Consider the following 50760-nt stretch of genomic DNA (forward strand, 5'->3'; position numbering starts at 1 on the left):
TCCAGTTTTTATGATCACTTCTCATGCTTTATGAGCACTTTCCAGCTTTTATGATCACTCTCAACGCTTTATGAGCGCTCCTCATCTTCCGTCTCCTCATCCTTCGCGGGTTTATCGCCATGAATGACTTCATATAGTTCATCTTCCACTGAAATATCTGCGAGTCCCACTTTTGAGCGATATGCCGCGCGGATGATTAGGTGCCCTGCGACTGGGGCTGTGAGGAATACGAACACGATGCCAAGCAAGACGCGGACACTGACGAAATGATCGTGGAACAAAAAGTATAGGAACACGCCGATCAGCGTCAGCAATACCGATAGTGTGGAGCTTTTTGTCGCTGCATGGGATCGTGTATAAACGTCGGGTAATCGGATAATCCCGAACACACTGATGACACTAAAAATACTTCCCAACAGGATAAGCAGGGCGCCGATGAATTCACCGATCTCGTTTTCGTTCAACGATAACCCCCCTCTCAATATATTTTGAAAAGGCGATTGTGCTGATGAATGACAATATCCCGAGAATCAGAATGACTTCCAAATATGCTTTCGTTCCGTAAACAACAGATACGACTCCAATCATCGCAATCAGATTCACACCAACAACATCCATCGCAATCACACGATCCGGCATGGAAGGACCGATAATGAGTCGGAGAACAGCAATTGCAATTGTAACCGCGAACAACACAACAGAAATCGCTAGCATAGTCTGAATCATTATCGGGTCACCTCCATTATCGCTTTTTCGAAGTTCTTCAATTGTTTGATCAACCCATCACGAGATTCTTGGACGTCCATCGCATGGATGTACAACGCATCACTTTCCGGAGTCACTTCCATTACGACAGAACCTGGCGTCAATGTCAGCAACATCGAAAGCATCGTAATTTCCACATCACTCCTCAAAATGGTTTCATACTTAAAGATTCCTGGTTCAATCTTCAAACGTGGACTTAAAATCTGCTTTAGCACGACTGCACTCGATTGGATCAATTCCCAAACAAAGATGAAGAATAATCTAACGACAGCGTAAACACGACGTAAGTAGAAACGTGTACCGAAAAAACGGTGCATGAAGAATAGGATTCCGATTCCTACGAGAAAGCCTGCGTAGAACGTGGAAAAACGCAATTCGTCTTCATCGATGAGCAACATCCATAGAAATGCAATGAATAAGTTCAATAACAGTTGACCTGGCATTCTCCCGTCCCCTTTCCTCTGCGTTATTGTTTCAGCAACGATTCTTTGTCTAAAACAGCTTCAATATATGTTTGCGGATTGCTCAATGTCGATGCCGCGTCATTCACAAATGGTGCAATCACGTCGGCTCCTACTCCGATTGCGAGCGTCAAGACGCCAAGCATCACAATAGGTATCAGCGTACGTTTCTTCAACACGACCTGTTCTTCGCTGCCGATGATCGCTTCCCCCATGAAGCAGTTAAGGAAAATGCGCAATAACGAATACAACACGAACAAACTCGACAGAAACGCTAAGGTCAGCAACACATACGTTTCTGCTTCGATCAAACCTTCACCGAGCAACACTTTTCCGATGAATCCACTGAATGGTGGAATACCGGTGAGCGATAGCATGACGATGAAAAACAGCCAGCCTAGTGTAGGATAATTCCGTATCAGCCCACTGACCTCTCCGATTTTCGCCTTACCTGTCAATGAAATCATCAACCCACCTGCTAAAAACAGCATCGCTTTTGCGACCATGTCATGTAATACGTAATAGATCGAACCTTGCAACGCAACTTCGTTTCCAGCAGCCAGTCCCACGAGTATGAATCCCACCGCAATGACCACGTTATAAGCTATGATTTGCCGTACATTACTTGATGATAGTGCACCGATACTTCCGCCAATCAACGTCAACGCAGCCATGATCCCGATAATTGACTGGGTGATTTCTGGAGAGTGATGGAACACAAGTGTGAACATACGAATTAGCGCATAAATCCCTACTTTCGTGAGCAATGCGCCGAACAACGCTGCGATTGCTGCGGGAGGTGCGCTGTAAGAACCTGGCAGCCAGAAATACAACAACAATCCCGCTTTCAAACTAAAGACGAGTAAAAAGATCAAGCTGATAATTGTCAGTACTGGACCTTGACCATTTTCAGCAACACGCTCCGCTAATTGCGCCATGTTGAGCGTTCCTGTTGCGCCGTACAAATACGCAATCGCAAGTAGGAAAAACCATGAGGCTAGTACATTAATTGTAATATAAGTAAATGCTTCGACGAGCTGGACTTTACGTCCTCCTAGAATCAGAAGTGCATATGACGCAAGCAACATCACTTCAAAACAGACGAACAAGTTAAAGACATCTCCTGTTAAAAATGAGCCGTTGACGCCTGCTAGCAAGAAAAGCATGAATGGATAGACATACATCTTCTCAAATGCTTCTCCAATCGTCGAAAACGCGTACAGCAAAATAATACTTGTTACTGTCGCAGCAGCCGTAACTAGTAACAGCGCGAACGAATCTCCAACAAATAGAATACCGTATGGTGGCTCCCAACCACCAAAGTCCAATCGTAGAATGCCTTCAGATTGGATCCGCAGCAACAAGTACACACCGATTCCAGCAGAACTTGCAGTTGCTATAAAGCTGAGGGTACGCTGCAGGATGAACGAATTGCGGAAGAATGTCAGCACAATCGCAGTAAGCAGCGGAATGAGGACAGGCAATACGAGCGCATTAGTCATCGAATTCTCTCCTAACATCATCCAGATTATCAGCACCCGTTTCCCGGTAAATTCGGTATGCGAGAACGAGGAGGAACGCGGTGACAGCAAAACTAATAACGATTGCGGTCAGAATGAGTGCTTGAGGAAGCGCATCCGTATATGTCGAACCTTCTTCTGTCAGTAAAGGAGCTCCCCCCTTTTTCAATCCACCCATTGCAAGGATCAGTAAATGGATGGCATGAGAAAGGATCGCAGTCCCTAAAATGATCCGCACAAAATTACGGGATAGCAGTAAATAGACCGCCACCATGACGAGAACGCCTACAAGTAATGTAATTAAGGTCTCCATTCAACTCACATCCTCACTGATCGTCAAAAGAATTGTCACGACGACACCCACAACGGTTAGCGCAACACCAGCTTCAAATAGTAGCACCATCGAAAGCTCCGTCGCTCCGAAAACTGGCAACGCAAATTCCCCTTTTGCCTGGTTCAGAAATTGATTGCTAAACAGCATAGGCACTGCACTGCTTGCGACCGCTAGAAACACGCCAAGTCCCGCAATTTTCTTAAAATCGAACGGAATTCCTTTATGCACCGTCTCAATATCGTACGTCATATACAGCAACAGTAGCGCTGAAGCGAGTACGAGCCCTCCAGAGAAACCACCACCCGGGTCATTATGACCGGAGATGAAGAGCTCAACACCGAACGTTAAAATGATGAACACGACAATTTTCGTGACAGTGCGCAAGATGACGTCATTGATTTTCATTGCCGTCACCGTCCTTTTTATCTTTTAACTTGATCAACACATAAACACCGAGTCCACCGATCAACAAAACAACAATTTCGAGCATTGTATCGAACGCACGAAAATCCCCCAAAATCGCATTGACGATATTGCCACCGCCTGTGAGCGTCTTCGCGTCTTCAAAGTACTTGGAAATCGGGTCGAACAGGCGATTACCTTGAACAATAAGCGCTGTAATGATGACGATTAGTCCTGATGCAACTGCGATGCATGCATTCAAAACCTTCACTGGACGACGTGGACGCTCTTTCTTCCAATCTGGCATAAAGCGGAATGTCAGCAAGAACAACACAGTAGTTACCGTTTCCACAACGATTTGGGTAAGTGCCAAGTCAGGTGCCCGCAAGACGACGAATAGAAATGCGACTGTAAATCCAAGGACACCATTCAGTAGAATCGCAATCAACCGAGAATTCACAAAAAGAATAGCAACTGCTGCAGACATCATAACCATCACGAGAATGTATTCATTGACCGTTACGACAGAATCCTCTGAAAAGTTAAACGCTAAACGCCATACAAAGCTCAACGCAGTCCCCATCATGGTGATGAAAAACAGCAAAATGTACGTGAAATATCGATGCAAATGCCCCGTCATGTACTTATTCGTCAGGTGATAGGAGTTGCCCTCAAGCTGAATGAGTAACAACGTATAGATGTTATCGATTTTCCAACTGAACGGAGCAATTGTATAGATCCTTCTCCACTGGCGTAAGAAAATGTAGAGAATCGTACCAATCAGTATGATTCCAATCGTCATCCAAAGTGCTGGATTTAATCCATGCCACGCTGCAATGTGCGGAACAAGTGATTCAGGATTTCCAAACGATGGATAGACCGCCGCCATAGCTGGCTTCAAAATCCATTTCCCTAGTACGTTCGGGAAGAAGAACAATCCTACAATCAATACTCCTAAAATGGACGGCGCAACGAGCATCCCAGGTCTCGGATCATGCGCTCCTCGGTCGACCCATGCAGGCTGTTGCTGCTGGCGGCCAAAAAACGTTTGAAAAACGATAATCATGCAGTATACGAATGTAAAAACACTTGCTATCCATGCGACAATTGGAATCCAAATGTGGACACCTGGTAACGCCAAGTGTTGCACAGCGAGACTCGCTTCCAAAAAGAGTTCCTTACTTAAAAATCCGTTAAATGGAGGCAATCCAGCCATTGAAAAACTACCTGCAAGCGCGATAGTAAACGTAATCGGCATGAACACAGCGAGACCACCGAGTTTACGAATATCACGCGTCCCGAGTTCATGGTCTACGATTCCGATGATCATGAATAACGCGCCTTTAAATGTGGAGTGGTTAATCAAATGGAATAGTCCTGCAAATGCCGCAGCGGTGTAGATGGTTTTATCCGCCCCTGGGATGTCCAGCATGGCAGCTGAACCGATTCCAAGTAAACTCATGATCAACCCGAGTTGACTGATTGTTGAATAGGCGAGGAGCGCTTTCAAATCGTTTTGGCGAACTGCGTTGAACGAACCCCATAACAAGGTCAATAGCCCAACGAACGTCACCGAATAGAACCAAAGTTCACTTTCACCAAATACAGGAATGAAGCGAGCGACAAGATAGATCCCAGCTTTGACCATCGTGGCTGAGTGTAAATAAGCACTGACCGGTGTCGGCGCTTCCATCGCGTCTGGAAGCCAGATGTGGAACGGGAATTGTGCAGATTTCGTAAAAGCTCCAAGTAGAATGAGGAGCATCGCCGGGACGAAAAGATCGTACGTCGGTAATGTTCCCGCCATACCAATCATCTCTTGGATACTATAAGTCCCCGTCATTTGGTGCAACATAAGGAATCCGACGAGCATGCCGATTCCGCCTGTTACTGTGATGAGCATTGCCTTTTTCGCACCAGCTCGAGAATTTTTCCGTTGGTGCCAAAAAGCGATGAGCAGGAATGATGAAACACTTGTTAACTCCCAAAATACGTAGAGCACTAAGACGTTATCTGAAAAGACGACACCGAGCATGGAACCCATGAACAACAACAAATACATATAAAAACGACCAAGTGCTTCTCGTTCAGATAGATAATAAATGGAGTACATGACAACGAGCGTCCCCATGCCTGTGATGAGCAATCCCAAAATCATACTGAGACCGTCTAAATGAGTGGTAAAGTGGATATCGGCAGTGTTCAGCCACCGGATGGTGTGGAATAAGTTCTCGCCTGAAGCGAGACTTGGAATTTGAAAACTTAGGATGACAAACAAAATCAATGGAACCGGTAATACCATCCAACCGATTTTCTTACTGCGTACATATGTATAAAGAAACGGGACAAAAAGCGATGCCAGAAACGGCACCAATATAAGTATCGGAATAATCATTTCGTCGTACCCCCAATCAAAAAAGAAAACACGGGTCCTATCATCAGAGACCTCTAACCTACGGCAAAAGCTTGGAAAATCGCAGCAGTACTTGTACGGGGTTTTCAAGAATCCGCGGAAAAGTTTCTGTGACGGCTTGACGCGGATGGAAAAGCCGGCGATAATGAGTGCCATGTGAGTACAGTGAACAAGCCCGAAACTATCTTTTAGTTTCAGGACTACCGTTCAAAACGTGGCGTTTGTGTTTTGGTTTCATTCTAAAGTATACACAAAATTTACATCAATCGCACTTGAAGCGCGCGCACGAGTGTGAGAACGCCTAGTATTCGGATTCTATGGAGGTGGAGGACTACATGGGAAAAGCGAAAGGACGCATGGATGAAAGCATCCTCGTCTGTGTGTATTACGGACCTAACGGAGAGCGACTTATTCGTCGTGGTCATCAGATGGCAAGCGCAATGGACTGCCCTCTTTACATTTTAACAGTCGATCCACGACCATTAGATGATATGGATGCAGACAAATCGGATTATATTGACAGATGGCGTGAGCTTGCGGATGAATTCGAAGCAGACGAATTCATCGTACGGGATAACGAAAGTAGACCTACCGCAAAAGTGATCAAACAAGTCGCACACGACCGAAATGTCACTCAAATCATTATCGGGCAAACAGCGCAAAGCCGATGGGAAGAAATTACAAAGGGGTCGTTCATGAACGTCTTGTTGCGTGAAATTACATTCGTAGATTTCCACGTCGTATCGGTCGCACGTTCCATTAAGCATGATGTCGAGGGGTTGTTCGAAAAAGGATTACGAGCCTATCTGACGGACGATGGAGAGGGCTTCCGTATCACGTTCAACTATACAAAGGATGCTCGATTTGAAGGAATCTTCTTCAAAGAGACCGGAACCGATTTCAATAATGGCCTCTTTAAATTCATGCATGACGGAAAAATGTGCCAGGTGAGAATTACAGATGATCGTGTAGAGGATCCGTCTCTGGTTAGTTGTAAAATCGATGTATAACGATAGATAAAAGCAGGGAGTGCCGAAGCGCTCCCTGCTTTTTGTTTTGTTGCTATAGTATTCTTACTCCGCAGGTTCTCCAACAATTTTCACTTCGCGTTCGAGATCTACTCCAAAACGCTTTTTCACTTCTGCTTGGACCATTTCAATAGTTTGAATGTAGTCCGTTGCCGTTGCGTGATTTTTGTTAATGATGAATCCCGCGTGTTTGGTTGAGACCTCTGCTCCACCGATTCCTTTACCTTGAAGTCCACTATCCTGAATCAGTTTCCCAGCGAAATACCCGGGTGGACGTTTAAATACACTTCCTGCTGAAGGATATTCAAGAGGTTGCTTCGACTCACGCAAAAATGTCAATTCTGCCACTTTCGCATCGATCGTCTCTTGGTCGCCAAACTGGAGATCGAAATCCGAAGACACAACGAAATACCCTTCGTCTGCGATAATGCTTTTTCGATAACCGAGGCCAAGTTCCTCTTTAGATAGAACAAAGATTTCCCCTTTACGATTCATAAGGGTAGACTTCACGATGATGTCTTTGATCTCCCCGCCGTATGCTCCTGCATTCATCGCCATTGCGCCTCCGACAGATCCTGGAATTCCACATGCGAATTCAAATCCAGTGAGTCCAGCTGCCGCAGATGCTTTGGATACATCGATAATGTGTGCACCCGCTTCAGCGTGTACGTGCGTTCCGTCGACAGTAATTACATCCAACTTTACAGGATGCAATACGATGCCACGAACTCCACCATCGCGAACGACCATGTTGGATCCATTTCCAAGTAACAGCAACGGGATGTCGTGTTCATATGCATAACAGACAGTCGTCTGCATTTCTTCTACTGTTTGCGGAATTACAAGTAAATCTGCGTGTCCACCTAATTCTGTTTTTGTATAAGCTGAAAGGGATTCATCCAGCAAAAGCTGTCCCTTAGTAATCGTCGTTTGTAAATCAGCAAGCCATTGTTGCTTAGCCATTCCACCCAACCCTTTCGAATGTACGTACCACTCTTACAGTATGCTGTGAATCCAGAGATTTGACAAGAGGTACGGACATGTTTTCTATATAGTTTCATTCTACTCGTTCAACATTAACAATTGATGAGAATCCGTGTATTTCCGAAGACATCCGTTAAATCTCATGATTTCTGGCGAGGATGGACTTAAGTGAACTTACAGAACACGGAGGGAAATCACAATGTTGAACTCACTTTGGCTAGAAACAGCCTATCCACGTGACACCTATCTCCCACCCTCTTCAGATACGACCTGCGATGTTTGTATTATAGGAGGTGGATTGTGCGGTCTCACAGCTGCGTATTTATTAGCAAAAGCTGGTAAGAAAGTGTTAATGCTTGAAAAAGATCGAATTCTTGAAGGCGCGTCCGGAAATACGACTGGGAAACTAACGACCCAGCATGACTTAGTCTATGCAGACCTCCTGAAGACATTCGGCGCCGAATCTGCAACAGTCTATTATAAGACGAACGATGCGGCAATTCGGTTCGCACAGTCCATTGCTGAAGGTGACGAACTGCGCTCAACGAATTCCGTATTGTTCGCAAGTACTGACAGTGGAGTGGCAGCTCTAAGGAAAGAAGCGGATGCCTATAAAACACTTGGCATTCCATTTGATCGGCGCCTGAATTGTGAATTACCACTCTCCGTTAAAGAAACACTTACACTAAGTAATCAGGCACAGCTCCACCCTGTTAGATATGGTCAGCATATTGCAAAGCTTGCTGTTTCTGAAGGTGCTCAACTGTGCGAAAAATCGGATGTTCGTTCTATGGATTTGAAAGAGAAGTCTCTCCAGCTTTCTTCCGATATTGTCATTAAATTTGATGAGCTTCTGTTATGTACACATTATCCAATTGAGGCGCTACGTGGGATGAACATTATGAAGCTGGAAGTAAAACGCTCCTATTTGCTATCCGTACCCGCTGATATGCCGTTACAAAGCCAGTACTTGTCTGTCGATGAGCCTAAACGTTCAATCCGGACTGTATTCATCGACGGTCGTCCTCATTTTTTACTCGGTGGTGAGGATCATAAAGCCGGTGTCACGAGTGATACAGACCTCCATTACAACCGACTGGCGGAGGAGCTACAATCTGTCTACCATCTAGGGGAACCGGTTCACAGCTGGTCTGCACAAGATCCGTCAACTCCGGATTTAATACCTTATGCAGGACCAATTTCAGCCGCAATGCCATATGTTCATATTTGTACAGGCTTCCGTAAATGGGGGATGACAAATTCTCTGGCAGCCGCCCAAATTGTCACTGACCAGATTACAGGTCAACCGAACCCTGCTATCTCGCTTTACGCACCTGATCGCACTGGCTTCGGTACACTTTTACTCCAGGCATTGAAAACGACTGGATTTGTATTGAAGGAATTTACCGGAGGTCACTTAACTCGTACCGATGCTCCTATTTGTACGCACATGGGATGTCGCACCAGGTGGAACAAAGGGGATGAAACCTGGGATTGTCCATGCCATGGCTCCCGTTTTAGAAAAGATGGTTCTGTATTAGAAGGTCCAGCAACACGTCCACTCGATTTGAAATAGGACTAGCGCTGAATTGTGGAATCGGCATTATGACCTGCGGAATCGGCAATACCAAAGCTTATATCGGCAGTTTCAAGGAATTAATCGGAATCTGAACACAATTCAACAGATACTTCCTCTAAAAAAAGCTGCCTGGAGAGTGAACACGTCACTCTCCTGGCAGCTTCTCATCATTTTTACTTAAATGCTTCGGTCAATACCGGAACGATTTGTTTCTTACGCGATACAATTCCGTTTAAAATCGCCATGTCATTTGCCGGTACTACGTTAAATGCCGTCATTGCAGCAAATGCTTTCTCACCAATCGCAATTGCAATTGAATCATTGTTAATAATATCCGTAATGACAAACAAGAATAAATCAAGTTTCTTCACAGATACTACTTTCGTCAACAGTTCTGTCAACTCTTCCTTGCGATTCAACACGTCATTCAGATCTACAGCATTTACTTGCGCAATTTCCATTGTCACATCTCCGACCTCGAAAGTCTTAGCATCGAGTGAAATGAGTTCTTCCAATGTTTTGCTGCTAAGATCTGCACCTGCCTTAAGCATGTCCAATCCGTAAACGTTTGCGTCCACGCCTGCAATCTCTGCAAGTTCTTCAGCTGCTTTCCGGTCTTCTTCAGTAAATGTTGGAGATTTGAACAACAACGAATCGGAAATGATTGCTGACAACATGAGTCCCGCAATGTTTTTAGGAATTGCTACACCATGCTCTTTAAACAACTTGTTCAAAATCGTTGCCGTACATCCTACCGGTTCAGCGCGATAGTAAAGCGGATCGCTCGTTTGGAAATTTGCAATTCGGTGATGATCGATGACTTCAAGCACTTGAACGTCTTCAATATCATCTGCACTTTGCTGCTTTTCGTTATGGTCGACTAAAATGACTTGAGACGCTTCTGTTGCTACTCGATCGATTTGTCGTGGTGCTTTAAAACCAAACGTTTCCAACGCAAACGCAGTTTCTTCAGATACACTGCCAAGTCTTACGGCTTCTGCGTCCACCCCAATTTGCTGTTTCAAATATGCGTATGTAATCGCAGAAGCGATTGAATCCGTATCGGGATTTTTGTGGCCAAATACAAGTACTTTGTTCATAAGTGAATTCCTCCTAATGTCTTTGCCTATTGCATCTTTCTTATCTTACCATCACGACAAGGGTGGCGGAAACAGAAGCAACCCAATTTCATCTTTATTTTGCACAAAATCTGCAATTGTATAACGGTCCAACACCGCTAAATACGCGTGCAAAGCTTCCTTCAAAACGCCTTTCAGCTGGCACACAGGTGCAAGGACACACTGATTCGATTCCCGATTGAAGCATTCTACCAATTGAAAGTCATCTTCCGTCTTTCGAACAACATTTCCTACATTAATATGTTCTGGTCGGACTTTCAAACGGATCCCGCCACCCCTACCACGGACAGTTTCAATGAACCCCGCCTTTCCGAGTTCATGCACAACTTTTGTCAAATGATTTTTTGAAATTGTGAATGCTTCTGATATTTCCGCTACTGTTGATAATTCGTCTTCTGGCTTAGCTGCCAAAAAGATTAAAACACGCAACGAGTAGTCTGTATAGAGCGTCAACCGCATCTCGTTCACCATTCTTTCTATAAAATCCTTCGTTTTTGTCCATTCATTGAATGAAATGTGACTAAAATTCGAACTGTCTTTAAAGATGTATTTTTTATATAGCTTTTTAAATTCATTAGGATTATGATAAATCCATCAACTACGAGAGGTCGTGTCAATTATGTTATCCCAAGAGAAAATTGATATTATTAAATCCACTGTACCTGTTCTAGAGCAACATGGCAAAACAATTACAACTGTGTTCTACAAAAATATGTTCGAGGCGCATCCTGAGCTATTGAACGTGTTCAACCACGTTAACCAAGCGCAAGGACGTCAACAGACTGCACTCGCAAATACTGTACTCGCAGCAGCAAAACATATCGACAACTTAGGAGCAATCATTCCAGCTGTTGTCCAAATTGCAAACAAACACGTTTCACTTGGTATCGTTCCAGAGCAATATCCAATCGTCGGAAAGTACCTTCTAGGTGCTATCAAAGAAGTTCTTGGAGATGCAGCAACTCCTGAAATTCTCGGTGCATGGGAAGAAGCGTATGGCATAATCGCTGATGCATTCATCGGCGTAGAAAAATCCATGTATGATGAGAAGGAAGCTGAAGATGGCGGCTGGAAATTGTTCAAAGGATTTATCGTTGCAGATAAAATCAAGGAAAGTGACGTCATTACTTCAATCTACTTCAAACCTGTAGATGGCGGTAAAGTACCTTCGTACAAACCTGGCCAATATATCAGCGTTAAACTTGAAATTCCTGGAGAGAAGAACACTTTGATTCGTCAATATAGCTTATCTCAAGCACCAAACGGCGAGTCATTCCGTATATCTGTAAAACGCGAAGCGGACAACAACCCGAATGGTAAAGCATCCGTCTACCTTCACGACAAGGTAAACGTTGGGGATATTGTTGAGCTTAGCGCTCCAGCAGGCGATTTCTACCTAGACGTCGAGAACAATACTCCTGTAACACTTATTAGTGGAGGCGTTGGAGTAACTCCTATGATGGCGATGTACGAAACAATTGCAACCACTACACCAGAACGTCCTGTAGCATTCCTACATTCTGCACGGACTCGAAGCCACCAAGCATTCGACAAAGTCGTTCGCGAAATGAATGAATCTCTTGCAACTTCCAGCTATGCAGCGCTTTACTCTGAAGAAGGTGACGGGTTCATCAACCGTGATTTCCTTGAGAAGAACGTTAAAGAAGGTAGCGACGTTTACGTATGCGGCCCGACTCCATTCATGCAAGCAGTAATTAGTGAATTGTATGCAATGGGTATCGACAAAGAAAAAGTACACTTTGAATTCTTTGGTCCTGCTGTACAACTTAACCTTGCACACTCTTAATAATTATAAACAAGCCGTCATCGTTCGCACGATGACGGCTTGTTTTTTGTTTCTATTTTAAACTTCTTAGAGCTTTTTTAGGTAATCTAAACGATGCGATTAACAACGTCAGCATGAGGAACAATCCAATATTTCCAATGAACGGATACAATTTGTCGAGTAATACTGAGAATCCGAAGAAACTAAGACCAAATCCAATTACAAGTATGATGAATACGAACAAACGGAAACGGGGAGTTTCTCGACGTACAAATCGTGCACCAAAGGAGTAGAACATACTGACTGCCGTATTGAAAATCATTCCGTACAAGACAACCGCCATCATAATGCCCAAGATGGGTGAGATGTCATTGATGATTGCAAGCATAGGTAAATCGGAATCTTTTACTACATCGATTTTCGAGAAGATGGCTAAGTGACTGAGTAAAATCATAATACCTAGCCCTAGTCCACCAACAAGGCCACCGAGCGCTGCTGCTTTTTCATCTTTTTCAGCTCCACCCATTACGAGTGCCATTGAAGCCCCCACAGCCATATTGAACGATACGTAGTTGATCGCCGAAATCCACCAATTAGGCAAAGGCGTTTGAACCGATGTTGCCACACTGTCCAGGCTCGAGAAGGAATCTGTCATGTTTGTCAGGCAATAGACCGAAACGATGATGATTGCAAGAATGAGAAATGGTGTCACACTCCCGATGACTGCCACGACACGATCGACTTTTAATAATACTGTTAAAAATACCAGAATAACCATAAGCAGGCTTCCTAGATAAGGCGGAAGTCCAAACTGCTGATTCAAGTTCGAACCCGCTCCCGCAATCATGACAACACCTACTGAAAATAACGTGATGATAATAACGGCATCAACGATTATCCCGAGGTATTTGCCACTTATTTTATAGACAGCTTCCTTGTGTGAGGTAGTTTGCATACGACTTCCTATTCGCGTTAATATCATTCCGAAATACGCAAACAGGACAGTGGAGACAATTGCCCCTATGATTCCAAGCAATCCGAAACTTGTAAAGTATTGTACAATCTCTTTCCCCGAAGCAAAACCAGCTCCGACGATAATCCCAATAAAAGCGCTTCCCATCTTTAAAACTTTCAAGCGTTTTCCCCCTAATTCGTACACACATTGGAACAAATGGTTTAATTCTTTCTCTTTAAATCTTCTGAAATTTCCTCAAGAATTCCTTCCAGTCTTTTCAGTCTAGCTGAATTGTCGATTGCATTCCGTACGACAAAGTAGAGCATAAACGAAAACAGAACAAAGGTGATAACGAGCACCAGCAACCATTCTCCCAATGCCCCCCCCTGTCTTGCCACTTTTCAGGCTATTCTAGTTATGTATACTGCTTCGTTTAATTTACCATTCCTTTAAAGCGTTTTCAACTCACTGAAAAAGAAGACCCACAAAGGGGCCTTCTCATAAGTACGTCTATTTTCACTCATTACGCTTCAAGTAACTTGAGTGCTTCGCGGTTAAACGCAGGGATATCTTCTGGCTGACGACTTGTGACGAGTTGGTTGTGACAAACCACAACTTCTTTGTCATGGAATTTAGTACCTGCATATTCCATGTCAACTCGAATTGACGTATACCCCGTTGCGTCACGACCTTCTAAAGCTTTTGCAGTAATCAGCAGCTGCGGTCCGTGACAAATTGCAAATACAGGTTTGTCTGCATCCATGAAAGCTTTCGCGAATTTGACGAAACGATCATCTGCACGGAGCTGATCCGGAGAAAAGCCTCCTGGGATGAACAATGCATCGAAATCTTCCGGCTTCACTTCGTCAATTCCTTTATCGATTCTGACAGGCGTACCTTTTTTCATGCCTTTAACGACCGTGCCTGCTTCCTTTTCTATCGTAACGACTTCATGACCAGCATCTTGGAAAGCCTTAGCTGGATCTGCGTACTCTGAGTCCTCAAACATATTAGTAAGTACAGTTGCAATCTTAGCCATTTTCACATGCACTCCTTTTGGTTAAATAAGTTGTGTTACACGTTCATTATTTTCCACGTTTCTGCCAAAACTAAACCTACGGACGGAATTTAGAAACAAATGCATTGTCTTTTTCATAAAAGCGCCAAGGATAGTGCACTGCTTCACCTGCATTCGCAATGCCGATACGAGGGCTTGTTTCAACTTCACCTACTGCATCTGACTTTGCGATGAACAACGGACGATTTGTCCAATGGTGACCGTAATAATCCATCGTGATTCCGAGAGCTTTAGACAATTTCCCTGGTCCGTTAGTCCAGTCTTTCATAGTGAGATTTTCTCCCCTACGTTCGCGCATGAATTCCAATCCCTCGACCGGCTCACCTGCACGAATTAGAATCGCATGCGGTGTCCCAACCGGTCCAGAGACGACGTTCATCAAGGTATGTGTGTGCATTTGATAGGTATACACGCCTCCCGCCTCTCCAAACATCACTTCCGTTCGCTTTGTTCTACGATTTTGAAAGCTATGCGCTGCCTGGTCTTCGGCTCCATGATAAGCCTCTGTTTCTACAATACGTACAACGACAGGACCTGTCGGGAGTTCATGGACAATCAACTGTCCAATCAAGCCTCGGGCAAGTTCCAATACTGGGCGTTCAAAAAATTGTTGCTCAACTGGTTCGTGGATAAGCCTCACTCCTTTTATCATTCAACAACTGCAAATTCTATAAGACTTAGTTCGCCAGTTGAAAATGGATTCAATGTACTTAAAGGTCTACCCATGTTTCATTGTTTACAATCCATCTACGACTCGGATCCGAAAAATGCAAACGGACCTTCCTAAGCGAAAGGTCCGTTTTTTTACAATGAATGATTTTCCGCAAGCCCTTGACCTGCAGCAAATTCTTCATACATCTTATGAGATTTTAATAACTCCTGGTGCGTTCCAACCCCTGTAATCGCACCCTTTTCCAAAAATATCAATTGGTCCGCATCGATTACAGTTGATAATCTGTGCGCAATAATCAGTGTTGTACGACCTAACATAAGTCGTTGAAGTGCTTCCTGGACATGTGTTTCAGATCCACTATCCAAATTCGATGTCGCTTCATCAAGCAAAAGTATCGACGGGTTATGCAATAATGCTCGTGCGATGGCAATCCTCTGTCGTTGCCCACCTGAAAGCTTCATGCCACGTTCTCCGACAAGTGTGTCGAATCCGTCTTCCATCTCTTCGATGAACCCTAGCGCATTAGCCGCAGATGCTGCGTTTCGGATCTTTTCAAGCGATGGGCGTTCCGACAGTCCATAAGCAATATTATCAACAATGGTTCCACTTAGTAGGGGACTTTCCTGTGAGACATACCCTATTCTTCCACGCCAGTCCGATAACTCAATCTCTTCAATGGGCCGATCTCCAAGGTAGATCTTGCCGGACATCGGTTTGTAAAATCGCTCAATCAGAGAAAACAATGTCGTTTTTCCTCCACCGCTCGGACCGACAAATGCAGTAACGGTTCCAGGTACAGCACTAAACGTCACATTCTTTAGAACTGGTTTCTCGCTATCGTAAGCGAACGATACATCTTGAAATGCGAGTATGGATTCTGGATCTCCTGTCACTCCTTCAGTTCGTTCACTATCCATCCCTAAGATTTGTTGGATACGCTCTGTCGCCCCGACAGCTTTTTGAAAGACCGTAAACACTTGAGCCATCTGTGCAAATGGGACAATGATCTGGAACATGAGAAAAATTATCGCAACGAGGGTCCCAGCAGATAGGGCACCTTTTGAAACTTGAGCACCTCCATATCCTAGGATTGCAACTAAAATCCCCATCATAATTAGCGTCATGACTGGTGAAATCACCGCTTGAATTTTGGCTTCACGCAGTCCAAAACCAAATAACGAACGAATGGCCACAGAGCCTTTTTCCTGTTCATAAGTTTCTGCACGATAAGCTTTTACAAGGCGGATATCCCCAAGTACGCGACCTAAGAGCCCTGAGAACTTCGCCATTTCAGCTTGAGTTGCCTTGGCAATTTTATGCATCACACGTCCTAGGGGAAAGATGATCGCCATACTAATCGGAATGCTAACGAGCATGATGAGTGTCATCTTCCAATCTAAGTACAAGAGAATTGCAATTGCTCCGATAATGGAAATGATTCCAGTAACGAGCGACACTAAATGGTCGGAAACTAGTTGCTTTAAAATCGTTGTATCTTGCGTAATCCGACTCATCGTTTCACCGGTTTCAGTTTCATCATAATATGGAACCGGTAAACGCAACACTTTCCCCCACAGCCGCGTCCTTAGGTCCGCAACAATTGTTTCCCCTATATAGGCAAGCATGTAGTAGGACACCCCGCCGAGCAGTGCCTGGATTACAAATACAGTTAGCAGGAAAATAGCTGTCTTCCAGTTAAATAAGTCACTTGTCAACGAGTCTACGAGTTGTTTAGTGACTAGAGGGATTGCAAGACTTGCTAGTGTTGAAAATAGTGCTAATACTAAAGCCGCTACCGTAATCCCTTTCGGCCAGTCTAACTGTTTTAGCAAGCTGACAAATTCTTTCAATGATCCTTTCGTTTGTTTTGTTTCTTGAACTGCTTCCATGTTACTTTCCATCCATATTCCTACTTTCAATTATAGTTGGCTCAGTTTCACCAATGAATTTTTGTTCGTTCCGATCCTTAAGGATCCGACCGATTTCAAGCCAATCCGATTCTAACGACGACCGATGCGATGGACGGTAAAAGATGGAAGCCGGATGAAAAGTAGGGATGATTGTGTACGATTCTTCCGTCCATCCATAATCCAAATCCTCCAATTCACGTAAAAAACGCACGGGCTGGTATAACTGTTTCCCATGCAGTTCCGTTACTTTTGCATGTTTGCCGATCAACCTCTGCAAACTCACGTTACCAAGTGTAACAATCAGTTCCGGTTGAACATTCGCGATTTCAAAATCGAGAACAGGTGCATGCGCAAGGATTTCGAGTTTGGTAGGGGGACGATTGTATTTGCGCTCTGTCAACGTACCATCCCGTTCTTTTCGTTGACCATAGCGATACGGACGGCTTCGAACTGCACTCGTTATATACACATCCTCCCTCGTAAGCCCAATGGAGGCAAGTGATTTCATAAGTTCTTTCCCCGCTCTTCCTGTAAACGGAATACCACCTAGTGCTTCTGTTTCACCAGGCGCTTCGCCAATTAGCATCAGTTTAGGTTGACGGGGTCCCTCACCATACACAAACCCTTCCACCGGGAATCGGTCAATACGCTTCTTCCCAAGGTCTGCGACAAATTCAGGTATTCTGAATGGATGCATTTCACTCACGCTTCTCACCTCACTACTCAATTTACTCATTGAATAAGACACAACGCACCACACGTGATTGCTCTTCGATATAACCTACCATATCTCAAGCGATATTCATGCGCTGAGAACTTGGTTTAACGTTTCCGGAACTTTCTTCTCGATTGCTTTCTCGATTCTTCGATAGCTCTCTTTTTTTGTCTTATCTTAACTGCTGCAAATATCAGTAGCCCTGTAATGATAATCACACAAAGATAAATGCCGACCCAACTGTACGAAATAAGATACATTGCATCCTTCCAGTTGTATCCTCTAATACTGACTTGTTCTGGATGTCCTACCGGATAGCGGATTTGCACTAATTCTAAGTTTTTTTGTAATCATTTGCCGATACTTCTTTCGTCATATGAAAGGGTTCTCCGTCTACACTGAAATTGAATGCCAAGTAATAATTTGTTTCTGCATACCGTCCATGTCCTATGTCAATTCTGCTGTCAGTGATTTCCGCAATTCTATATGTCTGTTCCCCAACATTTTCACCAATCCATCGAATTAGATCACTGAACATTAACACGTAACAAGCTAGTAGCAAACTACCCAAGCCTATTGACAGCAGGATTATTAATATGGTTCCAAATGATTTGGAAAACGGATTCCGCATCCTTAAATAGACTATCAATTTGGATAGCTGATAAACGAGGTAAATTATCGGGAAAATAACTGTCACTACAAGCATAATCCAGTGTTCTTTATGGGCCTCTTTTCCATCGAGTTCCGTATAGAACACCCTGCCCTTCATAACACCTTGAATCTTGTCACCTGGTTTAAGTGTTGCATATTCTTCTTTACTCACCTCAGAATAGCTGCCAATCTTCTGTTTCATTGAGACTTTTTCTTCGTTGCCGTTACTTAGCATAACTAAATAATGATTCTTTCCTAAATAACTTCTTTCAACCTGTTTTCCTGTAACTGAAACTTCTACCGGGCTAGTTTGTTCGCTTTGGATTGTCTTTTGAAAATCTCGTAATTCATCGATAAACATCATAGTAGAAAATAGAAATAAGAGAAAGCCCGTTACCGCCCATGCTACGTTCTTCACGTTATCCAAACTACACCTCCACAATAAACCATTGCACTAAAAAACACTATGGAAATTCCACAGTGTCTCTTCTACGTTATTCAAGTTCCATTTGTTTCGTTTCCGTACCTAAAAAGATAACAGCAAGAACACCAATTAAAATTGCTCCACAGAAAATCCCGAAAATCAGTCCAAATCCGTATCCAGCTGTTAGCATGGAACCGACCAATAAAGGACCAAAAATCCCACCGATTCGACCAATCCCTGCCGCCATACCCGTTCCAGTTCCACGGATTGACGTTGGATATTGTTCTGGTGAATACGCATATAGCGCACCCCATGCACCTAAGTTAAAGAATGATAGCAGTGCACCGAATAGTAACAGCATTGCTAAAGAATCAGCATTTCCAAATGCAAACGCACTAAGCGCTGTTCCTATCAAGTACGTTGCGAGGACAAACTTGCGTCCTGTTCGCTCAATTAACCATGCCGCTGAGAAATAACCTGGAAGCTGCGCTAGCGTCATCAGTAAGACGTAGCCAAAGGTTTTGATCATCGCAAAGCCTTTCAAGACCATCACACTGGGGAGCCATAAAAACATTCCATAATAAGAAAAGACGACTGTAAACCAAACAATCCAAAGCATCAAGGTTCTTCTTCTAAAAGGTTTTGCCCACAAAGTCGTCATTTTTTCTCCGACAGATTGCTTCGGTTCTCCGGCTTGTACAAATCTTGGTGAGTCTGGCAAGTTGCGTCTCAGATAGATTGCATAAAATGCAGGCAATGCCGTTATGATAAGTGCCGCTCGCCAACCGAACGTCGGGATGACAAAATATGCGATCAACGCAGCAATGAGCCATCCTGCTGCCCAAAAGCTTTCCAATAGGACTACAACTCTTCCTCGCTCCTTCGCTTCTACACTTTCTGAAACTAACGTTGATGCAACTGGCAGCTCGCCTCCAAGTCCTGCTCCAACGAAAAATCTTAGTATAAGAAATGCTGCAAGAGTTGTCGTGAGCGCAGATAACCCGCTTGCCACCGAGAATAATACCAGAGTTAACATGAAAACTTGCTTTCTTCCGATTCGGTCTGCTAATAGTCCAAACCCAATCGCACCGAACATCATTCCTAATGAGTTGATACTTCCTACCCAACCAATTGCTGCAGGAGCCAGGTTCCACTCCACGGCAATAGCTGCAATCACGAACGACAGAATTCCTACATCCATTGCATCAAACATCCAGCCAGTTCCTGATATTACGAGTAATTTGTTACGTGAAATAGTTCGCGACTTCTGAGATTTCAAAGATACGCGTTCCATAGTATTAGCCATTGTCTTTTCTCCTCCGATGTCTAAACAACTGTCATGACACCTGTCATTATACAGTCATTTAACGAAAGGGTAAAGAACAATTTAGAGCACCTCTTAACGGACGGTCAACATTCCATTTTGCAATTTAGCTGTGACTCCGATAAGCGTCTCCGACAAATGGTACGATTGATCTCCCACGATGAGAACCGTTCCTGCATGTGCGATTCCGATGACAATGGACCCTTCTTCTTTTGTACGAACAATCGTTTGTCCACCGCGTTTAGAACCACATTCCCGAATGGATACGTGTCGATCTGCAACAAGCTCCCCACCTCGACAAACCCCTTCTGCTAAGAGATCCAACTGCGCATGGACTTTACATTGAGCCAGGCCATTCCCAATGATTTCAATAGTTCCCGCGCAATTTAGAGTACTATTCACTGCATATGGAATACGTAAGCGACCTGAAGTTACCGTCTCGTTAGGAAGATGCCTTGCTACCATCTGTTGAGCTTTGGAAATTAGTTCAAGAAACTCCAATCCGTCTTTTACTCCTGGATTCATCGTGTTAACAAATATACTGTACAATGTTGTTTGTAACTCATTCCAATCAGGATCTGTTGCAACCGGTTCTCTCCGCTGCAAGAATATTTGAAGCTGTTCTTGGAAAGAAGAGTACTTATCTCCAAACCCGATACGGAACAGTTTCTTCAGGTCCTGTCCATCTAACGTAGACAATTCAACCTCACGGAATGCTCCAATATCTTGGATGAACGACCCAAGCTTGTCGAGAATGGGAAGAAACTTCTCCAATTCTGCTGCGTATTTTGCATCTGGAGATTGTTGTTGTCCCACTTCAATCGTCGACGACGAAACGTGGCCTACTACATGAACAGTTTTCCCCGCGTATACCTCAGCTTTACTTACTTCGCCACCAATTTCAACAGCTCCTGTTACTTCCAAGAGACAGCCCTGGCTGACGTTTCCCTTCACAGTTATGTCACCATCGAAATGGATATTCCCGCTCGCAAAATTCACTTCATCCATTTCTAGTGAGTCAGCGATATCTATGAAAATCACATTATCCGTGCGTTCTAAGACAAGATTTCCGGAACAATTCGCAAAGATATGATTGCCTGTTTTTGTAACATTCTTGCCTAATCGGATTGTGGCAGTCTGTCCGTCTTCCGCCATAATCTCATTACCAAACACGTCTTCTCCGGGTTGGCCAGGAATTGGAGGAAGGACAGCAGCGACAAGTTGACCATTCTGAACGAGTTGCACCGATGCTTGCTCCCGGTAATTTACTTTTCCTTCGTCAGCGAGTGTTATGCCATCCACATCAATTTGAACTTCAACATCTCCATCAAGTCCTGATTTTGGAAAAATCCCACGTGCTACAATAGCTTCATATGGCACAACCGTCTCACAGGCTTCCCATAACACTCGTTTGTCTAATGGTGCGCTAATTCCCAGTTGTAGGCATGCATCCCGAATCATTCGTTGAGAACAATCATTCACAATCTCATGGGTCTCTTCAGCTACTACCATCAAGTTATGCTCATACCCTGAATCTTTTACAGTGCGAGTTACTTTTTTACCTGGAGATACAGTTAACAGCGCAAGTGCTCCATGTTCCCGTACTGTGATGGATAACTGTGCTCGGGTCAGCTCGTCAATTGTTCGAATATGTACAATATCTGATTCCGAAATTTTTCTTCTTCCCTCTATTTTCTCACCATTCACAATTACTGATATACCATTACCCGCTTCAATTGACGGGAGAACATTCGCAGATGCTTCATGCACCTCAACTCGACCGCCTGTAATCCTAACACCAGCTTGTCCAGATTCACCTATTCGCAAATCTGTAGTAGGTGCATTGTATCGAACTGGAGTCACGGTCACTTCCGCAAATCTGGATGCGCCGGTGAATCCGCTAGATTCAGCAGTTTTATTCACATGGATATGCACATCTGACAAATCGAGACATAAGATGTCCAGTGCCGTCTCTACAGCTTGTTCAACCGATTTCCCACGCACCGTAATCGCTTTTCCCATACCGTCTCCCACTCTCTTCGTTCTAATGCTTAAAGTGTAGCATAGCAAGGACTACTCCGGCAGACACAAAAGACCGATTCCATGTGTGGAATCGGTCTTTTTCATGTAATTATAGTCCTGCTTCTACTTCTTTGATCATTTCTTTCATAGACTTCAATCCGCCACCAGAAAGGTACCAGTATTCTCCGTTGAGGTAAACGATTTTGTCATTTTTGAATGCATTTGTTTTCTTCACAAGATCGTTTTCAATTGTCTTCTTAGCATTCGCACCCTTACCTACTGCCGCATCACGGTCGATTACGAATAGAATGTCCGGGTTTGTTTCAAGAATATATTCAAACGTAATGTTCTGTCCGTGTGTTGAAGCTTCAATTCCTTCATCAGCCGGTGTAAAGCCAAATACATCGTGAATCAAACCAAAACGTGAGCTTGGCCCGTATGCACTTACTTTTCCTTCAGATGCAAGAGTAATTAATGCTTTGCTATCTGTTTCGGAAGCTTTTGCGTTAATGTCTTCAATTTGCTTTTCTACATCAGCAAGTTCTGATTTCATCTCATCTTCTTTGTCGAAGATTTGAGCGATGATATCCATGTTCTTCTTAAACGAATCCATGTAGTTTGCAGTATCGATTCCCATATAGATGGTTGGAGCAATTTCTTCAAACTGATCATACAAGTCAGCTTGACGTCCAGAGATGAAAATTACATCCGGCTTAAGAGCGTGAAGTGCTTCGAAGTCAGGCTCTTTCAAGCTACCAAGATTTGTGTAGTCATCACTAGCATATTTCTCTAAGTACGCAGGTACATTGGATTGTGGAAGACCTGCTACTTCAACACCAAGCTCGTCTAACGTATCTAATACACCGAAGTCAAAAACTACAACTTTTTTCGGAGTGCCTTCCAATGTTGTCTCACCAAGATCATGCTTGAATGTCATTTCTTCCGTTTTTGCTTCTTCACTGCTTTCAGATGAGTTATCTGATCCTGCATTGTTTGCTTCTGGTTTCTTATCTTCATCTTTAGATCCACATGCTGCAAGTACAAGCATCAATGCAAATGCCATAAATAATACGGTAAGCTTTTTCATGTTTTCTATACCATCCTTTTCGTTTATGAGTTGAAGTACACACAGATACGACAATTGTTCATCTGTTGGATCGGGATATCCATGTCATAGATTTCTCGAAGTGATTCAGAGTTGATAATGTCATTCGTTGGACCATCTTTTACGACGCGCCCTTCTTTTAAAGCAACGATACGATCTGAGTAGACTGAAGCAAAGTTGATGTCGTGAAGAACGATGACAACGGTTTTGCCGAGTTCATCCACAAGTCGGCGGAGAATCTTCATAATTTGGACAGAGTGCTTCATATCCAAGTTATTCAGCGGTTCATCCAGCAAGATATAATCGGTATCTTGTGCAATAACCATTGCGATGAACGCGCGTTGCCTTTGACCACCAGATAGCTCTTCTAAATACATATGTTGCATACTCATTAAGTCCATATAGTCGAGTGCTTGGTTCACGATTTGAATATCGTCTGCTTGCAGTCGTCCCTTGGAATGAGGAAAGCGACCGAACGACACGAGTTCACGTATTGTTAACCGAACGTTCATGAAGTTGGATTGTTTCAAAATTGACACCCGTTTAGAAAACTCATTGGACTTCATCTTCTTTACGTTGTCATTATCGACGAGCACTTCACCTGTGTCTGCATCAAGCAGCCGGCTTACCATAGACAAAAGTGTCGATTTACCTGCCCCATTGGGTCCTATGAAAGAAGTGATTTTACCGGGATGAATATCCACACTCACCTTTTCAACAACTGCTTTGTTACCGTAGGCTTTTGTCAATTCTCGAACCTGGATCATGCAGATCGACTCTCCTTTAATAGTAAGTAGATGAAGTACGCACCGCCAACGAAGTTAATGATGACGCTAAGTGTTGTGGAGAATGTGAATACTCTTTCGACAATCCATTGTCCTCCAACTAGCGCAATGATACTCATGACTGAAGCACCGGATATTAGAACAGAGTGCTTGTATGTTTTGAAAAACTGATACGACAGATTCGCAACGATGAGGCCGAAAAATGTAATCGGACCGACGAGCGCTGTCGATACAGCGATGAGAACTGAAGACAGAATGAGCATCGTTTTGACGATCTTATCGTGATCGACACCTAGGTTAATGGCTGTATCGCGACCGAGGGACAGCACATCCAATTCGTTGAACTTCCGCCATCCAATGAAGAGCGCAATAATCAGAATCCCGAGGGCCCACCAGACAAGATCTCCGTTAATGTTATTGAAGCTCGCAAATGATTTGTCTTGTACCCGTAGAAATTCGTTTGGGTCTATCAGTACTTGCAGAAACGTTGAGATACTCTGGAAAAAGGTTCCGACGATAATCCCAACGAGTAATAGAAAGTAAATCGGACGCTTTCCTGCTTTAAACAAGAACTGATAAAGCAGTAGGGCGAAGATAACCATAGCCCCAACCGATAACACAAAGTTCACTTGCTTATTTACAATTGTGACGTGTGTAGACCCAAGGAAAAAGATCAGCACGGTTTGTAGCAAGATATATAAGGAATCGAGTCCCATAATACTTGGCGTCAAAATACGGTTGTGCGTTATTGTTTGGAAGATGACTGTTGAGTAGGCAATCGCTACACCAGTTAATGCCATAGCGATGACTTTAATACCGCGACGCGGCAACGCATAATCATAACTTCCATTTAGTCCCTGGAACAAATACAATCCGCAGAAAACGAGAGCAGCAACAGCGAGTATGAGCATTTTAGTACGATTACGCATAGGCTTTCCTCCTAAACAACATATAGAGGAATATCGCGCTGCCGATGACGCCGACCATCAAGCTAATTGAAATCTCATACGGGTAAATAATAACCCTTCCGAGAATGTCACACACGAGTAAAAAGATCGCGCCTAGCATCGCTGTATGTGGTAATGTTTTTTCCAAATTGTCGCCTTTGACGATGGAAACAATATTGGGGATGATTAGTCCTAAAAACGGAATAACCCCCACAGTCAAAACAACCGTAGTCGTAATGAGCGCGACCAATATCAGCCCGATGTTCACAATTCTTCGATAAGCTAGCCCCAAGTTTTTGGAGAAATCTTCACCCATTCCAGCCACAGTAAACCGGTTTGCATAGAGGTAGGTGATGATAAGAACGGGGATACTTATGTATAGCAATTCGTAACGGCCTTTCATAATAAGAGAGAAATCTCCCTGCAACCAGGAGGACATGTTTTGGATCACATTCGCTTTGTAAGCGAAAAAAGTGGTGATCGACGATAAGATATTACCGAACATGAGACCCACAAGCGGTATGAAAATGGCATCTTTAAATTTAACTTGGTCCAAAATTTTCATGAACAACAGGGTGCCACCTAGAGCAAACGCAAATGCGACGAGCATTTTCTCAATCGTTGACGTGTTCGTAAATAACAACATCGAAACGAGAATCCCAAGCTTTGCGGCATCTAATGTACCCGCCGTAGTAGGGGATACAAATTTGTTGCGGCTGAGCTGTTGCATGATCAGACCTGTAATACTCATCCCTGCACCTGCGAGCAAAATCGCAAGTAATCTTGGTAACCGGCTAATGAGAAAAATTTCGGTTTCCTCAGAGCGGAAGTCCAGCAGGTCCTTTGGTGAAATATGGCTCACTCCCACAAACAGAGAAAGTAGTGAAAGGAGAATTAGCGCGAGTATCAAATAACGTTTCTTCATGAAGAACTCCGATATCTAGATATTTGCGGGCTCGAGTCGTTTAAATGAAAACAATTATCAGTTAGCCGCAATTCCAATTATAGCAAAAGCATATTGGAAGTCAACAGATAACTGACAATGATTCTCACTAATTTGTGAACTTGATGGATATGAGTTTGTACTGAGAATGAGAGAAATCTAGGAATCACAAAAGAGGATTTAAAACAAAAAAACAGGTGGAAGGATAGCATGCGCTTTCCTCCCACCCGTTATAATATCGACACTAGGTGGTCGTTCCATTCATCTTGCTATCCTCACTCGCCAACCTTACTTCCCGACATATCATAAGCGTTGTTTCGTACTTCGTCTGGGATGACAATTTCTTTAAGCTCATTGACTTTGCTCATTTTAGCGCTAATATTTTGGATTGCGACAGTTCGATAGCCAGCTAAATCCATAATCGCATCCAGTTTCATGTCAAACGAATTCGTATAGTAGGTTTCTTTGTCAATATGAAGTGTGAGCTCGATTTTTTTCACTTCTACGTTCTCCATCGTGCCCTCTTCTTCACCTTCCATTCCTTGACTCCCCACTGCAGTTTGATCCATGAGTTCTTTCAGGAGTTCACTAAACTTATCGCCTGAGGCGGATAAGTTCAAAATATATTCGTCTCCTTTTTCTTCAAGTGTGAATTCTTCCGTAAAGTCCTTGAATACTTCCAAGTCCATCATTGCATTGGAACTGTCCATTCCAGCTAAAACTTCATCTTGCATTTCAGCAGGAACGAGTATCCAATCGCCTTCCATTTCTTGTGTCTGAATGTATAGTTCGTCTCCTTCACCATACATCTCGATATCCATAGAGCCCTCAGCGTCCCCTTCCACTACCATTTGCTGATGAATGGACAACGGTTCTGTTACCATGTCCATTGTGATAGCAATATCATTTTTCATGCTCAAATTTTCTTCACCTGTTGTCTTCATGTTTTGTTGAATCGAAAAATCCGCATGCATACTGTTAATCGATTCCGAAGCTTCTAAAGACTTTTGATAAACCTCTTGAGCTGTAAGTTCGTTCTTTTCAACTTCTTTACTGGCATCTTTACCGTTACTTGTAGTGCTTGTATTTGCATCCGCCTCTGCATTCGGCTCTTCACCTGATCCACACGCTCCGAGAGCGAGTACGAGTAAGCCTGCTGCAATCCCTTTTGTCCACTTTTTCATGAAATCTTCTCCTTTTTATGAAACTTCATTACATATTAGTCTACGACAGTATATAGGTTCGGTTTCACACTATTTCAAAAAACTCTGAAAATCCTTCTTTTTGTCCATACCCCATATTCCTAACAAAAGTCCCGGATTGTAGAATATTCTGAGGGTTATGTCGAACTTTCTGATTAAACCGTGTATACTAGCACTAAAATTGCAAAAAGGACGGGTATGATGCTAAAACAATTCTTCTCCTATTATAAACCGCACAAAAGACTGTTCATGATTGACTTTTCGAGTGCTATATTTGTCGCCTTACTTGAACTAGCATTTCCACTCGCCGTCCAGGGATTCATTGATAAACTCTTGCCCACTAAAGATTGGGGCCAGATTACTACAGTTAGTATTTTGTTACTCGTCATCTATCTATTCAGTACGTTCCTTCAATACTTCGTTAGTTACCTTGGGCACAAACTGGGTATTAACATCGAAACAGACATGCGTGAGAAGCTGTTCAATCATGTTCAAAAGCAGTCATTCCGTTTTTTTGATAATACAAAAACGGGACATATTATGACACGTATCACGACCGATCTCTTTGACATCGGTGAGCTTGCCCATCACGGACCAGAGGATGCTTTCATTGCAGTCATGACCATTATAGGAGCATTCATCCTGATGTACTCCATCAATCCAGAACTCGCTCTCATTGCAATCGTTATGGTGCCTTTCCTGATTGTCCTCGTTGCTTTTTGTAACAAAGCAATGAATTCCGCTTGGCTCAATATGTATGGAAAAATTGCAGAAGTGAATGGACGTGTAGAAGACTCCGTCTCAGGATCACGTGTCGTAAAATCATTTACAAATGAAAGTTTTGAGCTGGCTCGTTTCCAGTATGACAACGGTAACTTCCGGCTCGCTAAACTAGTCGCATATAACGTCATGGCTTGGACGACTTCTTCTATTTATATGATGACGCGTCTTCTCACACTCGTGATTTTAGTTGTTGGAGCATGGTTTACCATCCAAAAGACGCTCTCTATTGGGGAACTGGTCAGTTTCATATTGTTCGTCAACATCCTCATTAAACCAGTTGATAAAATTAGTGCATTGCTAGAACTCTACCCGAAAGGAATGGCTGGGTTTAGCCGTTTCCAGGACTTACTTAACCAAGAACCCGAAATCAAAGACACTCCCGATGCGATTGATGTTGCCCACTTAAATGGAGATATCAGCCTTTCAAATGTCACATTTGGTTATGACGGAGGAAAGCCGGTTCTCAACAATCTGAGCTTATCGATTCAATCTGGACAAACTATTGCGTTTGTCGGCCCATCAGGAGCTGGAAAAACGACGATTTGTTCACTGATTCCTCGGTTTTATGATGTGAATGAAGGGCAGATCACAATCGATGGGTTGGACATCCGTAATATGAGCCAACGTTCGTTGCGCCGTCAGATCGGGATCGTCCAACAAGACGTTTTCCTCTTTACCGGTACTGTAAAAGAAAATATTGCGTACGGAGATTTGAATGCTCCCGATGAGGCAATCTACGAAGCCGCTAAGCGTGCTCATTTAGAGGACTTCATCGCCAGCCTTCCCGATGGCTATGAAACTCAAATCGGTGAACGCGGCTTGAAATTGTCAGGTGGACAAAAACAGCGTCTCGCAATAGCGCGTATGTTCTTAAAAAATCCACCGATTCTCATTTTGGATGAAGCAACTTCGGCGCTCGATACTGAGACAGAACGTATTATTCAAGAATCTCTTACAGAGCTTTCTGAGAACCGAACGACTCTCGTCATTGCCCACAGACTCGCGACAATTCGCGATGCAGATCGTGTCGTCGTTGTGACACCTGAAGGGATTGCAGAAGATGGAGGATATGCCGAACTAGTTGCGAAGAATGGTATTTTTTCAAAATTACACGCAAATCAATTTCAACAGGTTTAAGAAAGTTGGAAACGGGCATACTACTACTATCCCACCCCCTTTCTCTTATAGAAAAAAAGAGCGGCACTGCCAATACTGGCGGTGCCGTTCTTTTTCTATTAGTGACTGACAATGTATTCCTCAAGTTTCTTCCGTTCACGCTCGTCCATCTCTACAACCATCAGAGTGCCGTCTTCTTCGTACTCTGTAGATTTCACATACGTTTCCTCATTCAAATAGGAAACCAAATCTCCACGCTCAAAAGGAATGAGGAGTTTACACGTAATATGTTTTTGATAGACTTTTTGCTCGATGAGAGCGACTAACTCGTCGATGCCCACACCCGTCTTTGCTGAAAGCCAAATTTGGTCATCTTGTACACGTGGGTAATCCACTTCACTTGCAAGATCGGCTTTGTTGTAAATGTACATCGTCGAGATATCTTCCACACCGACCTCTTGGAGTGTTTTGTTCGTGACTTCAATCATATGACGGTACTCTGGATTTGAAACATCTACAACGTGCAGAAGCAAATCTGCTTCACGGGCTTCCTCCAATGTAGAACGGAACGCTTTCACTAGATGGTGAGGTAGCTTTGCAACAAAACCAACAGTATCGGTTAGGATGAATGGTTTACGATCAATCAGTGTAACGTTACGGACTGATGTGTCGAGCGTCGCAAATAACATATCTTTCTCCATCACGGTCTTCGCCTCATCACCGTTCGCTTCAGATAAGATTCTATTCATTAACGTTGATTTTCCAGCATTCGTATAGCCTACGATTGAAACGACCGGTGTTCCACTACGTTTTCGTTGTTTCCGCTGGACATCGCGCTGTTGCTTCATGCCTTCTAATTCTTTCCGCAACTTCGCAATCTGTTCTTCAATTTTACGGCGATCGAGTTCCAACTTCGTTTCACCGGCACCTTTGTTTTGGAACCCACCACCAGTACCTCCACCTTGTCGGCCAAGGGAAGCTCGTAATCCGACTAGCCTTGGTAATGAATATTGCAGTTCTGCTAGTTCAACTTGCATTCGCGCTTCGTGGGTTCGGGCTCTTCGTGCGAATATGTCCAATATGAGCATCGTCCGGTCAATGATTTTCACTTCCAGATCGCGCTCCAAGTTACGTAATTGCGAAGGGGACAGCTCGTCATTGAAAATGATTAGATTAGCTCCTGCTTCGTCTGCAAATAATCTTACTTCATCAATCTTTCCTTTTCCGATATAGCCTGTCGGATGCTTACGCTCTAACTTTTGGACAACACTTCCGACGACTTTCACCCCTACTGCAGCTGCCAGATTTCCAAGTTCCTCTAGCTCGTATTCAAAATGATCATCGTTCTGTTCTTCTACCCCAACGAGTATCGCGGTTTCTTTTAGCTGTTCCAGTTCATCCATTCAAACACCTTCTCCCAATCATTTACCTTATTATTCAGCTTGCCCCGTCACAACAGCAAGCATACGGTTCCGTTCGTCCGGATTTTCTATAAAGCGCAATCGTACGTCATTCAACATAAGACTTTCCTGATCTTCAGGCTGTACTCCGAGAATCCTACACCAGCGCTCGAGCGTCCGCTCAGGCTCTCTAGTAACAAGTTCACATTCCAAAATTCGTTCGGCATCACTTTCATCAGAGATTGTACCTTCTGCACGTAATGCAAGGCGACGACTCTGTTCACTTTCTTCCCATTGAATGAAAAACGGAGCAGGAAGATCAGTTAAATCCTTCTCATTCACGAACAACATTTTCCATTTCTTAATGGTTCCTGAAGAGGTGAGACGAGATGCATCGAGCACACCAGAAGTATGCATCCCCATTCTTTCAAGCTTCTTATTAAGAGCTTGAATCTCGTCAGTTGAAATGCATAGCGTACCCCAGCCCTCTCCATACGTTGGTAAGTCGTGTTTCAATAGCTCAATTAAAGGGTGAGAGGAGAAATCTGCTACCTCTGCGTTTTCAATTGCCAACCATTCAATATAGGCATTTTGCAAGTAAAGGAGTGCATTGTATGTCCCCCATTGTTCGTGTCTTCCACCAACAACTGCACCCGGATATTGTTTAGTAACTACTTCAGGTGTACGTTCTGTAAACCAAACAACATGATCGAGTTTCATAACGAGTTCCCCCTTTACTAGTATCATACCCCACCCGCAGAAAGAAACCATGAAAAAAGCCGTCCACTTTAAATGGACGGCTTCCTAATTAACTATCGCGTTTCAACAGTTCCAATGACTCTGTAAATTCACGCTCGATTTCTTTGTTTTCTTTGTAAGTTGCAAGACTAACAAAATACGTAACGAGTAGACAAACTATGAAGCCAGGGATGATTTCATATAAAGTGTCTGATAGTGCTGGAATGTTCCCCCATACGCCAACAACAATTGCACCTGCAACCATTCCAAATAATGCACCTTTAGCTGTCAGTTTGCGCCAGTAGAGGGACAAGAGGATGATTGGTCCGAATGCGCCACCGAAACCAGCCCAAGCAAATGATACAAGTTTCAAAATGGATTCGTTGTTCGGCCAAGCAAGCACCATTGCAATGAGTGATACGACAAGTACTGCCATACGTCCAAGGAATACGTATTGCTTATCTGTACCATCTGTCTTGTAAACAGCCTTATATAAGTCTTCAATCAATGCTGAAGACGTAACGATAAGCTGTGAAGAAATCGTACTCATTACTGCTGCAAGAACAGCTGCAAGCATGATACCTGCAATGAATGGATGGAAAATAATTTGCCCAAGTGCAATGAAGATCGTTTCAGAATCCACTAGCTCTGCACCAGGATTCTGTTGGTAATAAGCAATCCCGACGAGCGCTGTTGCGACAGCACCAAGTAAGCTTAAAATCATCCAACTAATTCCGATGCGACGAGCACTTTTCGTTTCCTTAACGGATTTAATGGCCATGAAGCGTACGATAATATGCGGTTGGCCGAAGTAACCAAGACCCCACGCAACGGATGAAATGACCCCGAGAAGAGTTGCCCCTTTCACAAGACTAAGCATATCCGGATTCACTGCATGGATTGAATCCACAGTATCAGGAATTCCACCCGTGAAAAACACAGCAACAACTGGAACGAGAATGAGTGCTAGAAACATGATGAGTCCTTGCACGAAGTCCGTATAACTTACAGCAAGGAATCCACCAAACAATGTGTATCCTACGACAACGACCGACACAATGATCAGTCCAATATGATAATCCAATCCGAATGAACTGAGGAAAAACTTACCTCCCGCAACCATTCCTGAAGACACGTAAAATGTAAAGAAGATAAGAATAATAAATCCGGAAGCGATTCTTAAAAATCTTGATTTATCTTTCAAACGATTTTCGAGAAAACTTGGAATTGTGATTGAATCGTTCGTTACTTGGGTATATACACGAAGACGTGGTGCTACAAAGTACCAGTTCAAGTAAGCTCCGGTTGTTAAACCGATTGCGATCCAAATCTCTGGCAGTCCTTTGTCATAGATTGCACCTGGCAATCCTAGTAATAGCCATCCTGACATGTCTGCAGCACCAGCACTGAGTGCTGTAACTGCGGGTCCGAGTGAACGGCCACCGAGCATGTAATCTGTTAAATTAGATGTGCGGCGAAACGCGTACCATCCTATGAACACCATGGCGGCCATATAAAGCACAATTGAAATCAGTTTGTAACCATCAGCTGACATAGTTCAATCCCCCTTTTTTCTTCTCTAAGTAACCGCAAACGCTTTCATTATCTTATGCAAGCACGGTCAAATCCATTATAGGCAAGTTAGGTGTATTGCGCCATACCTATTTTCGGTTTATTTCCCGGGAAATAGCTACTATTCGACAGGAGGAATTCAATTGGATCATGAACGTTTTTTAAATGATGCTATCCATCTAGCAACTGATAGCGTCTTTCAAGGTGGCGGCCCATATGGCGCTGTCATCGTAAGAGATGGTGAAATCATTGCGAGTGGCGTCAATTCAGTAGAAGTGGACCACGACCCCTCTGCACATGCGGAATTGGTTGCGATCAGGGAAGCATGTCGAATCCTTGCTACGACAGACCTTTCAGATACAATTCTTTATGCGAGTGGCGAGCCATGCCCGATGTGTTTAGCTGCTTCTTATCAAGCTCGCGTTGGGGAAATCTATTACGCTTGTAGTAAAAAAGAAGCGATGGAAATTCTCCCGAACCCCGATAAAGTAGAGCACTTTTACAGTGATCAGGATAAGCCAGGAGCAATGCGGGACGTTCCTTTTATGCAATTGGAAACCGATCATAGGCTGGAACCTTTCATAGCAGCTTCCAACCAACAGTCTAATACTTCAAGCTAAAAAGGTTCCCGAGTGATGCAACCTAAAAAGGAGGAGTTACAAATGCCTTGGACAAAAGACGATTATCCAGATACTTTTAAAAATGTATCAGCGGATGTACGCAACAAAGCCATTGAAATTGGGAATGCCTTACTCCGGGAAGGTTACGAAGAAGGCCGTGCGATCTCAATCGGACTTTCACAAGCAAGAGAAACAGTTGAAGGGAAGGCTGAAGACCGCCCTCACTTCGAGGTACGCTCACGTGAAGATGAATGGGTGTTGAAGAAAAAGAGCGCATCGTCTGTTATCTATAAGGAAAACACAAAAAGTGCACTGCTCAAAAAAGCAAAGCCCTATGTAACCAATCATGAAGGTGTGTTAACGGTTTATCACGAAGACGGGACAAAAGAACAGACGTTGTATGAATAACAGAGACGTATGCCCCAAGTTGGGCACGCGTCTTTTTCAAGAATGTATAGCTTTTTCTTGGGACATTTCACGTAACTTGAACTTTTGGATTTTGCCTGAAGCCGTGATTGGATATGCATCCGTAAATTCGATATAACGGGGGATTTTGTGATGCGATATGGCTCCCTTACAGAATGCTCGAATTTCTTCCTTATCCAGTTCCACTCCATCTTTCGGGATGACCCACGCCATCAGTTCTTCTCCATATTTCTCATCGGGTACTCCTACGACTTGAACATCAGAAACTCCAGGGTATGTGTACAAAAATTCTTCCACTTCACGGGGATAAATATTCTCTCCCCCCCGAATGACCATGTCTTTCATGCGACCGGTTATATCCAGATAGCCATCTTCATCCAATCGAGCAATATCCCCCGTATGCAGCCAACCTTCTTCGTCAATCGCTTCACGAGTTGCTTCAGAGTTATTATAATAGCCTTTCATCACATGATACCCTCGAGTACAAAGCTCTCCTGACTCCCCAATTGGAAGTTCTTCATCGGTCGCTGGATCGATGATTTTCACTTCTACATGAGGATGTGGTTTGCCGACTGTAGACACCCGCTTTTCAATCGGATCATCCGTCTTCGTTTGAGAGATGACAGGTGAAGCCTCTGTTAATCCATAACAGATTGTAATTTCGGCCGCACCCATCACTTCGATAACTTGTTTCATCACTTCAATTGGGCATGTAGATCCCGCCATAATACCCGTTCGCAAATTGGAAGTATCGAAAGTTTTAAAGTCAGGATGATTCAATTCAGATATGAACATCGTAGGGACTCCGTGCAATGCCGTGCATTTTTCCTCTTGAACTGCGCGTAGAACACGGGCAGCTTCAAACTGTTCAACAATGACCATCGTTGCTCCATGAGACACTGCTGCTAAAGTTCCAAGTACACAACCGAAACAATGGAAAAATGGAACTGGAATACACAATCTGTCCACACTCGACAACTTCATCGTTTCTGCAATCATATTGCCGTTATTTACGACATTATTATGTGTGAGCATAACCCCTTTTGGAAACCCTGTTGTCCCAGATGTGTACTGAATGTTAATGACATCATCCGGACTGAGAGATTTCTTGCGCTTCACCAGTTCTTCATCCAATACCATGTCTGCGTGTTTCAGAAACTCAGACCAATTGTAAATTCCCACTTCATTTTTCTCGGTCATTAGAATGACACGTTTCAAATTCGGCAACTTTGGACAATCGATATGCCCCCCGTCGCTTTCTTCTTGGGACGGACAAATGGAACGCAAAATCTCTAGATAACTAGTATCTTTAAATCCCTCGTCCAAAATGAGAGTAGTGGCTTCAGACTGCTGCAGTAAATACTGCAACTCAGTTGCTTGATAATTCGTATTGACCGTTACGAGAACCGCGCCCATCTTACCGGTCGCAAATTGACTCAGTAGCCATTGTGGTTTGTTATCTGACCAAATCGCAACGTGTTCCCCTTTTTGAATTCCAATCCCCATAAATGCTTTTGCAAGTTGATCCGTTTCTTTGTCGAATTCGGTGTATGTTTTTCTCAATTCTCGGTCCGGATACACATATGCTTCGTTTTCCGGGTACAGAATCGCTTGCTCACTTAAAATCTCTCCGACCGTCTTATTCAACAGCTCCATTTCTCCATCCCCCTATCTAATTCTAAGTTCTCTATATAATATCACACTTTTCTGACTGTGATGAATAATTATTAAATTTAGCAATACAATTATTCGACAAAAAAACAAGCAAGGGTGTAATTTCCCCTGCTTGTTGAGTAGTGTATTTTTTTAATCGATTGGCGTCACTCTACCACGTTCATCTTTGTAGAATACATGCTGTCTCTCTAATTTTGTCGGCGAATCCAGTCCTGCTGCTGCTGCAATTCTGAATAACCCCTCGCGCATCGTTAAAATATAGTTGGTAACCCGATATTTTTTCTCTTCGACTACAAGAGCACGCTGCAAATGCGTATCTGTCGTAGCAACTCCTGCCGGGCATTCATTGGTATGACAGCGTTGCGCCATAATACATCCGACTGAAATCATAAACCCACGAGCAACTTGGACGAGATCTGCCCCCATTGCAAGTGCAATTGCCGCTTTGTCTGGAGTTGTCATTTTTCCGGAAGCAATGATTTTCACTCGATCCCGCACTTCAAATTTCCTTAATGCATCGTCCAGTATGATCAATGCAGATCGAATCGGAAGACCTACCGAATCTGCTAAGTCTTGATACGTCGCACCTGATCCACCTTCCGAGCCATCTAAGGAAATGAAGTCTGGCCCCATTCCAGTTTCTTTCATAAATGATGCTAATTCTTCTGCATCCGATATTCCGCCAATTACAATTTTAATGCCAACAGGTTTCCCAGAATGCTCCCGAATTTGTTCGATGAAGGAAAACATAGATGGAAAATCATCAAACTGATGGAAGCGGTTTGGACTGTTAATTGTTTTATACGGAGTAACATTCCGTATCAATGCAATCTCTTCCGTCACTTTTGAACCTTCTACGTGCCCACCACGCATTTTTGCTCCTTGCGCCAGTTTCAGTTCGAACGCCCGGACTTTAGGGTTTTCCGCTTTCTCTGTTAGCAGGTTCCAATCGAATTCACCTTCGCTTGTGCGGAATCCAAACAATCCGGAACCGATTTGGGCGATAATATCTGCATCTCCTGCTAGATGGTGCGGGGATAGACCTCCTTCCCCTGTATTCATCCATGCTCCTGTTGCCATCCCGATTCCTTTAGACAATGCCGTAATCGCATTTTCACCAAGTGCTCCATAACTCATGGCCGATTGTCCAAGCAAGCTATGGACGCGGAAAGGATGCTTACAGTTCGGGCCGATTACAACTGCATCCTCGTCAGGAAGTAACCATGGGTCTGCAGTCACTTCTTCCCTGTGCTCTCTGCGGGAGAATAACCCTTCACCATCGACTATATATCTCATTGAATCTACTTTACGATCGTTATCTACACGCATTTCTTCGTTCTGTTTCGTAAACATTGCATTCCTCAAATAATAACCAGGTGCATCAAAGTCTCGTTTTGAGCCGAATCCAATTACGCTCTTCAAATACTTCCCTGGTAGAACCATATGCAAATAATCTTCCCGGCTAAACGGTTTACCTTCGTTATCGTTGTCAAATAGATATTGCCTGAATTCCGGACCGACTTTCTCAATCATATATCGAATTCTACCGAGTATAGGATAATTCCGTAAAATAGCATGCTGCTTCTGTTTCCTATCAAATATATATACATAAGATATTACCAAAATAGGAATGACGATAAATATAGATACTATCAGCATAGTAGTTAGCGAAAGTCCTTCAAAAATGTTCATAAGCTCCACTCCTTTTCTATAGTCTCAAACTGGTGTACCATTAATCACAATCACTAGTTGGAGGCGATTCACAATGGTTATTGACTTACTGAAATCTCATGCATCTGTTCGTTCCTATACGAATGTGCGTTTATCTACAGAAACAGTCCGAGAACTTGTTACAGCTGGTCAACACGCCGCTAGTTCTCATTTTGTCCAAGCCTATTCTGTTATCCACTTAACTGATGCGTCAGTTCGCGAAAAACTAGGTGAGTATTCCAAAAACCCTCATCAGTTCAATGGCGCTGGTGCTGCTTTGGTCTTTTGTGCGGATTTCCATCGGTTACAAGCTGCTGCTGCATTGCACAACCGTTCAATCGACTACTCTCACGCGGAAGCCATGCTCGTCGGAACGATTGATGTAGCACTCTTTGCACAAAATGTTGCAATCGCTGCTGAGTCTAAAGGATACGGCATTTGCTATATCGGGGGTGTCCGCAATAGCCCTGCTGAAATTAGCGAGCTACTCAAACTTCCTGAGGGTGTAGTTCCGATGTTCGGCATGACAATTGGTGTACCTGCAAAATCTAATGAGGTGAAGCCTCGTTTACCAGTGGATGCGGTGCTGCATGAAAATATGTATGACGCTAGCCACTATGAGGAAATACTCCGTGAATACGACGCAACTATGGAGACTTATTATGAAACACGAAGCTCAAATCGTAAGCACGCAGGCTGGACTGAACAGATGGCTGATTTCTTGCAATCTCCTCAACGTCCCTACATGAAAGAATTTCTGAGAGATCAAGGATTTAACTTTGACTAATAGTCGCTTTTCATCCCTACCTCTCTTGTAAAGGAGTCAAACCTAATGGAGTTTGAAAAATTGATCGCCGACTTAGCGCAGCGTTTTACGGATGGAACTTTTGTCCGCGCAACGTTCAGTCAACCCCGTACAAAATCAGAAGGCTTATTGCGTATTAAAGCAAAGCCAATTGAATTGAAAGGTGAATTGCACATTCAGTTTGAAGAACAATTTGAACGTGTGTTGAATCACCATAATATTTCAGTCGAAGGCATCGAGCTATTTTTGACCAATGTATTAATGCATTTCAAACAAGTACAAGCCGAATTCACAGGTGAAATAATTCAAATACAGCTTACTAAGAAATTTAAAGTATCCTGGAAGTCGAGTGTGACAGAAACGTCCAGGACCGCTGATTTATCGCACAATCGTAAAAAGAATTATTTACTCGAGGAAGGCACTCCTTATCCATTTTTAATACGCCTTGGCGTGCAGACTGCTGATGGGCGAGTTAAGAAACAAAAGCACGATAAGTTTAGACAGATTAACCGGTTCATTGAATATATCGATGACGCATTGACCCATCTTCCGAAAGACCGGACTGTCCGAATTCTAGATTTCGGCTCTGGTAAATCGTATTTGACGTTTGCGTTGTATCATTATCTTCATATCGAAAAGGGACTCGATATCCACGTTACCGGCCTCGATTTGAAGAAGGAAGTCATCGAAGAATGCTCGGAAATTGCGCGCGACCTTGAATACGATCGCTTGGAGTTTTTAGTAGGCGACATTAATGATTATGAGGATGAAACCTCTGTTGACATGGTTGTCACGTTGCATGCGTGTGACACTGCGACGGATATGGCACTCGCACGTGCGGTCCGTTGGGGTGCGAGCGTGATTTTGAGTGTACCGTGCTGTCAGCATGAATTATTTAGTCAAGTCCAGTCACCTGCGCTAGATGTGATGTTGCAACATGGTCTTGTGAAAGAACGTTTTTCCGCACTGGCAACGGATTCGATGCGCGCGGAGTTGTTAACGCTCGCTGGATACGAGACACAGTTACTGGAATTCATCGATATGGCGCATACACCGAAAAACATTTTGATTCGCTCATACCATTCAGGGAAACAGCCTTCTTTGGAATCTGTTGAACGGTATAGGGCTTTCAGGGATTTGTTGAATGCGAAGCCGTTTTTGGAGAAAGAATTGAAGTTGGATGTATTGAGTAAATAAGTAGATAGCACCTGCAATTGCGGGTGCTCTTTTTGTTGTGGTGTTGGGGTGATTTTAATGCTTGCTTGAGCGGATTCACCTCTCGCTTGATCACTTTTCCTCTTGCTTGAGCGGATTTACCCTATGCTTGCTTGATCACTTTTCCCCTTGCTTGAGCTGATTTACCCTATGCTTGATCACTTTTCCCCTTGCTTGAGCTGATTTACCCTATGCTTGATCACTTTCACTGCTTGAGCGGATTCACCCCTTGCTTGATCACTTTCCCATTTGCTTGAGCGGATTCACCTCTTACTTGATCACTTTCCTATTTGCTTGAGCGGATTCACCTCCCGCTTGATCACTTTCCCATTTGCTTGAGCGGATTCGCCCCTTGCTTGATCACTTTCAACTCATTCAACTTGAATATCAGACTTACATAAAAACGTCCGCGCTCCTAGATGGAGTGCGGACGTTTTTTACAATTCGGATGCAGATGTTTCTCGTGCCATCACTTCATCATATTGCGCATTATTAAGTTCTCCTGTCACGCGTGCTGTTGTGACACCAGCTGTCATGGATCCACTGACATTTAACGCTGTGCGCCCCATATCGATAAGTGGCTCAACAGAAATTAGAATCCCTGCAAGCGCAATTGGTAGATTCAACGCAGACAATACGAGAATTGCTGCGAACGTTGCGCCTCCTCCAACACCTGCGACGCCGAAAGAACTAATCGCGACAATCGCAATGAGTGTCAAAATGAATTGAGCGTCAATCGGTTGGCCGACCGTCGGTGCGATCATAACGGCAAGCATCGCTGGATAAATACCCGCACATCCATTTTGACCGATTGATAGTCCAAATGATCCTGCGAAGTTCGCAATCCCATCAGGTACTCCAAGTCGCGTCGTCTGTGTATTGAGTGTCAATGGTAATGTCCCCGCGCTGGATCGTGATGAGAAGGCGAACAGTAACGTATCTCCCGCTTTCTTCACGTACGTAATCGGGTTTAGTCCTGTTGCGGCAAGAATTACTAAGTGCACTAAGAACATGACAATCAATGCGGCATAAGAAGCTGCTACAAACTTACCGAGATTCACAATCGCCCCGTAATCAGACAACGCAACAGTCCGTGCCATGATTGCGAGAATTCCATAAGGCGTGAGTCGTAATACAATTTTTACGACTGCCATTACCAAGGAATAAACTGCATCGATTCCTTTTTGTACTACAGCCGCTTGTTCAGGTTCCTTTCTCCGAATTGTCAAAAATGCGAATCCTAAAAATGCAGCAAAGATGACAACGCCAATCGTCGATGTCGGACGGGCACCCGTGAAATCGAGAAATGGATTAGCTGGCAATAAATCTATCAACTGTTCAGGGAGCACTTTATCCGAAACGCCTGCCGCAGTTTCTTCCAATGATACTCCTCTAGAAATCTCAGCATCACCTTGTACGATTTGCTCAGCGTCTAGTCCGAACAAGAGTGAAGATCCGATTCCAATCAATGCAGCAATCGCTGTCGTTCCAATTAGAATTCCTAAAATCAAGGCCGCCTGTTTCCCGAAGTTCTTCCCCGCCGCCACTTTCGTAAAGGCAGTCAAAATTGAGATGAACACGAGTGGTACAACGATCATTTGTAAGAGTTTAATATAGCCTGTGCCCATAATATTGAACCAGGGAACCGATTGCTGAAGTGCGGTCGACTCAACCCCATAACTGACATGCAAGATAACTCCATATAAAATTCCAAGACCCAATCCGGTAAACACGCGCTTTGAAAACGAAACGTGTTTGCGGTTCATCCAAAACAAAATACCAGCTAGCAAAAGCAATCCCGCCACATTCAATAAGACAAATCCTGTCTCCATCTCGACGTCCCCCTTTGTAAATAATCTATGATTTTCTAATACACTTTATCTTATGTATTAAATTCCGATATGTCAACTAGGGATTAAGGTATTTTTCGTGTTTCAATAAATATTTTTACGAGTCGTACCTAATAAAGGCCCTCTATAGCTGATTTGTAGTATCCAATACAGGTTTCCAAGTACACACAACTTTGCTACAATAAACAAAATCTATCACTTCAAATGGAGGGCTCACATGTTTACTCTTCCTGTTTCAGAAAAAGTGTCACTGAAGTTACTCGAACAAGAGAATGCAGCAGAACTATTCTTTCTAGTAAATGAATCACGGGAGCATTTGCGGGAGTGGCTTCCATGGGTGGACGGAGCACTTTCTCCGGAAAGCTATCGTCCTGTCATCGAAATGTGGTTGAAGCAGTTTGCGGAACATAATGGCTTTCAGGCAGGTATTTTGTACGAAGGTAAGATTGCAGGAATGATCGGATTTCATAAGATTGACTGGATGAATAGAAGTACGAGTTTAGGCTATTGGATCGGGGATCGTTTTCAAGGACATGGGATTATGACAGATTCCGTTCGTACACTAGTTGACTGCGCGTTTTCTACATACAAACTAAATCGCATAGAGATTCGTTGTGGAGTTGAAAATGTAAAAAGCCGTGCAATTCCAGAGCGGCTCGGTTTTCATCTTGATGGTATTCAACGCGATGGTGAGTTTTTGTATGATCATTTTCACGATTTGGCTATGTATAGTATGCTTGCACGTGATTGGAACTAACAAACAATGGCTGTCGCTCTCTGCACAAGAGGCGGCAGCTGTTTTTAGTTTCATCGATTGAAAGATTGACTTTGTATCGAGCGGGTTTCCTCTCGTATCGAGCGCCTTGCACTTAAAAGCAGAGTCCTCTTAACTCCCCCATGTAGCAATAGTATCCTTCTATGCGTAACTCGAGACCAACAACGTACGTCAGCTACACTTGTTCCGACAACTATTTGAGGAACACTTCTCAAAACTGAAAATAGATTTGTAATCTGCAGTTTATGTAAAATTTATGCACATAGGGTACACTATTTAAATAGTGTATTAGCTCAAGACATTCTGCATAGGAGGTCAAATAATGGCAGTAGAAAAAACATCTAAAGTGAACATCGGCTTTATTATTCTGTTGGTGGGTGTGTTCATGGCGGCACTGGATAACGGGATAATCAGTGCAGCACTTACAACCATTAACACCTCATTCGATGTAAGTGCTACGCAAGGATCTTGGGGAATTACTCTGTACACGCTCGGTCTTGCTGTAATGACGCCGATCGTCGGGAAACTCGCCGACCGGTATGGACGAAAAAAACTCTTCCTCATTGAAATTGTGATTTTCACCATCGGTTCGCTTGGGGTAGCGCTCAGTCCCAATTTCACGCTATTCCTCGCAGCACGTTTGTTCCAATCATTTGGTGGCGGTGGTATTTTCATTATCGCAAGCTCCCATGTATTAAGTACGTTTACGAAAGAAAAACAGGGTAGCATGCTCGGACTTCTAGGTGGGATGAACGGAATCGCATCCGTTGTCGGACCGAATATCGGGAGTTTCCTTATCGATATCACAGGAAACTGGCATTGGCTATTTTTGATTAACGTTCCTATCGGGATTGCACTCGTCGTAGTCGGTTTCTTCTCATTGGAAGAAACAAAATCCTATGTTATGTCTAAAATTGACTTCCTGGGGATTTCGCTCTTGTCGTTCTCTATCCTCAGCGTCATGTTTGCCATTAATAACATTGGACGTGGCGGTTCCTTCACAGACGTATTCATCAAGTGGAGCGTCCTCGGTCTACTTATTCTCGGCGTCCTGATTTTCGCAGCATTGATCTTTGTTGAAAAGCGCAACGAGCAGGGGGACAAAATCGACCCGATTCTTCCATATAGCCTACTTCGCAAGCCTACTTACGCGATGACAATGGTGATGGGGTTATTATCGGGGACGTTTATCGGTGCGATTATTTTCATTCCATCCTTTGCACAACAAATCCTCGGAATTTCCGCTGCGAAATCAGGTTATTGGATGACACCGCTTGCGCTCGCTTCAGGCATTGGAGCCGGTGGTGGTGGATATTTTGTTGATAAAAAAGGACCCGTGAAGACGCTGATTTTTGCAGGGATCATCGGAATCATCGGATTTGGTGGCCTTGGTTACTTTACGGATACTAAATTGCTGTTCATTGTCTTCTCTGTCATTGCAGGTACAGGATTCGGATTTGTACTGGGCGCACCATTGACCGTGCTCACTTCAAACGCCGCTGGGACACAAAAAGGTTCTGCCATCGGAACTCTTTCCGTAGCACGTCAAGTAGGACTGACCATTTCTCCGACTATCTTTGCTGCATTCATCCAAAATGGATTCAGTAAAATTGGAGAGCTGATCCCTCAGAAATTGAAGGAACAAGGAATCGATCCTAGTCAGCTTCCAGAAGGTTCTATGGAGGAATTGGCGGGTAGCAGCAACGGGGATTTGCAAGCTAAAATTGACCAGATTCCTGTACCTGAAGTACGAGACGCTTTGCACGAGGCATTTCAACAAGCTGCACACTCAGCTTATGAACCAATCTATTTAACAACCGCTTTCATGGCGCTTCTTATGATCATCATTTCCATCGTGTTTAGTAAACAATATAAACAAGACGCGATTGAAAGCGACAGATTAGATAACCAGAAAACACAGAAAAGCCAACAGACTGTTTCAAAAAACGAATAACGCAGTTTTGCAAAACCGTTCAGAGCACTCCTGAACGGTTTTTTCGCACCATAAAACCCGAAGCTTAAACACACTTCGGGTTACTCTTTCCACTCTGCTTTTAAGAGGAGACAGCGATCATAAGCTTGTAGCTGTTTCAACGCGTTTTCATCATTCATGTTAAATGTTTGAACCCTTCCACTTGCTGAGACGATGTAGTACGCAAGATAGGCAACTTCCCCTTGTTTCAAAGTGAGTTCACTTTCAAAGGCCGGCATCAACGTGGAGCCACCCGGCATCCCTTCAAGTTCAGGTCGTAGGCGTCCCCCCGGTGAGCTGAAAAGGATTCGTTCGATCGTATTTTCATCTGTTTGCTCAACCCCAAACCCAATTAGCGGCACTTGCTGTTCTGCTGAACCATTCCATGGGATCTCCGCAAGCGTTCCTACGTATTCCCCGTGTTCATATTGCTCAATGGTGAGTTGAATACTCTTGCCATCTGCCAATGTGTCTTTTGAAGTAAAATGCAGGGCGTCCATTCCACCTGCACTGTAGATTAACCGCTGTTCATCTTCCGTCAACGTTCTTTGTGTCAACGTGATGGACTTGCCTCCAAAGCACCCCGCTAACATCAATGTTGCGAATAACCATACTCCAGCAACACAAAATCGTTTCACACGCATCCCCTTTGTTTGTTAGCGTTATTCGATGCAGTCTGTTGGTAAAAAGACGTAGTTTTCTTTTTCCACCTGTTCTCCGAATACAAGTGGAACTCGCTCACTAAAAATCGGCCCATCTGCCACGACTGTATGGAATTCACCAGACTCTCCACAACTATCAATTCCGAGCGCTTCAAGTTCATCCATTAATCCAATTGTAAAACGCTCTCCAAGGAAGCGTTCCGGCATTCGACTAGTGTCCACCACAATAATATACGCTTCAAATCCCGCAGCAATGAATTCCTCCAGCAATTGACGTCTCGGGATGAGCCAAAGTGGATGCCATGCGGTCATCCCTGCTTGGTCACATGCTTGTTGAACCCAAGTTCGATGGTCTTCTAAATCGATGTCACCAAATACACCATAGCGAATCCCTGCATCTGTGCATTCTTTCATGGCATCGATAAATTCTTGTTCATAGGTCTCCCAAGATGCTTGTCGCGTCATCAACGGAACCTTCAATCGCTCTGCTTGTGCATGAATGACTGACTCTGGCAAAGCATGAGAGCGAGATCGATCTGCCTCTTCTTCAAACATTGTCCAAATTCGCGTGAGGGTCGCCCCGTTTTCCAACGCTTTGTAAACGGCCATAGCGGAATCCTTACCGCCACTCCAGGATGCTACGAATTTCCGTTCCATACACTCCACTCTCCTTCTTTACTTCCTTGCAGACAGTATATCACGCACATTTCCTCATGAAAAAGCCCTCTATGCTCAAACGGCTTAGAGGGTGATTTGCAAAGTAACTTTCGCTCGTTTAACGAACTTCTGGTTAGATTGCTTTTTTCAGTTGTAATGATTCGATTGTATCTCTCAATTGTTTAAGATGACGCTTTTCATGCAATCCGACAAACGGGAACCATTGACACAATGGAATTTGTCCAAAAATCGGATGCTTGCATGATTTTTTCATTAATGCCTCTTTATTACTACTGTCATACACATCGAGCAAGTACAATCGGGAATTGTGCAATTCCTGCTTCATCTCACAAAGCGTCTTGAATGTATCCGAAGGAACTGTTCGTCCTGGAGCTTCTACTTTAATGATGCGATTCGTTGAAATGGAAATTGGCTTCTTCATCGCTTTCGGGCTTTCTGGATTCTTCAATTCCTTAGCCACATTTGAGGCGATGAGAGTTTCCATGAGCGAGAGATGCTCGAGGATTTGTTTCGGTGACCAGCCATCATTGGCAGGTTTCCGATTGAGTTCCTCATCCGTCAATCCTTGGACGGCTTGTAAAATCTTCTTGCGTATTTTGTTATTGCCTTCAAAAACCATGGTACCCCTCCTACGCAGTATTCGCGTCTGCATTCTCTCTGAAATATATTAGAATCATACGCTCATATTCTTGAAAAAGGAACCCCAAATTTAACTGTCAGAATAGTAAATTCCCGTCCCTTTTGCAACTCATCTGACACCGATCATAGACTACCTTTCAAAAGAATACAACCTTTCTGGATTATTCCTATTGTGACAGGGTTTCCAGGAGGTTTTTCTGCAGAAATAATGGTTGAATTTATAAAAAAACAGGCCCTCAAAAGAGAACCTGTTTTCCTTATCTTATGATGGCATTGGCGTATCCGTTGGACGCGCGTACCCTTTGTTGTAATCCATGTCGATTGTTTTACGAATTTCTTTCAACGATTTACCTTCTTGCGCCATCGTGACAGACTTGACTGCAATTTCTACACAGACGTCACATCGAGTTCCATGGTCATCCCATACGACTGAACCATCTTTGCGGATTTCATCCACAAAACAGTTCAAGTTGCTGCCGTGATCTGCGCTATCCGCACATCCACAGTAGCATGGCATGTATTTCAAAATGTCTTCTGCGTTTCCTGCTACTTGATAAACAAGTTGAAGATCGTCTGATTTGTCATCGAGGAAAGCAGGCAGCTCTTCTGCAGACGCCGTGACTTGTTGTAAGTCACCATTCGGAAGTTGTTTTTCTTCACCTACGGCTAATGCTGGCGTTTCTTCATGATGCTGTTCTGTAGCCGTTTTCCCACCGCATGCAGCGAGAACAATCACAAGTATAGCTAAGATCGGCATGAGGCGTTTTTTCATGGACATGTCGACTCCTTTTCTTGAAGGTTGTCCTCTCAGCATACAGGGTTAAACATACTTGTGCTGTTACAATATTGTGGCAACTTACCGACCAATCATTTTTGAAGGATCTACCCATTCATTGAACTGATCTTCAGTGAGAAGTCCTGATTTTAGCGCGGCTTCCTTCAAGGTTGTTCCTTCTTTGTGTGCCTTTTTTGCAATCTTAGCTGCATTTTCATACCCAATATGCGGATTAAGTGCTGTTACGAGCATGAGTGAGTTTTTCACTTTGTTATCGATTTCTTCAAGGTTTGGTTCAATTCCAACTGCACAGTTGTCGTTGAAGCTGATCATTCCATCTGCTAACAGTTTTGCCGTTTGCAAGAAGTTAAAGATGATGACCGGCTTAAATACGTTAAGCTCAAAGTTCCCCTGGCTCGCTGCAAATCCGATTGTTGCGTCATTCCCCATGATTTGTGCAACAACCATCGTCAATGCTTCACTTTGTGTCGGGTTCACTTTACCTGGCATGATTGAACTACCTGGCTCGTTTTCAGGAATCGTAATTTCACCGATACCTGAACGCGGACCGCTAGCAAGCCAACGTACGTCATTGGCAATTTTCATAAGATCTGCGGCAAGTGCTTTCATAGCACCGTGTGTGTATACGACTTCGTCATAGCTTGTAAGTGCGTGGAATTTGTTTTCAGCTGATGTAAATTCAATCCCGACAGACTTCGAAATTTCTTCCGCCACTTTGTCTCCGAATCCTTTTGGTGCGTTCAGACCCGTACCGACAGCAGTTCCACCGATCGCAAGTTCTTTCATCGATTGAACGCTTTCTTTCAGCATCTTCTCTGTTTTCACAAGCATCTGATGCCAACCGCTCATTTCTTGACCAAGAGTTAGAGGTGTCGCATCCTGCAAGTGTGTACGGCCAATTTTAATAATGTCCATGAACGCTTCCGACTTATCACCTAGCGTTTTCTTTAGTTTCTCAAGTGCTGGAAGGAGTTCACGTTCAACTGCAATCACTCCTGATACGTGAAGCGCTGTCGGGAATGTATCATTTGAACTTTGTGATTTGTTCACGTCGTCATTCGGGTGCAGACGCTCTTCCTCACCCCACTCTTCAAGCAACTGATTGCCGCGGTTAGCGAGCACTTCGTTCATATTCATGTTGGACTGAGTTCCACTTCCTGTTTGCCAAACAACTAGTGGGAAGTGGTCGTCCCATTTACCTTCTAATACTTCATTGGCTGCAGCTGAGATTGCTTTCATCTTCACTTCGGAAAGATTTCCGAACGAATGACTCGCAATGGCTGCAGATTTTTTCAAATGTGCAAAGGCTTGGATTACGCCAGTCGGAATGCGCTCTCCGCCAATTTTAAAGTTTTGTTTACTACGCTGTGTTTGTGCACCCCATAGTTTGTCCGCTGGGACTTGAATTTCACCAAACGTATCGTGCTCAATGCGGTATTCCATCCTGAAAACCCCTTTTCGCAAATAAATTCACTTTCTTCTTATCTATCATGCCGGAATTCATCTGTAAAATCAAAGATATTTGAATCGGTCCACTAAGAAAAAGATCCGCCATAGTGAGCGGATCTTCCTTTTATAATTCGCGTCGCAGCGCATCGATGACATCGATTTGTGTTGCTTTACGTGCGGGACGCCAACCTGAAATCATGGCTACACCAATACTGATTGCGGATGCAATGACAACAAGTTGCCATGGAATGATGGAGAACGTAACGTTCAGTTCATTGAAATCCTCTTCTCCAAGTGCCGCTCCGACGATGAGTGGCAAGATGTAGTTTGCGAGAATGCTAATTGCATAAGAAAGGATGACTGCAATGACAGTTCCAATGATGCCAATCCATGCACTTTCCAGTAAAAATAGACGTTGTATCAATTTCGGCTTCGCTCCGAGTGCTTTCATGACACCTATTTCTCGTGTACGCTCGGTTACCGCCATCGTCATCGTATTAAAGATACCAATAGAAGAAATCAAGATTGCGATGGTTCCAATGAAGATGAGACCTGCTTTCAGGGCTAAGAAAAAGACATCTATCTGTTCCAGTTCTTCTGATATGGAATAGACAGAATATCCGTCATCTTTTAACGAAGTCGTGATGCCCTTTACATTTTGCAGCTCATCGGCATAAACATTCAGATTCGAATAGAAAAGTGACTCTTCACTTTCTTCCGCCTTGTGACGGTCGTAAATGGCATCTAGTTCTGGAATTAGCGAAGCATCTGCATATAGTTTACCGTCTAAAATAAAGTCTTTCGCAGGTGCCTTTGCAATTCCGACAATCGTAAGTTTGATCGGCTCTTTGTATGATTCATTTGTTTCATAGCTTCCAATTTCATAGGTAATTTCCTTACCCAGTAAATCCCCTTTATAGTGAGGCAATTCTAGTTCCGCCTGTTCTTCTTCATTCGATTCCTTGCCTTGTTGCTGATTTTGAAATTTTTCTACCTCTTCTTCATTCATTAAATTTTTAGCGAAGTCATGTCCGACGACTACTTCATATTTCCCGTTTGGTAATCGTCCTTTTTCTAGAGCGAATCCTGCTTTCTTTTCCTCTTCAAAGTCTGAAACGAGAAGTCCGCTCGGGCTAGTATACTTATCCAGCGTGGTTTCCTGGGAGGCATTCACTTCTTGTCTAAGAACCACAGCTTTTACATGGTCCAGTTTTTTCATTTTGTCTGCTTTATCAGTATTTAGATCGGCACCATACACTTCTATTTGGGTTACAAGTCGGTTATCGAGAATTTCTTTTTTCAGCGTGTCTTGGATGCCGAATCCGACAGAAGCTAAAATGATAAGAAAAGCGGTTCCCATCGTTGCGGCTAAGATTGTCATGAAAACACGCAGTTTGTTCTTTTTAATGTGCTGGCTAACAAAATCGAGCTGATCTTTAAATTGCATGATGCACACCTCCTACTTTCAACACTCCGTCGTGCATTTGGTAAATCTCATCTGCGATTGATGCGACCTCGTCGTCATGCGTGATAATGACGAAAGTAATTCCTCGAGATTCGTTCAGTGAACGGATTAGCGCAAGAATTTCCTGTTCAGTTTCCGAGTCCAGACTGCCCGTTGGTTCATCCGCAAAAATGATTGGGGGATTTGTGATTAGGGCACGGGCGATACTGACGCGTTGTTGTTGACCTCCCGACAACTCATTCGGGTAATGGTCTTGTACTTCTTTCAAACCTACGTGTTGGATGAGTTGCTTCACGAGTTTCGTCCGTTCTGCTTTTGAGAATCCTTTCAGTTTTAATGGTAGCTCAATATTTTCGAATGTCGTGAGTCCAGGCATGAGCTGAAAGTTCTGGAAGATGAACCCGAATTGGTCGAGCCGAAATTCTGCACTTTGGGTTTCATTGAAATCAGATGTCACTGTTCCATTGACTGTAATTTTTCCACTCTCAGGCTTCAGGAATCCGGCCATAATATGAAGTAATGTCGACTTCCCTGATCCACTTCTGCCAACAATGGAGATGATGGAACCTTTTTGCACTTCGAAAGAAAGGTCTTTCAAGACAGGGACTGGCCGCTCTTTTCCTTTTTTTCCGATTTTGAATGAATGCTGAATATGTTCTACACGAATCAATCTGATGTCCTCCTCTAACTTGATGATAGTTTGAGTATGACAGTCAAATCTTTAGAAGTAGTGTATGGAAAAATGAAGAATTTCTTAAGATGTGAAAAGTTTTGCGTGTTGAGTGCTTATCAGGGCAATTCATGAATGCGGGCTCTTTGTCTAGATTGATGAAGGGTACTATTCTTTGAGTGGATAGGTTATTAGCCAAGCCGTTGGTGTGGACGGTGGCGGATGCGAGGTTTATGAGCATTTCTCAAGTTTTATGAGCATTTTTCAGTGACTTATGATCATTTCTGGAGATTTTTGAGCATTTTTACAAATTAACGAGCACATTTGCGAGTTTATGAGCGTTTCTCTAGTTTTATGAGCACATTGGTAGGCAACGAGTTGTTCAACCTTTGCTTCTTGCCGTGTTGATCACTTTTACATCATAACTCACCGCAGTAAATGCTTCGCATGGCGAAGCACACCAATTAAATCTTGGTATTGATTGGTTAAAGGCACTTTTTCGCGAGTAGATGCTTTGTATGCCTTGAATCAGGTTGCGGGCAAAAGGGTTATGATCACTTTTTGAGTTTTATGAGCGACTTGGTATTTTGTCAATAAACG

Annotated in this window: 47 protein-coding genes; 10 read left to right on the forward strand and 37 right to left on the reverse strand. The window is 43.6% G+C overall.

Features of this window, described 5'->3' with window-relative positions:
- Positions 1-68: 68 nt before the first annotated feature.
- Genes N693_RS0114135 through N693_RS0114165 form a run of 7 tightly spaced genes read right to left on the reverse strand, consistent with a single transcriptional unit; the run spans position 69 to position 5877 of the window.
- Entirely contained in the window at positions 69-464 is a 396-nt protein-coding gene (locus tag N693_RS0114135; RefSeq protein ID WP_025785478.1) for a Na+/H+ antiporter subunit G, read from the reverse strand.
- Positions 442-726, reverse strand: coding sequence for a Na(+)/H(+) antiporter subunit F1 (locus N693_RS0114140; RefSeq protein ID WP_025785479.1), 285 nt, complete (start codon positions 724-726; stop codon positions 442-444). Before N693_RS0114140 ends, N693_RS0114135 begins: the two co-directional genes overlap by 23 nt.
- On the reverse strand, positions 726-1208 hold the full coding sequence (locus N693_RS0114145; RefSeq protein WP_025785480.1) for a Na+/H+ antiporter subunit E: 483 nt from the start codon (positions 1206-1208) through the stop codon (positions 726-728). Before N693_RS0114145 ends, N693_RS0114140 begins: the two co-directional genes overlap by 1 nt.
- Before the next feature lie 23 nt (positions 1209-1231).
- Positions 1232-2728 carry a Na+/H+ antiporter subunit D gene (locus N693_RS0114150; protein ID WP_025785481.1) on the reverse strand — a complete coding sequence of 499 codons (1497 nt, stop codon included), beginning with the start codon at positions 2726-2728 and terminating at the stop codon, positions 1232-1234.
- Positions 2721-3059, reverse strand: coding sequence for a Na(+)/H(+) antiporter subunit C (locus N693_RS0114155; protein ID WP_025785482.1), 339 nt, complete (start codon positions 3057-3059; stop codon positions 2721-2723). The genes N693_RS0114150 and N693_RS0114155 overlap by 8 nt, the downstream gene beginning before the upstream one ends.
- Entirely contained in the window at positions 3060-3485 is a 426-nt protein-coding gene (locus N693_RS0114160; protein ID WP_025785483.1) for a Na(+)/H(+) antiporter subunit B, read from the reverse strand.
- Positions 3472-5877 (reverse strand): Na+/H+ antiporter subunit A, encoded by a 2406-nt coding sequence (locus N693_RS0114165; protein WP_025785484.1) that lies wholly within the window; start codon positions 5875-5877, stop codon positions 3472-3474. The genes N693_RS0114160 and N693_RS0114165 overlap by 14 nt, the downstream gene beginning before the upstream one ends.
- A gap of 353 nt (positions 5878-6230) precedes the next feature.
- Here N693_RS0114165 and N693_RS0114170 point away from each other — a divergent pair, with 353 nt between their 5' ends.
- Entirely contained in the window at positions 6231-6905 is a 675-nt protein-coding gene (locus N693_RS0114170; RefSeq protein ID WP_025785485.1) for a universal stress protein, read from the forward strand.
- Positions 6906-6968: 63 nt separating this feature from the next.
- On the opposite strand, the gene murB is transcribed toward N693_RS0114170, so the two are convergent.
- Positions 6969-7886 carry a UDP-N-acetylmuramate dehydrogenase gene (gene murB, locus N693_RS0114175; protein ID WP_025785486.1) on the reverse strand — a complete coding sequence of 306 codons (918 nt, stop codon included), beginning with the start codon at positions 7884-7886 and terminating at the stop codon, positions 6969-6971.
- 220 nt (positions 7887-8106) lie between these two features.
- Here murB and N693_RS0114180 point away from each other — a divergent pair, with 220 nt between their 5' ends.
- A complete protein-coding gene (locus N693_RS0114180; protein ID WP_025785487.1) occupies positions 8107-9483 on the forward strand; it encodes an FAD-dependent oxidoreductase in 1377 nt (458 codons plus the stop codon).
- A gap of 176 nt (positions 9484-9659) precedes the next feature.
- Here the strand turns inward: N693_RS0114180 and N693_RS0114185 are convergent, their stop codons facing one another.
- Together N693_RS0114185 and N693_RS0114190 are read right to left on the reverse strand one after the other, a co-directional pair.
- A complete protein-coding gene (locus N693_RS0114185; protein ID WP_025785488.1) occupies positions 9660-10586 on the reverse strand; it encodes a manganese-dependent inorganic pyrophosphatase in 927 nt (308 codons plus the stop codon).
- Between the two features lie 51 nt (positions 10587-10637).
- Positions 10638-11084, reverse strand: a complete 447-nt coding sequence (locus N693_RS0114190; RefSeq protein ID WP_025785489.1) for an Rrf2 family transcriptional regulator — start codon at positions 11082-11084, stop codon at positions 10638-10640.
- Between the two features lie 160 nt (positions 11085-11244).
- On the opposite strand from N693_RS0114190, the gene hmpA reads away from it, so the two are divergent.
- Complete coding sequence (gene hmpA, locus N693_RS0114195; RefSeq protein WP_025785490.1) at positions 11245-12432, forward strand: NO-inducible flavohemoprotein; 1188 nt, start codon at positions 11245-11247, stop codon at positions 12430-12432.
- 52 nt (positions 12433-12484) lie between these two features.
- On the opposite strand, the gene N693_RS0114200 is transcribed toward hmpA, so the two are convergent.
- The 14 genes from N693_RS0114200 to N693_RS0114265 form a co-directional block, all read right to left on the reverse strand.
- On the reverse strand, positions 12485-13531 hold the full coding sequence (locus N693_RS0114200) for a membrane protein (protein WP_037593402.1): 1047 nt from the start codon (positions 13529-13531) through the stop codon (positions 12485-12487).
- A 56-nt stretch (positions 13532-13587) separates the two neighbouring features.
- Positions 13588-13743, reverse strand: coding sequence for a hypothetical protein (locus N693_RS20270; protein WP_156028930.1), 156 nt, complete (start codon positions 13741-13743; stop codon positions 13588-13590).
- 146 nt (positions 13744-13889) lie between these two features.
- A complete protein-coding gene (locus N693_RS0114210) occupies positions 13890-14405 on the reverse strand; it encodes a type 1 glutamine amidotransferase domain-containing protein (RefSeq protein WP_025785492.1) in 516 nt (171 codons plus the stop codon).
- Between the two features lie 76 nt (positions 14406-14481).
- Complete coding sequence (locus N693_RS0114215) at positions 14482-15084, reverse strand: DNA-3-methyladenine glycosylase (RefSeq protein ID WP_172643598.1); 603 nt, start codon at positions 15082-15084, stop codon at positions 14482-14484.
- 164 nt (positions 15085-15248) lie between these two features.
- On the reverse strand, positions 15249-17018 hold the full coding sequence (locus N693_RS0114220) for an ABC transporter ATP-binding protein (RefSeq protein WP_253271206.1): 1770 nt from the start codon (positions 17016-17018) through the stop codon (positions 15249-15251).
- Positions 17008-17724, reverse strand: coding sequence for a uracil-DNA glycosylase (locus N693_RS0114225; protein WP_081760238.1), 717 nt, complete (start codon positions 17722-17724; stop codon positions 17008-17010). The genes N693_RS0114220 and N693_RS0114225 overlap by 11 nt, the downstream gene beginning before the upstream one ends.
- Before the next feature lie 352 nt (positions 17725-18076).
- Positions 18077-18820 carry a hypothetical protein gene (locus N693_RS0114230; protein WP_025785496.1) on the reverse strand — a complete coding sequence of 248 codons (744 nt, stop codon included), beginning with the start codon at positions 18818-18820 and terminating at the stop codon, positions 18077-18079.
- Between the two features lie 67 nt (positions 18821-18887).
- The gene (locus tag N693_RS0114235) at positions 18888-20123 is read right to left on the reverse strand and encodes an MFS transporter (RefSeq protein WP_025785497.1); all 1236 of its coding nucleotides are present in this window, start codon (positions 20121-20123) and stop codon (positions 18888-18890) included.
- A 93-nt stretch (positions 20124-20216) separates the two neighbouring features.
- The gene (locus N693_RS0114240) at positions 20217-22163 is read right to left on the reverse strand and encodes a FapA family protein (RefSeq protein ID WP_025785498.1); all 1947 of its coding nucleotides are present in this window, start codon (positions 22161-22163) and stop codon (positions 20217-20219) included.
- A 109-nt stretch (positions 22164-22272) separates the two neighbouring features.
- Complete coding sequence (locus N693_RS0114245; RefSeq protein WP_025785499.1) at positions 22273-23250, reverse strand: siderophore ABC transporter substrate-binding protein; 978 nt, start codon at positions 23248-23250, stop codon at positions 22273-22275.
- Between the two features lie 23 nt (positions 23251-23273).
- Entirely contained in the window at positions 23274-24035 is a 762-nt protein-coding gene (locus N693_RS0114250; protein WP_025785501.1) for an ABC transporter ATP-binding protein, read from the reverse strand.
- The gene (locus N693_RS0114255; RefSeq protein WP_025785503.1) at positions 24032-24982 is read right to left on the reverse strand and encodes an iron chelate uptake ABC transporter family permease subunit; all 951 of its coding nucleotides are present in this window, start codon (positions 24980-24982) and stop codon (positions 24032-24034) included. The genes N693_RS0114250 and N693_RS0114255 overlap by 4 nt, the downstream gene beginning before the upstream one ends.
- Entirely contained in the window at positions 24975-25925 is a 951-nt protein-coding gene (locus tag N693_RS0114260) for an ABC transporter permease (protein WP_025785504.1), read from the reverse strand. The genes N693_RS0114255 and N693_RS0114260 overlap by 8 nt, the downstream gene beginning before the upstream one ends.
- A 293-nt stretch (positions 25926-26218) precedes the next feature.
- Positions 26219-27127 carry a DUF6612 family protein gene (locus N693_RS0114265; protein WP_025785505.1) on the reverse strand — a complete coding sequence of 303 codons (909 nt, stop codon included), beginning with the start codon at positions 27125-27127 and terminating at the stop codon, positions 26219-26221.
- Between the two features lie 219 nt (positions 27128-27346).
- Between N693_RS0114265 and N693_RS0114270 the strand changes: the two genes are divergently transcribed.
- A complete protein-coding gene (locus N693_RS0114270; protein WP_025785506.1) occupies positions 27347-29065 on the forward strand; it encodes an ABC transporter ATP-binding protein in 1719 nt (572 codons plus the stop codon).
- A 98-nt stretch (positions 29066-29163) separates the two neighbouring features.
- Here the strand turns inward: N693_RS0114270 and hflX are convergent, their stop codons facing one another.
- The 3 genes from hflX to putP all read right to left on the reverse strand — a co-directional run bounded on the left by hflX (position 29164) and on the right by putP (position 32737).
- Entirely contained in the window at positions 29164-30447 is a 1284-nt protein-coding gene (gene hflX / locus N693_RS0114275) for a GTPase HflX (RefSeq protein WP_025785507.1), read from the reverse strand.
- A gap of 30 nt (positions 30448-30477) precedes the next feature.
- Positions 30478-31164, reverse strand: a complete 687-nt coding sequence (locus tag N693_RS0114280) for a VOC family protein (protein ID WP_025785508.1) — start codon at positions 31162-31164, stop codon at positions 30478-30480.
- Between the two features lie 88 nt (positions 31165-31252).
- Complete coding sequence (gene putP / locus N693_RS0114285) at positions 31253-32737, reverse strand: sodium/proline symporter PutP (protein WP_025785509.1); 1485 nt, start codon at positions 32735-32737, stop codon at positions 31253-31255.
- Between the two features lie 160 nt (positions 32738-32897).
- Here putP and N693_RS0114290 point away from each other — a divergent pair, with 160 nt between their 5' ends.
- Together N693_RS0114290 and N693_RS0114295 are read left to right on the forward strand one after the other, a co-directional pair.
- Entirely contained in the window at positions 32898-33374 is a 477-nt protein-coding gene (locus N693_RS0114290) for a nucleoside deaminase (RefSeq protein WP_025785510.1), read from the forward strand.
- Between the two features lie 42 nt (positions 33375-33416).
- Complete coding sequence (locus N693_RS0114295; RefSeq protein WP_025785511.1) at positions 33417-33782, forward strand: hypothetical protein; 366 nt, start codon at positions 33417-33419, stop codon at positions 33780-33782.
- Between the two features lie 36 nt (positions 33783-33818).
- Here the strand turns inward: N693_RS0114295 and N693_RS0114300 are convergent, their stop codons facing one another.
- Both N693_RS0114300 and N693_RS0114305 read right to left on the reverse strand, forming a co-directional pair.
- A complete protein-coding gene (locus tag N693_RS0114300; RefSeq protein WP_025785512.1) occupies positions 33819-35456 on the reverse strand; it encodes an AMP-binding protein in 1638 nt (545 codons plus the stop codon).
- A gap of 150 nt (positions 35457-35606) precedes the next feature.
- Positions 35607-37166 carry an FMN-binding glutamate synthase family protein gene (locus tag N693_RS0114305; protein WP_025785513.1) on the reverse strand — a complete coding sequence of 520 codons (1560 nt, stop codon included), beginning with the start codon at positions 37164-37166 and terminating at the stop codon, positions 35607-35609.
- Between the two features lie 73 nt (positions 37167-37239).
- Between N693_RS0114305 and nfsA the strand changes: the two genes are divergently transcribed.
- Together nfsA and N693_RS0114315 are read left to right on the forward strand one after the other, a co-directional pair.
- Positions 37240-37971 carry an oxygen-insensitive NADPH nitroreductase gene (gene nfsA, locus N693_RS0114310; RefSeq protein ID WP_025785514.1) on the forward strand — a complete coding sequence of 244 codons (732 nt, stop codon included), beginning with the start codon at positions 37240-37242 and terminating at the stop codon, positions 37969-37971.
- Positions 37972-38016: 45 nt separating this feature from the next.
- A complete protein-coding gene (locus N693_RS0114315; protein WP_025785515.1) occupies positions 38017-39186 on the forward strand; it encodes an SAM-dependent methyltransferase in 1170 nt (389 codons plus the stop codon).
- Positions 39187-39641: 455 nt separating this feature from the next.
- Here the strand turns inward: N693_RS0114315 and N693_RS0114320 are convergent, their stop codons facing one another.
- Positions 39642-41036 carry an L-cystine transporter gene (locus N693_RS0114320; protein WP_025785516.1) on the reverse strand — a complete coding sequence of 465 codons (1395 nt, stop codon included), beginning with the start codon at positions 41034-41036 and terminating at the stop codon, positions 39642-39644.
- Between the two features lie 235 nt (positions 41037-41271).
- Between N693_RS0114320 and N693_RS0114325 the strand changes: the two genes are divergently transcribed.
- A complete protein-coding gene (locus N693_RS0114325; RefSeq protein WP_025785517.1) occupies positions 41272-41811 on the forward strand; it encodes a GNAT family N-acetyltransferase in 540 nt (179 codons plus the stop codon).
- Positions 41812-42151: 340 nt separating this feature from the next.
- Positions 42152-43783: an MFS transporter gene (locus N693_RS0114330; protein WP_081760237.1), complete on the forward strand. Its 1632-nt coding sequence runs from the start codon at positions 42152-42154 to the stop codon at positions 43781-43783.
- Positions 43784-43863: 80 nt separating this feature from the next.
- Here the strand turns inward: N693_RS0114330 and N693_RS0114335 are convergent, their stop codons facing one another.
- From N693_RS0114335 to N693_RS0114370, 7 genes are all read right to left on the reverse strand, one after another.
- Positions 43864-44439 (reverse strand): hypothetical protein, encoded by a 576-nt coding sequence (locus tag N693_RS0114335; protein ID WP_025785519.1) that lies wholly within the window; start codon positions 44437-44439, stop codon positions 43864-43866.
- A 24-nt stretch (positions 44440-44463) separates the two neighbouring features.
- Entirely contained in the window at positions 44464-45120 is a 657-nt protein-coding gene (locus N693_RS0114340) for a diphthine--ammonia ligase (RefSeq protein ID WP_025785520.1), read from the reverse strand.
- Positions 45121-45253: 133 nt separating this feature from the next.
- A complete protein-coding gene (locus N693_RS0114345; RefSeq protein ID WP_025785521.1) occupies positions 45254-45760 on the reverse strand; it encodes a DinB family protein in 507 nt (168 codons plus the stop codon).
- A gap of 282 nt (positions 45761-46042) precedes the next feature.
- On the reverse strand, positions 46043-46552 hold the full coding sequence (locus N693_RS0114350; RefSeq protein ID WP_025785522.1) for a PCYCGC motif-containing (lipo)protein: 510 nt from the start codon (positions 46550-46552) through the stop codon (positions 46043-46045).
- Between the two features lie 84 nt (positions 46553-46636).
- Positions 46637-48019, reverse strand: a complete 1383-nt coding sequence (gene fumC, locus N693_RS0114355) for a class II fumarate hydratase (protein ID WP_025785523.1) — start codon at positions 48017-48019, stop codon at positions 46637-46639.
- Between the two features lie 130 nt (positions 48020-48149).
- The gene (locus N693_RS0114365; protein ID WP_025785524.1) at positions 48150-49472 is read right to left on the reverse strand and encodes an FtsX-like permease family protein; all 1323 of its coding nucleotides are present in this window, start codon (positions 49470-49472) and stop codon (positions 48150-48152) included.
- The gene (locus N693_RS0114370; RefSeq protein WP_025785525.1) at positions 49462-50160 is read right to left on the reverse strand and encodes an ABC transporter ATP-binding protein; all 699 of its coding nucleotides are present in this window, start codon (positions 50158-50160) and stop codon (positions 49462-49464) included. Before N693_RS0114370 ends, N693_RS0114365 begins: the two co-directional genes overlap by 11 nt.
- Positions 50161-50760: the final 600 nt, after the last annotated feature.

Origin of the sequence: Sporosarcina sp. D27 (assembly GCF_000586555.1) — a bacterium.
Lineage (GTDB): Bacteria > Bacillota > Bacilli > Bacillales_A > Planococcaceae > Sporosarcina.

Excerpts from the sequence above, each read along its gene's own strand:
- N693_RS0114350 (WP_025785522.1), bottom strand. The coding sequence starts at position 46,552 with ATGAAAAAACGCCTCATGCCGATCTTAGCTATACTTGTGATTGTTCTC.
- hmpA (WP_025785490.1), top strand. The coding sequence starts at position 11,245 with ATGTTATCCCAAGAGAAAATTGATATTATTAAATCCACTGTACCTGTT.
- N693_RS0114345 (WP_025785521.1), bottom strand. The coding sequence starts at position 45,760 with ATGGTTTTTGAAGGCAATAACAAAATACGCAAGAAGATTTTACAAGCC.
- N693_RS0114180 (WP_025785487.1), top strand. The coding sequence starts at position 8,107 with ATGTTGAACTCACTTTGGCTAGAAACAGCCTATCCACGTGACACCTAT.
- N693_RS0114225 (WP_081760238.1), bottom strand. The coding sequence starts at position 17,724 with ATGCATCCATTCAGAATACCTGAATTTGTCGCAGACCTTGGGAAGAAG.
- N693_RS0114145 (WP_025785480.1), bottom strand. The coding sequence starts at position 1,208 with ATGCCAGGTCAACTGTTATTGAACTTATTCATTGCATTTCTATGGATG.
- N693_RS0114140 (WP_025785479.1), bottom strand. The coding sequence starts at position 726 with ATGATTCAGACTATGCTAGCGATTTCTGTTGTGTTGTTCGCGGTTACA.
- N693_RS0114265 (WP_025785505.1), bottom strand. The coding sequence starts at position 27,127 with ATGAAAAAGTGGACAAAAGGGATTGCAGCAGGCTTACTCGTACTCGCT.
- N693_RS0114240 (WP_025785498.1), bottom strand. The coding sequence starts at position 22,163 with ATGGGAAAAGCGATTACGGTGCGTGGGAAATCGGTTGAACAAGCTGTA.
- fumC (WP_025785523.1), bottom strand. The coding sequence starts at position 48,019 with ATGGAATACCGCATTGAGCACGATACGTTTGGTGAAATTCAAGTCCCA.
- N693_RS0114305 (WP_025785513.1), bottom strand. The coding sequence starts at position 37,166 with ATGAACATTTTTGAAGGACTTTCGCTAACTACTATGCTGATAGTATCT.
- N693_RS0114365 (WP_025785524.1), bottom strand. The coding sequence starts at position 49,472 with ATGCAATTTAAAGATCAGCTCGATTTTGTTAGCCAGCACATTAAAAAG.
- N693_RS0114170 (WP_025785485.1), top strand. The coding sequence starts at position 6,231 with ATGGGAAAAGCGAAAGGACGCATGGATGAAAGCATCCTCGTCTGTGTG.
- N693_RS0114300 (WP_025785512.1), bottom strand. The coding sequence starts at position 35,456 with ATGGAGCTGTTGAATAAGACGGTCGGAGAGATTTTAAGTGAGCAAGCG.
- N693_RS0114320 (WP_025785516.1), bottom strand. The coding sequence starts at position 41,036 with ATGGAGACAGGATTTGTCTTATTGAATGTGGCGGGATTGCTTTTGCTA.
- N693_RS0114160 (WP_025785483.1), bottom strand. The coding sequence starts at position 3,485 with ATGAAAATCAATGACGTCATCTTGCGCACTGTCACGAAAATTGTCGTG.
- N693_RS0114165 (WP_025785484.1), bottom strand. The coding sequence starts at position 5,877 with ATGATTATTCCGATACTTATATTGGTGCCGTTTCTGGCATCGCTTTTT.
- N693_RS0114260 (WP_025785504.1), bottom strand. The coding sequence starts at position 25,925 with ATGAAGAAACGTTATTTGATACTCGCGCTAATTCTCCTTTCACTACTT.
- N693_RS0114210 (WP_025785492.1), bottom strand. The coding sequence starts at position 14,405 with ATGGCTAAGATTGCAACTGTACTTACTAATATGTTTGAGGACTCAGAG.
- N693_RS0114235 (WP_025785497.1), bottom strand. The coding sequence starts at position 20,123 with ATGGCTAATACTATGGAACGCGTATCTTTGAAATCTCAGAAGTCGCGA.
- murB (WP_025785486.1), bottom strand. The coding sequence starts at position 7,886 with ATGGCTAAGCAACAATGGCTTGCTGATTTACAAACGACGATTACTAAG.
- N693_RS0114295 (WP_025785511.1), top strand. The coding sequence starts at position 33,417 with ATGCCTTGGACAAAAGACGATTATCCAGATACTTTTAAAAATGTATCA.
- N693_RS0114340 (WP_025785520.1), bottom strand. The coding sequence starts at position 45,120 with ATGGAACGGAAATTCGTAGCATCCTGGAGTGGCGGTAAGGATTCCGCT.
- N693_RS0114150 (WP_025785481.1), bottom strand. The coding sequence starts at position 2,728 with ATGACTAATGCGCTCGTATTGCCTGTCCTCATTCCGCTGCTTACTGCG.
- N693_RS0114185 (WP_025785488.1), bottom strand. The coding sequence starts at position 10,586 with ATGAACAAAGTACTTGTATTTGGCCACAAAAATCCCGATACGGATTCA.
- N693_RS0114255 (WP_025785503.1), bottom strand. The coding sequence starts at position 24,982 with ATGCGTAATCGTACTAAAATGCTCATACTCGCTGTTGCTGCTCTCGTT.
- N693_RS0114155 (WP_025785482.1), bottom strand. The coding sequence starts at position 3,059 with ATGGAGACCTTAATTACATTACTTGTAGGCGTTCTCGTCATGGTGGCG.
- N693_RS0114220 (WP_253271206.1), bottom strand. The coding sequence starts at position 17,018 with ATGGAAAGTAACATGGAAGCAGTTCAAGAAACAAAACAAACGAAAGGA.
- N693_RS0114280 (WP_025785508.1), bottom strand. The coding sequence starts at position 31,164 with ATGAAACTCGATCATGTTGTTTGGTTTACAGAACGTACACCTGAAGTA.
- N693_RS0114250 (WP_025785501.1), bottom strand. The coding sequence starts at position 24,035 with ATGATCCAGGTTCGAGAATTGACAAAAGCCTACGGTAACAAAGCAGTT.
- N693_RS0114330 (WP_081760237.1), top strand. The coding sequence starts at position 42,152 with ATGGCAGTAGAAAAAACATCTAAAGTGAACATCGGCTTTATTATTCTG.
- N693_RS0114245 (WP_025785499.1), bottom strand. The coding sequence starts at position 23,250 with ATGAAAAAGCTTACCGTATTATTTATGGCATTTGCATTGATGCTTGTA.
- hflX (WP_025785507.1), bottom strand. The coding sequence starts at position 30,447 with ATGGATGAACTGGAACAGCTAAAAGAAACCGCGATACTCGTTGGGGTA.
- nfsA (WP_025785514.1), top strand. The coding sequence starts at position 37,240 with ATGGTTATTGACTTACTGAAATCTCATGCATCTGTTCGTTCCTATACG.
- N693_RS0114270 (WP_025785506.1), top strand. The coding sequence starts at position 27,347 with ATGCTAAAACAATTCTTCTCCTATTATAAACCGCACAAAAGACTGTTC.
- N693_RS0114325 (WP_025785517.1), top strand. The coding sequence starts at position 41,272 with ATGTTTACTCTTCCTGTTTCAGAAAAAGTGTCACTGAAGTTACTCGAA.
- N693_RS0114190 (WP_025785489.1), bottom strand. The coding sequence starts at position 11,084 with ATGCGGTTGACGCTCTATACAGACTACTCGTTGCGTGTTTTAATCTTT.
- N693_RS0114200 (WP_037593402.1), bottom strand. The coding sequence starts at position 13,531 with ATGGGAAGCGCTTTTATTGGGATTATCGTCGGAGCTGGTTTTGCTTCG.
- putP (WP_025785509.1), bottom strand. The coding sequence starts at position 32,737 with ATGTCAGCTGATGGTTACAAACTGATTTCAATTGTGCTTTATATGGCC.
- N693_RS0114315 (WP_025785515.1), top strand. The coding sequence starts at position 38,017 with ATGGAGTTTGAAAAATTGATCGCCGACTTAGCGCAGCGTTTTACGGAT.